This is a genomic window from Mycolicibacterium duvalii (genome assembly GCF_010726645.1).
In the GTDB taxonomy this organism is placed as follows: Bacteria; Actinomycetota; Actinomycetes; order Mycobacteriales; family Mycobacteriaceae; genus Mycobacterium; species Mycobacterium duvalii.
Genome location: NZ_AP022563.1, coordinates 3,076,135 through 3,133,805, shown reverse-complemented (window position 1 = coordinate 3,133,805; position 57,671 = coordinate 3,076,135). Strand labels below are relative to the sequence as shown.

Below are 57,671 nucleotides of genomic sequence, written 5' to 3'. Positions count from 1 at the left end.
AGCCGGATGGCGACGAACGAATCCGGTGCGGCGTCGATGATCTCGACGGTGTTGTCGCCCCAGTCGTTCCACGCGCAGGGTGCCGCGGAGATCATCGCGACCGGGACGGCGTGGGCGCCGGTCAGCTTGGCCAAGCCCGCGGTGGCGTCACCATCGCTGAACGGGTCGAACATGACGACGCCCTTGAGGTCACCCGCCGCGCCGGCATCGGTCAGGTAACCGGCGGCCACGGCGACGAGTTTGCCGCCGGCGGAATGGCCGGCGAGCACGAACTGCTGCGGCAGCGGCACGGCACGCCCGGCCGCGGCGGCGGCACTGGCCGCCAGTTCGGCGCGGTCCCCGGCGAACAGCGCCGTGACGGCTTCGGCGACCCGGGTCCCCGCGACGTTGTAGCGGGCAAGGACTTCCGACGCGAAGGTCGGGGTGACCACGATGCTGTTGGTCCGATCAGCTAGGTGCTGAGCCAGCGCCGACACGTAGATGTCGCTGCGCCAGGCGCCGTGCTGCAGATAGATCAGCCCGACCGGCCCGTCGGCGCGGTTAGGGAAGTACCACGTTGCCTCCACGGTGAATCCATCGGTGTCCGGCAGGACCAGGGCGGAGCGTCCCATTGTGACCACGCCGTCGACCGCCGGCATCGACCGCAGGGTCTGGTCCACCGCATCGATCACATAGACCTGCCCGTCCGGGCCCAACGCCAGTGTGTGCGCGCCCGATTCGGGCGCGGTGTCGATCTGGGTGAGGCTCACACGGTGGCTGGCGGTGTCGATCACCGCCACCATGTCGCTGCTCAAGGCCGCATACACCCGGCTGCCGTCGGGGCTGACGGCCACCGACGTCGGCGAGCAGCCCACGAAGATCGACTGGGTCCCCGCGGCATTGGGGTCGGTGTCGACCACGCGGTAGGTGCCGGCGGCGGCGTCGACGTCGATCACCGACACGGTGTCGCCGGCGGTGTTGGCCACGTACACCTGGCAGCCGTCGGGCGCCACCGCCAGCGCGCTGGGCGAGGAACCCACCCGGACCCTGGTGGAGAAGAAGCTGGGGTTGGCGTCGACCGTTCGGTAGGTGGTGGTGTTGACGACCGACACCGAATTGCTGCCGGTGTTGGCCACATACAGCCGGGTGCCGTCGGCGCTGAGGGCCAACGCGCTGGGGTAGGCCCCGACCCTGATCCGGGTGGCGAACAGACTCGGATTGGCGTCGACTGCCTTGTTGGTGGCGGTGTCGATGACCGACACGCTGTGGCCGTTCTTGTTGGCCACATACAGTCGGGCGCCGTCGGGGCTCACGGCCAGCCCGGTCGGATGGGAGCCCACCCGGACCGTGGTCACCACGGTATTGGTGGCGGTGTCGATGACCGCGACCTTGCCGAGAAAGCTCTTGAGGGTGACATAGGCGCGGGTGCCGTCGGGGGTGACGGCGACAGCGGTCGCCGAGCCGCCGACCGGGATCGTGGCCACCACGCTGCCGGTGGTGCGGTCGACGACCGTCACGGTCTTGTCGACCTGGTTGGCCACGTAGACCAGCGGAAGGACCGGGTGGGCCGCCACCTGCTGCGGATTGCGGCCCACCGCGATGGACTCGACCGTCAACTCGCTCGCCGCGTCGGCGGGGTAGGTGGAGCTGTGCACGACCAGCCGGCCCGCCTCGTCGGAGTCGGTGGGGCTGAGCGCGACATGGACCTCGTCGGCGGCGCCGTCCGAACCGGTGAGCACCAGGCTGGTGCCCGCGCCGGCGGCCGGGTCCGGGGCGACGCTGACCTGCACGGTGGTGGCGTCGCCGCGGGGGTCGCTGACGGTGACGGTGAAGTTGTCCGGCAGGTCGGTGGGCGCGGTGTCCGGAGCCACCGTGCTTGAGGAGTAGGTGAAGGTGGCGTCGGGGGCGATGGTGACGGTGCCGTCGGCGGGGCCGCCGGTGACCTGGAAGGTCGGGCTGTCGGCGGCCGGGCCGACCGTGCTGTCCACCGGGCCCAGGCCCAGCGTGTCCAATAGCCCGGTGACCGTGCCGGTGCCCGAGGTGGTTGCGACGGGTTCGGCCGGGCTTCGTCGGCCTCGGCCGTCGACTCGTCACTCACCTCGGATGACGTTGCCATGTCGTCGGTTTGGTCGGACGGCTCGGAGGTCCGCGCGTCGTCGGAGTCCTCGGCCGCGGTATCGCTGGACTCGCCGGTGTCGGACTCGGTGGCGCTGGACTCGGTGGCGCTGGTCGACGTCGAGGAGTCCGACTCGGTGGGCTCTGCCGAGGCGACCGCCGACTGACCGGCCAACGCCGCCCCCACGCCCAGTGCGGCGGCCAGCACCCCCACCAGGCCGAGGTACTCGACGTAGTGCAGCGCCCCGTGCTCCTCGGCAGGGTCACGGCGCGCGGCGGGCGCGCCTTGCGGCGCCCATCTACTCGCCTGCGCGCGCCGCACCGGCGCGTGGACGGGTGGCAGCCCGGGCGCCGCGTACACCAACGCGCCCGGCTCGGCATGGACCAACGTCCACGTCAGCGGTCGCCCGCCTGTGTGGTTTTCAGACGCAGCGGTCGCGGTCATCACTGTCCCCCGTTGAGAATCGACCCTTGATCAAATGAGCAAACTCAGTGAACGACACCGTTCATGCCCTCAGCTAGGGACGTAAGTCCCCCATGCAGAGCGTTTCTGTGCTGCGGAGAATCAGGACGGCAGGGCCGCGCTACATTTCGGCAATGCCGCAAGCCCAAGCTTCGGCGGACTCGGCGGCTCTCAGTCCGCGGAGACGGTGATGAAGACGATGGCGCTGTCTTTCCATCCGGGGTTGACGCTGTCGGCCACGGTGTAGCCGAGGGTGGTGAGTCCGGTGAAGCCGGCTCTCGGAGTGAAGACCCACGTGTTGCCGACGACGGTGACCGTGCCGCCGAGGGGTTGGGCCGAGAACACCGGCGCGCCCAGTGCGTTACCGGTGTAGGTCACGTCGTTGGCAGTGGCCGCCGGGCTCAGCGTGGTGGTGACGTTCGCGGAGACCCAGTAGAAGTCGTTGGTGGCGGCGATCGGGTCGCTGACGGTGAGGGTGACCTGCGCGGGGAGGGACACCACCGTCGGGTCTGCGCTGTCGGCGACCGTGTAGACGAAGCTGTCCACTCCGTTGAAATTTGTGTTGGGCGTGTAGATCAGCGTCCCGTTGGTCTCGGTGAGCGTGCCGTTGACCGGTTGGCTGAGCACGCTGATCGCCCCGACTTCGTTGCCGGCGGCGGTCCCGTCGTTTCTGGTGATCGTCGGCGTCAGGGTCAACGGTTCGTTGGTGAATACCCGGAGGTTGTCATCGTTGGCGAAGACGGGTAGGGAGTCGACGACGATCAGCGTCACGGTCGCCGGGTTGGACACGATGTTCGGGTATCCGCTGTCGGCGACGGTGTAGGTGAACGAGTCGATCCCGGTGTAGTCGTCGAACGGGCTGTAGGTCAGGACTCCGTCGCGCTCGATGATCGTGCCGTGGGTCGGGGCGGTGACGATGCTGATGGCGCCCAGTCGCTCGCTGATCGTGTTGGTGTCGTTGGCGGTGATCGCGGGCAACAGGCGGGTCGCGAAGTTGCCGGACAGCACCGTGTAGACGTCGTTGCGCGCGAGGATCGGGCTGTACGGGGAGACGGTGAGGGTCACGGTGGCCGGCACGGACACCTTTGCGGGGTCGACGCTGTCGGCCACGGTGTAGGTGAAGGTGTCGGTTCCGCTGTAGCCGGCGTTGGGCGTGTAGGTGAATGTGCCGCCGACGTTGGTGAGCGTTCCGTTCGCAGGTCCGTCGGTGATCGTGATGGCGCCCAACGGATTTCCCAGATCCGAGGTGTCGTTGACGGTGAGCCCGGGTGTGAGCGCGGTGGGGGTGTCGAAGGGGATCGTGAACGCATCGTCGGTGGCGAGGATCGGGTTGTACGCGATGACGGTGAGCGTCACGGTCGCGGTGTTGGACTCCAGGGTGGAGTCCACGCTGTCGCCCACCGTATAGGTGAAGCTGTCGGCCCCCACATAGCCGGCGGTGGGTGTGTAGGTCAGGGTGCCGCCGGTCTGGGTCAGCGTGCCGTTGCTCGGACCGTCGACGATGGTGATCGCGCCCAGCGGCCGGGACAGGTCGCTGGTGTCGTTGGCGGTCGGGGTGAGCACGGTCGCTCTGCCGAGGATGGCGTACGCGTCGTCGACGGCCGTGAGCGGGTTGTACGGGACGACGGTGATGACGACGGTCGCGACATTGGAGACGACGTCGGAGTTGAACATGTCGGGGACCGTGTAGGTGAAGCTGTCGGTTCCCAGGAAGCCGTCCCAGGACCGGTAGGTGAGCACGCCGTTGTCGTCGAACAGTTGACCGTTTTTCGGCCCGGTCAGGATGGTGATCGGGCCGAAGGGCCGGTCGAGGACCGTGGTGTCGTTGGCGGTCACGGCCGGGGTGAGCGCGACCGCCGCGCCGCTGACCGCGGTGTACGCGTCGTCGTTGGCGACGATCGGGCGCACGACGTTGATGGTGACCGTCGCGGTGTTGGACACCACCGTGGGGTCCGAGCTGTCCGCGACCACGTAGGTGAACGTGTCGGTTCCCACGAAGTCGTCCAGCGAGCTGTAGGTCCACCTGCCGAGCGTCTCGAACAGGCGGCCGTTCGCCGGCCCGGCGACGATGGTGACGCGGCCCAGCGGGCTGGTCAGTTCGGTGGTGTCGTTGGCGGTCGGGGACACGTCGATGTTGTCGCCCGGAAGGCCGGTGTAGACATCGTCGTTCGCGGTGATCGGACTCGCGACCGCGTCGACTGTCACGGTGACGGTGGCGGTGTTGCCGGCCAGGTCGCTGTCGAAGACGGTGTAGGTGAAGGTGTCGGTGCCGTGATAGTTGGTGACCGGGGTGTAGGTGAAGGAGCCGTCGGGATTCAGGACCAGGGTGCCGTGGTCGGGGTGGTCGACGACGATGGCCGTCAAGGGGGTGTCGTCCGGGTCGCTGGCGTCCGGGTCGCTGTCGTTGGCCAGGACGCCCCCGGCGACGGCCACGATCAACGGGGTGTTCTGTGCGGTCGCATACGTGTCGGCGTAGGCGACCGGCGCGTCGTTGACGGCCGTGACGGTGATGGTGACCGTGACGGTGTTGCTGTGTTCGGTGCCGTCGACGGCGCGGTAGGTGAAGGAGTCGGTGCCGTGGAAGTCGGGGGCCGGCGTGTAGATCCATGCACCGGCGTCCGGTCCGTCGTTGATCTCGGTGAGCGTGCCATGGCCGGGCGCGGTGACCAGTTCGCGCCCCAGCCCGTCCTCGTCGGGGTCGGTGTCGTTGTCCAGGACATCGAGGGTCACCGGGGTGTCTTCGGCGGTGGTGAACGCGTCGGGGACGGCGGTCGGGGTGTCGTTGACATTGCTCACGTTGACGGTCACCGTGGCGGTCGAGGTGGCGCCGGCGCTGTCGATGGTCGTGTAGGTGAAGCTGTCGGTGCCGCGGAAGTCAGGGTTCGGGGTGTAGAGCACCGAGGTGCCGTTGTTGACCACGGTGCCGTTGGCCCCGTCGGTGACGGCGTGCACGGTGTGGGTGTCATCGGTGTCGTGGTCGGTGTCGTTGGCCAGCACGTCGATGTGGTTGGCGTGGGTGTCCTCGGCGATGCTGACGGTGTCCGCAGCGGCAACGGGCGCATCGTTGACCGGCGTGACGGTGATCGCCACCTTCCCGATGTCGGTGAGGTCACCGTCGGAGAGGGTGTAGGTGAATTCGTCTGTGCCGTGGAAGTGGGCGTTCGGGGTGTAGGTGTAGGTCCCGGTGGGGCCGACCACGACGGTGCCATTGGTCGGCCCGGTGGCCAGGGCAGCAGACCGCGCGGCGGCCGGAGTGTCGACGTCGTTGTCGTTGTCCAGGAGATGGCCTGAGACGGCGGTGTCCTCGGCAGTGGTGACGGCGTCATCGACGGCCACCGGGGCGTCGTTGACGGCGGTGACGGTGACGTTCACCTGACCGGTGTGGGCGTGCCCGCCGCCCGCGAAGAAGCCGGATAGGCCGTGGATGTGCCACGGGCTGCCCGCATCGGAGACGCGATAGGTGAAGGAGTCGGTGCCGAAGAAATCACCGTCGGGCGTGTAGGTGATGGTGCCGTCGGCGTTGAGCACCACCGTCCCGTGCTCGGGCTGGGTCAGTCTCGTCACGGTCAGGACGTCGCCGTCGGCGTCGATGTCGTTGGCCAGCACCGGAATCGTGGTGGCGAGGCCTTCGGAGGTGGTGACCTCGTCGACCACCGCGTTGGGGGTGCGGTTGAAGAAGGTTCGCTGGATCTCGCGTCTGACCCAACCCAGCAGGGCGAACAGGGTCAACGGGGGCCGCGCCGGGGCGGTCGGCGCCGGTGCGATGAACGGCGCCAGCAGCATGCTGACAGCCGTGGCCGCGATGTTGAAGATCGCTCCGGGCGCCCCCAGGGTCGCCTCCACCGGTCCGACGGGCTGACGCTTCAGTGGCGCAGGCGCGGCCGGAATCGTCGCTGAAACAAGCTCGTGCTCTGTGGTGGCAGTGCTGGGGGCCGACCGCCGATCACCCGTTGTTCCGACATCGTCCGCGTTCTGCGCGGAGAACAGCGGTGTGTGCACGCGTTCGGTGGCGGACGCGTCGGGGTTGGCGTAGCGCGAATCATCTTGCCGCGCAGGCGTCGACACCGTGGCGTGTGCTCGGGCCGCGCGTCGCGGAGCCGGTTCGGGTGCCGGTGCTTGACTGTCGATTTCGTCGACGGGGTCCTCGTCGACGGTCATCGGCGCGTCGACACTGGTGTCCTCGGACGGGGAGTCCGCTTCGACGAGGTCGACGTCCGACTCGTCGGACTCGAGATCCCCGCGGTCGGTGGAGGGCATCGGCGCGTCCCGGGACGGGGCCGGCGGGTTCGACCGGGCATCGATCGAGGGACGCTTCCCGGTCTCGTCCGCGGCGGCGATGCCGAGTCCGATGCCATGGCCGGTGGCGACCGCCGCCCCGATTCCGAGCGACACCGCTAACGCGCCAACGCGACCTACGTACTGGGCATACCCCATGAGAATCCGTCCGCCCTTGCGGCGGACGTTCTGCCGCCGGTGAACGCTCATCGTCACACGAGAGCGGCAAAGTCGTACCGAAACGAGCTAACTAATTTTCGGACGTGTCAAGATCGGCTTCACCTGCATCGAGTCGGCACAGGAATTCATTCGGCCGCGCCACCAGTCGGAGACAGCAATCCGACAACGTGCGACTCGGGACCGCCGGTGGGTGGACAATCCGGTTACGCCGTCGGCCGCCAGAAGCCCTGGAACCCCTGGTTGAGGTTCGTCGTGCGGACCGGCGACAGCTGCACCGGGTCACCGGCCTCGATCATGGTGCCGTCGCCGACGATCATCGCGACGTGGCCGTCCCACACCGCCAGGTCACCCGGCCGCAGGTCGGCGGCGGCTACCGCGGTGCCGATGTCCTGCTCCTGCGCCAGCCGCGGAATATCCAGTCCCGCTTGGTCATACGCCCACTGGGTCAGGCCGCTGCAGTCCAGCCCGACACCCGGCGTCGTCCCGCCCCACTGGTACGGCACGCCGAGCTGGGTCAACGCGTGGCGCACCGCCGACGCCGCAACCGGGTTGGGCGCCATCACCACCGAGCCGTCGGGCAGCCGCACCGCCACCCCCTCCCCGAACGTCGCCGCGTCGGGCGTCTCGACACCCTCCGGTCGGGTGAAGCTCGCCAGTTCGGCCAGCCCGCCGCCTGAGCCCGGGGGCGCCCCGCCCGAGGGTGCGCCGCCCAGCGGAATGCCCCCGGACGGAGCACCGCCGCCGGCCGCCGGAGCGCCGCCCGACCACCCCGCCGGTGCGGTGGACGGTGGCGCCGGGCCATCGGCCGCGACGGCCGTGGCGTGGGCGTCGAGTTCGGCCTGTAGTTCCTCGACGATCGCGATGGCCCGGGCCAGCGCGTCGCGGGCCTCGGTCAGCAGCCGCTTGGCCATCCCGGGCGACTCCAGCTGTGGTTCCAGCGCGCCGGCCTTGGCTTCGAACTCGTCGACCAGGTCCTGCAGCCGGCGACGGGCCCGGGCGACCGCGGCAGCGGCTTGATCGGCGGTGCTGCCCAACCGGCCCGCCCGCTCGGCCGCCCCGTCGATCGCGGCCGCGGTGGACGCGGCGAACTCGGCGGCGGCGTCCGCACCCGCACCGGACCAGCCGGCGTCGGCGGCCCGCCAAGCCCGGTCGGCGTCACCGGCGATGCCGGCGAGCATGTCGCGCACCCCGCCCAGTACCGCGGCGGGGTCGGCGGACGGGTCACCGGACCAGCCGGGCCCGACCAGCGCCTGCACCTGGCGGATCGGCGCCGACAACGCGCTGACCAGCGGGCTGGGGGTCACCAGAGCCCTGCCACCCGCGCGCCCGCATCGGCGTCGGAACTCTCGTAGGCCGTCGCCGCGCCGGTCGCCGCGTCGCGGGCACCGGCCAGCGAGCCGCTCAGCGCGACGAGCGCCGTCGCCTCCCCGGCAGCGGCCCGGGTCAGCGCCGCGGTGAACCGCGCGCCCACCGGTCCGAGTGCCGCGGCCGCGCTGCTGCCGACGCCGCCGAGCCGGTGTGCCACGTCGTGCAGGTCGGCGGCGTGCCCCGACGAGTTGGCGCCGTAGGTGCGGACGGAATCGGTGTCGACGGACAAGCGCGCGAACATACCGTTAGGACGCGGCGAATCCGCGATCGGTTCCCGTTAGGGTTCACGGTCATGGACGTGCGCGTTGTCGACCACCCGCTGGCCGCGGCGCGGCTGACCACCCTGCGCGACGAGCGCACCGACAACGCCGCATTCCGTGCCGCGCTGCGCGACCTGACGCTGATGCTGGTCTACGAGGCCACCCGGCAGCTGCCCGTCGACATCGTCGCGGTGCGCACCCCGCTGGTCGAGACCGCCGGCACCCGGCTGGCCAACCCGCCGCTGCTGGTCCCGGTGCTGCGGGCCGGACTGGGCATGGTCGACCAGGCCCACGCGCTGATCCCGGAGGCCCGGGTCGGGTTCGTCGGGGTGGCCCGCAACGAGGAGACGCACCAGCCGACGCCGTACCTGGAGTCGCTGCCCGACGACCTCAGCCGCCAACCGGTGATCGTGCTGGACCCGATGCTGGCCACCGGCGGTTCGATGGTGCACACACTGGAGTTGCTCTATGCCCGCGACGCCGTCGACGTCACCGCGATCTGTGTCGTGGTCGCCCCGGACGGAATCGCCGCGGTCGACAAGGTGGCGCCCGATCTGCGGCTGTTCACCGCGGCCATCGACTCCGGGCTCAACGAATTCGCCTACATCGTGCCCGGTCTGGGCGACGCCGGGGACCGTCAGTTCGGTCCGCGCTGACCCCAGGTGCGCACGTCCGCGGCGACTGCGGCCTGCTGTGCGGCGGCCCGGGCCCGTGCCGGCTCGAGCTCGCCGCTGCAGCGGATCTCGATGTAGCACTTGAGTTTCGGCTCGGTGCCCGACGGGCGCACCACCACCCGGACCGATGCGGTGTCGTCGCCGCTGGTGAACACCAGCGCGTCGGTGCGCGGCTGAAGATCGGTCACGTGCAGCGCCACCCCGGCCACCTCGGTGGGTGGGGCCGCCCGCAGCCGGGCCATCACCGCCGCGGCCTGCTCCGGGGTGTTCACCCTGCGGGTGACCGCGGTGGTGGTGTGCACGCCGTGGCGTCGGGCGAGGTCGTCGAGCGCGTCGAGAACGGTGCGGCCCTGCCGGCGCAGCGCCACCACGAGGTCGCAGGCCAGCACCGCGGCGCTGATTCCGTCCTTGTCGCGCACCGCGTCCGGGTCCACGCAGTGCCCGATGGCCTCCTCGTAGGCGTAGACCAGCGTGCCCTCGCCGTCGGCGTCGGCGCGGGCCAGCCACTTGAAGCCGGTCAGCGTCTCGACATGGCGGGCGCCGTGGACGGCCGCGATCGAGGCCAGCATCCGCGACGACACCACCGTGCTGGCCACCACCGCCTGGTCGAGACCGGCGGACAGCACGTAATCGCCGAGTAGCCAGCCGGTTTCGTCACCGCTGAGCAGTCGCCACCCGTCGGGGGTGGGGACGGCGACGGCGCACCGGTCGGCGTCGGGGTCCAGCGCGATGCCGATGTCGGCGTCGACCTCGGCAGCCAGCGCCAGCAGCGCATCGACCGCGCCGGGTTCCTCCGGGTTCGGAAACGCCACCGTCGGGAAGTCCGGGTCCGGCGCGAACTGCTCCGGCACGACGTGCACGTCGTCGAATCCCGCCAACGCCAACGCATCACAGGCGAAGTCGCCGCCGACCCCGTGCAGCGGGGTCAGCGCCACCCGCAGCGACCCGGCAGTGCGGCGCACCGACGCCGCGCGTTCGACGTAGGCGCGCACCAGCTCCGCACCCGATGCCGCCACCCGGGTGCGGGCGATCTCGTCGGCGAACGGTGCTGCGGCAATCCGGGTTTCGATCTCCTGGTCGGTCGGCGAGACGATCTGCAGGCCGCCGGACAGATACACCTTGTAGCCGTTGTCGGTCGGCGGATTGTGCGACGCGGTGATCTGCACCCCGGCCACCGCCCCGGTCGCCCGTACCGCGTAGGCAACCGCCGGCGTCGGCACCGGGGCGAACATCAGCGTCACCGCGAAGCCCTGTGCGGCAAGCACTTCGGCGGCGGCGCGGCCGAACTCGGCCGAGCGGTGCCGCGCGTCGTAACCCACCACCACCGCCGCGCCGGCCGGCGACCGGTCGAGCAGCACCCGGCCCAGCGCCCACGTCGCCCGCAGCACCACCGCCAGGTTCATCCCGTTGGGTCCGGCGCGCAACGGTCCCCGCAGCCCGGCCGTGCCGAACGTCAGCGTCCCGGCGAACCGGTCGGCGAGCTCGGCCTCGCTGCACGCGGCGAGTTCGGCCGCGGCGCCGGGGTCGGGGTCGTGCGCCAGCCACTCCTGGACCGAGATCATCACCGCAGGGTATCCAGGACGGATGCGACACATCGCCCGATGGCTGGTGCTGGCCGCGGTGACCGCCGCCGCCTCGGTCGGTCTGGCGTTGCTGGGGGTGCCGTCGGCGGCGTTGTTCGCCGCTCTGGTGGTCGGTATCGGGTTCGCGCTGACCTCGCCGACCCCGGCCCGTGTCGCGCGCCCGCTCGGCCTGGCCGCCCAGGGCGTGCTCGGGGTCTACATCGGCACCATGGTGCAACCCGACGCGCTGTCGGCGCTGGGCGACGATTGGCCGATGGTGGCGGCGGTGGCCGTCGCGACGCTGGGCTTGAGCGTCATCGCCGGTGTGCTGCTCGGCCTGCACCGCGACGTCAACGCGCTGACCGGGGCGCTGGCCCTGGTCGCCGGCGGCGCGTCCGGGCTGGTCGCGATCGCGCGCGAGCTGGGTGGCGACGACCGCGTGGTGGCCGTCGTGCAGTACCTGCGGGTCGCACTGATCACCGCGTCGATGCCCGTCGTGGTCACCCTGATCTACCGCGCGGACACCGCGCAGCCCGCGGCCACCGGCCCCGACCGGCACGCCCCCTGGTATCTGAGCCTGGCCCTGCTGGCCGGGCTGGTGCTCATCGGCGGCTACCTGGCCCGCCGGATCCGGCTGCCCGGGGCAGGGCTGCTCGGCCCGCTCGCGCTGACCGTGGCGCTGGAGCTCAGCGGATACTCCTTCGGGCTGGCCGTGCCGACGATCCTGGTGCAGGCCGGCTACGCGCTGATCGGCTGGCAGGCCGGACTGGCGTTCACCCGGGAGTCGCTGCGCGCGGTCGGGCGGTTGCTACCGCTGGCCGTGGCGCTGATCCTGGCGCTGGGCGTGGTGACCGCGGGCCTGGGCGTGGTGCTCTCCCAGGTCACCGGGGTGACCCTGCTGGACGGCTACCTGGCCACCAGCCCGGGCGGGGTGTACGCGGTGCTCGCCACCGCCGCCGACACCGGCGCCAATGTCACGTTCATCATCGCCGCGCAGGTGGTGCGGATCCTGCTGATGCTGTTCTGCGCGCCGCTGACCGCCCGCGCGGTGGCGCACTGGGGGACGAAGCGGAACTCCATACCCGCCGATAGATGATCGGCTGCGCCGCAATACCATTGGCTCTGAAGTTGGCGAGGACGAAGGACCGGAAGCTGGGTCGGAACAGCAGGCTGGGCAGGAAGGTGCGCACGGCCGGCCAGCTGGCATGATTGACGAGCCGGTAGTCCGCCGGCTCACCGTCCAGCGGTCGCAGCAACGTCGAGTCGGGCAGATCGGTGCGGTGCTGAAACCAGCCCGCGGTGTATTCCCAGATGCGGTACACGCCCTCGGTGTCGTCGCCATGGAAATAGTTGAACAGAAACCAGCGATCGTAGGTGTGGTCGACGTCGGCGATGCGCGCGGCGTTGGCGGCGGCAAGTCGGTACAGGTGCCGCGCGTGTCTGGACATCGTGTCGGCGAGGTCGCGATAGGGACGACTGGTACGGACGGCCTCGACAGCGTCGACGTTGCGGGTCTCGACGAGCACGACGACGTCGTAGCGCGCGGGCCGCACGCCGGCGCGGTGCAACAGGGCCGTCCCCTCGCCGGGAGGCCGCAACGCCGCGCGAAACGCAGTCACCTCGGTGACGTCTTCGTTGCGCCGCAGCTGCTCGCACAGCGCGCCCAATTGCCGGGTCAACCGGCGTCGGCGGCCGGAGGGAACCGGAAGAGGTCCGGCCCATGCGCCGGTTTCGGCGGCCAGGACGAGATAGCCGCGGGCGGTGGGTGCTGTGAGGTCGGCGACGACGGCCATGTCCTGCCTGAGGAGTTTCACGACTCGCTCCTTATCTTCGAACACTGTGCCAACAACTGTTGGCCAACGCTTGTTGACAACGGTAGAAGGGCGGCGGCCGGAAGTCAACACCTGTTGGCCTACACTTGTTGACATGAGACGGTCGGCCGCTGCAACGAAGAACGTCATCCTCGCCGCCGCCCGGGAGCGGTTCGCCGCCGACGGCTACGAACGCGCCACCATCCGAGCCATCGCCGCCGATGCCGGCATCGATCCCTCGATGGTCATGCGGTATTTCGGCAACAAGGAAGGCCTCTTCGCCGCCGCCGCGGAGTTCGATCTGGAATTGCCCGATCTCAGCGAGGTGGCCCCCGATCAGCTCGGCGCGGCGCTGGCCCGACACTTCGTCGAGCGCTGGGAACGCGACGAGGCACTGTTGATCCTGCTGCGCTCGGGGGTCACCAATGACGCTGTGGCCGAACGGATGCGTACGATCTTCGCCGCGCAACTGGCGCCGGTGGTGGCCAAAGCGATCGGCGATCCGGGTCAGGCCCCGGTGCGGGCCAGTCTGGCTGCCTCCCAGGTGCTCGGCCTGGCGCTGTGTCGCTACGTACTGGCCTTCCCCCCGCTGGCGGACCTGACGAGGGCCGAACTCGTCGATTGGGTCGCCCCGACCCTGCAGCGCTATCTGGCCGGATGACGGCTCAGAGCCGGGCGATGACCGACGCCAGCAACGACCCCATCCGCGTCGCGGACTGACGTCCGGCCTCGAGCACCTCGGCGTGGCTGAGCGGCTCGCCGGTCATCCCGGCCGCCAGATTGGTCACCAGCGAGACCCCGAGCACCTCGGCGCCGGACTCGCGGGCGGCGATCGTCTCGTGCACCGTCGACATCCCGACCAGGTCCGCGCCCAGCGTGCGCAGCATCCGGATCTCGGCCGGGGTCTCGTACTGCGGCCCGGGCAGACCCGCATAGACGCCGTCGGCCAGCGTCGGGTCGATCGCGCGGGCCACCTCGCGCAGCCGCGGCGAGTACGCGTCGACCATGTCGACGAACCGGGCACCCACCAGCGGGGAGCGCCCGGTCAGGTTCAGGTGGTCGCTGATCAGCACCGGTTGCCCGACGGTGAAGTCGGTGCGCAGCCCGCCCGCGGCGTTGGTCAGCACCACGGTGTGGGCCCCGGCCGCGCACGCGGTGCGCACCGGGTGCACCACGTGGCGCAGGTCGTGGCCCTCGTAGGCATGGATCCGGCCCAGCAGCACCAGCACCCGGTGCGTACCGACCTGCAGCGAGAGCACCTGACCGGTGTGGCCCTGCGCGCTGGGCGGGGTGAACCCGGGCAGGTCGGCCATCGCGACGACCGCGGCCGGCGCCCCGAGCTGGGCGGCCGCCGGCGCCCAGCCGGAGCCGAGCACGACGGCGACGTCGTGGCGGTCGACGCCGGTGGCCTGCGCCAGCGCGGCGGCCGCCTCCGCGGCGAGTGCATCCACGAAAGGGCAGCCTAGTTCGGCGGCGCGCATGCAGTGAGATACTGGCCTCCATGCCCTCCGCCGCCGCGTCGACTCGTGTCGAAGATGCCGTCTACCGGCGCCGCGGCGACCTGATCGAGCTGTCGCACGCCATTCATGCCGAACCCGAGCTGGCGTTCGCCGAACACCGCAGCTGCGCCAAGACCCAGGCCCTGGTCGCCGAACGGGGCTTTTCCGTCCGCCCGGTGGCCGGCCTGGACACCGCGTTCCGCGCCGACTACGGCAGCGGTCCGCTGGTCATCGGGATCTGCGCCGAGTACGACGCGCTGCCCGAGATCGGGCACGCCTGCGGGCACAACGTCATCGCCGCGTCGGCGGTCGGCACCGCGCTGGCGCTGGCCGAGGTGGCCGATGACCTCGGGCTGACGGTGGTGCTGCTCGGCACCCCCGCCGAGGAGGAGGGCGGCGGCAAGGTGCTGATGCTCGAGGCCGGGGTCTTCGACGACATCGCCGCGACCGTGATGCTGCACCCCGGCCCGATCGACATCGCCGCCGCGCGGTCGCTGGCGCTGTCGGAGGTGCGGATCCGCTACACCGGCCGGGAGTCGCACGCCGCGGTCGCGCCCTATCTCGGGGTCAACGCCGCCGACGCGGTCACCGTCGCGCAGGTGGCCGTCGGGCTGGCCCGTCAGCAGCTGGCCCCGGGGCAGATGGTGCACGGCATCGTCACCGACGGCGGTCAGGCCGCCAACGTCATCCCGGCGCGCGCCGAGCTGCGCTACACGATGCGCGCGACGGACTCGGAATCGTTGCGGGCGTTGGAAACCCGGATGTCGGGGTGTTTCGCCGCGGGCGCGGTGGCCACCGGCTGCGAGCACGTCGTGGCCGAGACCGCGCCGGCCTACGCCGAGCTGGCGCCGGACGCGTGGCTGTCGGAGACGCTGCGCACGGAGATGACCCGGCTGGGTCGCAACCCGCTGCCGACCGAGCTGGAGGCCTCGCTGCCACTGGGCAGCACCGACATGGGCAACGTGACCCAGGTGATGCCGGGTATCCACCCGGTGATCGGCGTCGACTCCGCGGGCGCGTCGATCCACCAGCCCGAGTTCGCCGCGGCCGCGGCGTCGCCCAGCGCGGACATCGCGGTGGTCGAGGGCGCGGTGATGCTGGCGCGCACGGTGGTGGCGCTGGCCGAGAGCGCCGAGCAGCGCGACCGGGTGCTGGAGCGGCAGTACCGGCGGGCGTCATGAGCGTGTTGGCGCACGCCGCCGCGCGGTGGCTCTCGGCCCACTACGACGAGATGGTCGGGTGGCGCCGCCACCTGCATCAGCACCCCGAACTGGGTCGGCAGGAGTTCGCGACGACACAGTTCGTCGCGTCGCTGCTGGCCGACGCCGGCCTGAATCCGAAGGTGCTGCCCGGCGGCACCGGGCTGACGTGTGACTTCGGGCCCGACCACGGGCCGCGGGTGGCGTTGCGCGCCGACATGGACGCGCTGCCGATGGACGAGCGCACCGGGGCGCCGTACTCGTCGGTGGTGCCCGGCGCCGCGCACGCGTGCGGCCACGACGCGCACACCGCGGTGCTGCTGGGCGCGGCGATGGCGCTGGCGTCGGCCCCCGAACTGCCGGTCGGGGTGCGGCTGCTGTTCCAGGCCGCCGAGGAACTGATGCCCGGCGGGGCGCTCGACGCGATCGCAGCGGGTGCGCTGTCCGGGGTGTCGCGGATCTTCGCGCTGCACTGCGATCCCCGGCTGGCCGTCGGCAAGGTCGCGGTGCGGCCTGGGCCGATCACCTCGGCCGCCGACCAGATCGAGGTCACACTGCTTTCGCCGGGCGGGCACACCTCGCGCCCGCACCTGACCGGTGACCTGGTCTACGGGCTGGGCACCCTGATCACCGGCGTGCCCGGCGTGTTGTCGCGGCGCATCGACCCGCGCAACAGCACCGTCATGGTGTGGGGTGCGGTCAATGCCGGTGTGGCGGCGAACGCGATCCCGCAGACCGGCACCCTGGCCGGCACCATCCGCACCGCCAGCCGTGACACCTGGCTCACGCTGGAAGACATTGTGCGGGAGACGGTGTCGTCGCTGCTGGCGCCGCTGGGAATCGAGTACAGCGTGCTCTACCGGCGCGGGGTGCCGCCGGTGGTCAACGAAGAGGTGTCCACCCGGATCCTGACCCACGCGATCGAGGCGATCGGCCCCGACGTGCTGGCCGATACCCGGCAGTCCGGTGGAGGAGAAGACTTCTCGTGGTATCTCGAGGAGGTGCCCGGGGCGATGGCACGGTTGGGCGTGTGGAGCGGGCGCGGCCCGCAGCTGGACCTGCACCAGCCGACCTTCGACCTCGACGAACGCGCGCTCGGGGTCGGGGTGCGGTTGCTGGTCAACATCGTCGACCGCGCCGGGGATCTGTAAGCGCGGTCACGCGAGCCCCGGGTTGTCCGCGAAGCGGCCAATTGGCTAGTCTGTCTCAGTAATTTCGTTGTCTTTTCTGCGCAATCTTTGGGTGCGGCAGGGCTCGACCCGACATAAAGGAGTCGCCGGTGGACGGGCACAGGCCGCACTTCTACGGCATCGCCCGGTTCATCCGTCTGGCCTCCATCCCGATCATCCTGATCTGGGTCGGAATAGCCGCGTTCCTCAACGTGTCGGTGCCGCAGCTCGAAGAGGTCGGCAAGCAACGGTCGGTGTCGATGAGCCCCGACGAGGCGCCCGCGGTGATCTCGATGCAGCGCATCGGCGCGGTCTTCGAGGAGTACGAGTCCAACAGCTCGGCGATGATCGTGCTGGAGGGCCAGGAGCCCCTCGGCGACGAGGCCCGGGCCTACTACGCGGACCTGATCGCCGCGCTGGAAGCCGACACCCGACACGTCGAGCACGTGCAGGACCTGTGGAGCGACCCGCTGACCGCCGCGGGCGCCCAGAGCGCGGACGGCAAGGCCACCTACTTCCAGGTCTATCTGGCCGGCAACCAGGGGGAGGCGCTGGCCAACGAGTCGGTGCGCGCGGTCCAGGAGGTGGTGGACAACAGCCAGCCGCCCGAGGGGGTCGAGGCTTACGTCACGGGCCCCTCGGCGCTGGCCGCCGAGCAGGAGGACGCCGGGCACAACAGCATGCGGTTCGTCGAGGCGCTGACGTTCCTGGTCATCACGATCATGCTGCTGCTGTTCTTCCGCTCCATCGTCACCACGCTGCTGATCCTGGTGATGGTCGGGCTGAGCCTGATGACCGTGCGCGGCGCGGTAGCGTTCCTCGGCTATCACGAGATCATCGGGCTCTCGACGTTCGCGACCAGCCTGCTGGTCACGCTGGCGATCGCGATCGCGGTGGATTACGCGATCTTCCTGATCGGCCGCTACCAGGAGGCCAAGGGCAGCGGCGCCACCGCCGAAGAGGCCTACTACACGATGTTCGGCGGCACCGCGCACGTCATCGTCGGCTCGGGTCTGACCATCGCCGGAGCCACGTTCTGCCTGAGCTTCACCCGGCTGCCGTACTTCCAGAGCCTGGGCGTGCCGCTGGCCCTGGGCATGCTGGTGCTCATCGCGGTGGCGATGACGTTCGGGCCCGCGGTGGTCACCGTGGCCAGCAGGTTCGGGCTGCTGGCACCCAAGCGTGCGATGCGCGTGCGCGGATGGCGCAAGATCGGCGCGGCCACCGTGCGCTGGCCCGGCGCGATCCTGGTGGCCAGCGTGGCGGTGTCGCTGATCGGGCTGCTGGCGCTGCCCGGCTACCAGACCAGCTACAACGACCGGATGTATCTGCCCGACGACATCGAGTCCAACATCGGCTACGCCGCCGCCGAACGGCACTTCTCACCGGCCCGGCTCAACCCCGAAGTGCTGATGGTCGAGACCGACCGCGACCTGCGCAACTCGGCCGACTTCATCGTCATCGAGAAGGTCGCCAAGGCGCTGTTCGCCGTCGAGGGCATCGGCCAGGTGCAGACCATCACCCGCCCCGACGGCACGCCGATCGAGGGCACCACGATCCCGTACGCGATGAGCCGGCAGGGCGGCACGCAGGACCTCAACGAGAAGTACATGTCCGACCGGATGGACGACATGCTCGTCCAGGCCGACGAACTGCAGACCACCATCAACACGATGAGCGAGATGCAGGCGCTGATGACCCAGATGGCCGGGGTCACCCAGAGCATGGTCGCCAAGACCAAGACGATGGCCGCCGACGTCACCCAGCTGCGCGACAACATCGCCAACCTCGACGACTTCCTGCGGCCGCTGCGCAACTACTTCTACTGGGAACCGCACTGCTTCAACATCCCGGTGTGCTGGTCGATCCGCTCGATCTTCGACCTGATCGACGGCACCAACCTGCTCACCGACAACATCCAGGAGCTGGTGCCCGACCTCGAGCGGCTCGCCGAGCTGATGCCGCAGCTGATCGCGCTGATGCCGTCGCAGATCGAGTCGATGCGCTCGCAGCGCGAAATGATGCTGACGATGTACCAGACCCAGAACGGCCAGCAGGAACAGATGGCCGCGCTGCGGGAGGACTCCACCGCGATGGGCGACGCGTTCAACGACGCGTGGAACGCCGACTCGTTCTACCTGCCGCCCGAGGCGTTCGACAACGCCGACTTCCAGCGCGGCATCGAGCAGTTCATCTCACCCAACGGTGAAGCGGTGCGCTTCATCATCGCCCACGAGGGTGACCCGCTGTCCCCGGACGGCATCGCGAAGATCGACGCGCTCAAGACCGCGGCCAAGGAGGCGATCAAGGGCACCCCGTGGGAGGGCGCGGAGATCTACCTCGGCGGCACCGCGGCCACCTTCAAGGACATGGCCGACGGCACCAGCTACGACCTGCTGATCGCCGGGATCGCCGCGATCAGCCTGATCTTCATCATCATGCTGATCCTGACCCGGGCCATCGTCGCGGCCGCGGTGATCGTCGGCACGGTGGTGCTGTCGCTGGGCGCGTCGTTCGGGCTCTCGGTGCTGCTGTGGCAGCACATCCTCGGGATGGAGCTGCACTGGATGGTGCTGCCGATGGCGGTGATCATCCTGCTGGCCGTCGGTGCGGACTACAACCTGCTGGTGGTGGCGCGCCTGAAGGAGGAGATCGGGGCCGGGGTGAGGACCGGCCTGATCCGGACCATGGGCGGCAGCGGGTCGGTGGTGACCGCGGCGGGCATGGTGTTCGCGCTGACCATGATGACGATGGCGGTCAGCGACCTGACGATCATCGGTCAGGTCGGCACCACCATCGGTATGGGGCTGATCTTCGACACCCTGGTGATCCGGTCGTTCATGACCCCGTCGATCGCGGCGCTGCTGGGCCGCTGGTTCTGGTGGCCGCAGCGGGTGCGGACGCGTCCGGTGCCCGCGCCCTGGCCGAAGCCCGACCCGCAACCGGTGACTACGGGCAGCTGATCAGGCGGTCAGCAGTGAGGCGGCGCGCCCGACGTAGACGATGCCGGACGGGTGCGCGGTCGTGGCCGCGGTGACCACCGCCGACGCCACGTCGGTGTGCCCGGTGATCTCCGCCGAGACGACGGTGAAACTGATTCCGGCGTGCGCGAAGTCGTAGCGCATCGTGTAGAGCGCGGTCTCGCCGGCGCGCTGGCTCGCGGCGATCCCGGCGTAGCCCTTCGGCACCGCCTTGTGCGGGTAGAAGTGCGCCTGGTGGCTGGTGACGAACACGATCCGGGCGCCGCGACGCATCAGCGGCATCGCCAGCCGGGCGAGGCGACGCTGGTCGCCGGAGGCGTTGAGGATGAGGCCGTCGAGGCGGCCGAAGCGGGCCCCGAGGGTGTGGATCATCGCGGTGACGTCGAACTCGTCGTCGAGGTCGGCGGTGATCGTCGAGGCCTGGCCACCGGCGTCCCGGATGGTGCGGGCGACGGTCTCCGCGCGCCGGGCGTCGTCGCGGTGGTGGACGACGACATGGGTGTCGGGGTCTGCGACCTGGGCGGCGACGTCGGCGCCGACGCCGCTCGATGCTCCGGTGACCAGAATGATCCGCTGCGGTGAGGCGAGCATGCCGGGCTCCTTTCCGTGCACTTTGAGCCACGGTACACCCATTTTAAGAAAAATAAGAGCCTCGTAAGGTCACGGTAAGGCGTGGAAGTGGTCGCCCGCCGGCCACATCACTTCGGGGTCACGGCGAACTCGACGACCCGGGTCCCACGTTCTTGGCCGGCCGGGTGCGGAGGTCGTGCACGTAATCGGCTGGCGCCCCGGCGATTTCGGCGGCATCGGCCATCACCCCGAGGTAGCGGGCCGACGGCAGACCGCCCTCCCACGCGTCGACCACATAAAGCCAGGCCAGCGCCGGATCGGTGTCGGTGTCGGAGGACAGGCGCTCCACCCGGCAGCGGATCTTCTTGTGGAAGCCCAGCTCGGAGCCCTCCCACCGGTCGAGGTTCTCCTCGTCCTCCTTGGTCATGTCGTAGAGCACCACGAACACCTTGGACGCCGGGTCCTCGACGACGGTGGCCAGCGCACCCTCCCAGCTCAGGTCCTCGCCGCCGAACGTCAACCGCCAGCCGTGCAGCCAGCCGGTTCCGGCCATCGGGGAATGCGGAGCCCGCTGCAGCATCTGTTCGGGATGCATATTCGATCCGTAGGCGGCGTAGAGCGGCACGCGAGAAGCTTAGCGATAGGTTGTAACAGTGGTAACGCGCATCGTGATCATCGGCGGGGGACCGGCGGGCTACGAGGCGGCGCTGGTGGCCGCTGCGCATGGCCGCGACGTAACGCAGGTGACGGTCATCGACTCCGACGGTCTGGGCGGCAACTGCGTGCTCTACGACTGCGTGCCGTCCAAGACGCTGATCGCGTCGACCGGTGTGCGCACCGAGCTGCGCCGCGCCGGCGGACTGGGCTTCAACCTCAGTCTCGAGGACGCGCCGATCTCGTTGCCGCAGATCAACAACCGCGTCAAGACACTGGCCGCGTCGCAGTCGGCCGACATCGGCAGCCAGCTGCTCAACCAGGGTGTGACGATCCTCGGCGGGCGCGGCGAGCTGGTCGACGACGTGCCCGGCATGGCCCACCACCGGGTGAAGGTGACCACCCATGACGGCAAGGTGGGGGTGCTCAAGGCCGACGTGGTGCTGATCGCCACCGGGGCCAGCCCGCGGGTGCTGCCCAACGCCGAGCCCGACGGCGAGCGGATCCTGACCTGGCGCCACGTCTACGACCTCAAGGAGCTGCCCGAGCATCTGGTGATCGTCGGATCCGGGGTCACCGGCGCGGAGTTCTGCAACGCCTACACCGAGCTCGGCGTCGACGTCACCGTGGTCGCCAGCCGCGACCAGATCCTGCCGCACGAGGACTCCGACGCCGCCGCGGCGCTCGAGCAGGTCTTCGCCGAACGCGGCGTCACGCTGGTCAAGAACGCCCGCGCCGAATCGGTGACCCGCACCGACCGCGGCGTGACGGTCACCATGACCGACGGCCGCGCGGTCGACGGCAGCCACGCCCTGATCACCGTCGGCTCGGTACCCAACACCGCCAATCTGGGCCTCGAGCGCGTCGGCGTCGAACTGAAGCCGGGCGGTTACATCCCCGTCGACCGGGTGTCGCGCACCCCGGCGGCGGGCATCTACGCCGCCGGCGACTGCACCGGTCTGCTGCCGCTGGCCTCGGTGGCGGCCATGCAGGGCCGTATCGCGATGTACCACGCGCTCGGGGAGGGGGTGTCGCCGATCCGGCTGCGCACGGTCGCGTCGGCCACCTTCACCCGGCCCGAGATCGCCGCCGTCGGCATCCCGCAGTCCGCGATCGACGACGGCAGCGTGCCGGCCCGCACCCTGATGCTGCCGCTGAACACCAACGCACGGGCCAAGATGAGCCTGCTCCGGCACGGTTTCGTCAAGATCTTCTGCCGACCGGCCACCGGTGTGGTGATCGGCGGGGTGGTGGTCGCGCCGATCGCGTCGGAGCTGATCCTGCCGCTCGCGCTGGCCGTGCAGAACCGCATCTCGGTGACCGACCTGGCGCAGACGCTCTCGGTCTACCCGTCGCTGTCGGGGTCGATCGTCGAGGCCGCCCGCCGGCTGATGGCCCACGACGACCTGGACTGAGACTGCGGTCACGGCGGTCAGCGCCGTTGAGACTGCGCTGGTGGCGGGCCCCTCTCGCACTTTTCCGCCGTGGGCACAGTCTGGACGCGCCTTGCCGACCCCCGGGAGCCGGGCGCTCAACGTAGGCTGGGTGAGTACTGACCGGTAACAAGGGAGTACTGCGTGGGGCAGCCAGAGCGAGAATCGACACTTCGACCCGAACAGCGCCGACGCGCCTGGGAACGGTTGGGCAGCGAACAGTTCGACGTCGTCGTCATCGGCGGCGGCGTGGTCGGTGCCGGCGCGGCGCTCGACGCGGCCACCCGGGGGCTCAAGGTTGCCCTGGTCGAGGCCCGCGACTTCGCCTCGGGGACCTCCAGCCGCAGCAGCAAGATGTTCCACGGGGGCCTGCGCTATCTCGAGCAGCTCGAGTTCGGCCTGGTGCGCGAAGCGCTGCACGAGCGCGAACTGTCCTTGACGACGTTGGCGCCCCACCTGGTCAAGCCCCTGCCGTTTCTGTTCCCGCTGACCAACCGGCTGTGGGAGCGGCCCTACATCGCCGCGGGCATTCTGCTCTACGACCAGCTCGGCGGCGCGAAATCCGTTCCACCGCAGAAGCATCTGACCCGGGCCGGCGCGCTGCGGCTGTCGCCGGGACTCAAGCGCAGCTCCCTGGTCGGTGGCATCCGCTACTACGACACCGTCGTCGACGACGCCCGGCACACCATGATGGTGGCGCGCACCGCGGCGCAGTACGGCGCGGTGGTGCGGACCTCGACGCAGGTGGTGGCGTTGCTGCGGGAGGGCGACCGGGTCACCGGGGTGCGGGTGCGCGACTCCGAAGACGGTGCGGTCACTGAGGTGCACGGCCACGTCGTGGTCAACGCAACCGGCGTGTGGACCGACGAGATCCAGGCGTTGTCCAAGCAGCGCGGCCGCTTTCGGGTGCGCGCCTCCAAGGGCGTGCACATCGTCGTGCCGCGCGACCGCGTCGTCAGTGAGGTCGCGATCATCCTGCGCACCGAGAAGTCGGTGCTGTTCGTGATCCCCTGGGGCACCCACTGGATCATCGGAACCACCGACACCGACTGGAATCTCGACCTGGCCCATCCCGCGGCCACCAAGGCCGACATCGACTACCTCCTGGGCCAGGTCAACAAGGTGCTGGCCACGCCGTTGACCCACGACGACATCGACGGGGTGTACGCCGGGCTGCGGCCACTGCTGGCGGGCGAGAGCGAGGAGACCTCCAAACTGTCGCGGGAGCACGCCGTCGCGGTGCCGGCGCCGGGCCTGGTCGCCATCGCCGGCGGCAAGTACACCACCTACCGGGTGATGGCCGAGGATGCCATCGACGCCGCCGCGGAGTACATCCCGACGCGGGTGGCGCCGTCGATCACCGAGAAGGTCCCGCTGATGGGCGCCGACGGCTACTTCGCGCTGGTCAACCAAACTCAAAGCGTCGGAAAGGAATACAACCTCCACCCGTACCGGGTGCGCCACCTGCTGGACCGCTACGGCTCGTTGATCGGAGAGGTGCTGGCGATGGCCGAGAAGCGCCCGGAACTGCTGGACCCGATCACCGAGGCGCCGGTGTACCTCAAGGTCGAGGCGGCCTACGCCGCGGCGGCCGAAGGCGCGTTGCACCTGGAGGACATCCTGGCCCGTCGGATGCGGATCTCCATCGAATATCCGCACCGCGGGGTGGCCTGCGCCCGTGAGGTCGCCGAAGTCGTTGCGCCGTTCCTGAATTGGGGCGACGAGGACATCGATCGTGAGGTCGAGACGTACTGTGCTCGCGTCGACGCCGAGGTGCGCAGCCAGCAGCAGCCCGACGACGAGTCCGCCGACGCCCTGCGGGTCGCCGCGCCGGAGGCACGCGCGGAGATCCTCGAGCCGGTGCCGCTGAATTGAGACCACCACCGCCGCTGCCGGTACGCGACGGACTGGGCCCGGCGCGGGTGCGGCTGCGCGGCGGCTCGGTGCTGGTCGAGATGGCCGACCGGTTCGGCGAGGCCGCTGCGGCCAAAGTGCTCGCCGGCGAGGTGTTCACCCCCGACGGGGCGGCGGTGTCGGCCGCGACGGTGCTGCCGCCCGGCGCGCACGTGTACCTCTACCGGGACGTCCGCGACGAGGTGGCGGTGCCGTTCGACATCCCGGTGCTCTACCGCGACGACAACCTCGTCGTCGTGGACAAACCCCACTTTCTGGCGACGATGCCGCGCGGACGCCACGTCACCCAGACCGCGACCGTGCGGTTGCGCCGTGACCTGGATCTGCCCGAGCTGAGCCCGGCCCACCGGCTCGACCGGCTGACGGCCGGCGTGCTGGTGTTCACCACCCGGGCGCGGGTGCGCGGCGCGTACCAGACGATGTTCGCCCAGGGCCGCGTGCACAAGACCTATCTGGCCCGCGCGGCGGTGGCGGAGGACCTGACCTTCCCGCGGACGGTGCGGAGCCGAATCATCAAGCGGCGCGGCCAGTTACAGGCCGTCGAGGAGCCGGGAGAGGCGAACGCGTCGACGGTGGTGGAGCACCACGGCGGGGGTCGGTACCGGCTGACGCCGCTGACCGGGCGCACGCATCAGCTGCGGGTGCACATGAACTCGCTGGGACTGCCGATTGCCGGCGATCCGCTGTATCCGGAGGTACTCGACGTCGCCGCCGACGATTTCTCCACGCCGCTGCATCTACTGGCGCAGCGCCTGGAGTTCGACGATCCGTTGACCGGTGAGCCGCGACGGTTCGTCAGTGCGCGCGAACTGCCTGCGGAATAGGTGTGCGCTCAGATCGCAATTCCCCTCGCTACCTATCGCGATCTGAGCGCACACCGTTCGCGCACAGACTCGACGCGTACAAACGCAGAATGTACGACATCAGAGTCGGCTTCGCGCGTAATTGTTGAGTTTGTAAATAAGGACTGCCGGACGCGTATTTGCCGCTCTGACGTGCCGTTATCGCGAGACAGCGGGCTCCGTGGCGCACTGTGCAGCGCCTTGTGTTGCGGTCGTGCATTCCTGGCAAACGCGTCCGCGCTGCCGGCGAATCAGATTTTCTCGGCTCGTCGATGACGGCGAGCCTCGGGTCGGGCGCGTTCGACGACGGGGCGGCAGGTCTCCTGTCACAATTGGCTCTCGCGTCATAGGCCATTCGAAGGAGGATGCGTGCGGAAGATCGTGCTCTGCGCGGCCGCGGCCCTGATGGCCGGCGGTCTGGTGAATCTCAACCCGCCGACGGCCGCCGCGACGCTGTGCGGGTCGATCGGCGGCAGGTTCGTCGACGTCACCGGCTGCTCGGATCCGCTGTCGTATCTCAACGACGTCTTACCGCCGCCTCCGCCGCCGCCGCCTCCGCCTCCACCCCCGCCGCCCGGTGACGCGCCGCCACCACCACCCCCGCCGCCTCCGCCGCCACCCCCGCCGCCGGTGTACATCCCGCCGGCGCCGAACGTCGACGTCTGCGCCAACATCGGCCGGCGCATCAGCGTCAGCGGCTGCATCTGAGGTCCCGGGATCGCGCTGCGACGCGATCTGTTTGACTGACGGTCGTGGACCGCGCTGCATTCGACCGACTCTTCGACATGACCGACCGGACCGTGATCGTCACCGGTGGCACCCGCGGGATCGGCCTCGCGCTGGCGGAGGGTTTCGCGCTCGCGGGCGCCCGGGTGGTGGTCGCCAGCCGCAAACCCGACGCCTGCGAGCAGGCCGCTGCGCATCTGCGTGACCTCGGTGGGCAGGCGCTCGGAGTGCCCACCCACCTCGGCGAGGTGGATGCCCTCGAGGCGCTGGTGAGCAGGACCGTCGACGAGTTCGGCGGCATCGACGTCGTGGTCAACAACGCGGCCAACGCGCTGGCCCAACCGCTCGGCCAGATGACTCCCGAAGCGTTGGCGAAGTCGCACGAGGTGAACGTGCGCGGCCCGGTCTTTCTGGTGCAGGCGGCGCTGCCCTATCTCAAGGCCAGCCCGCACGCGGCGGTGATCAACATGGTCTCGGTCGGGGCGTTCAACTTCTCGGCGATGACGTCGATCTACTCGTCGAACAAGGCGGCGCTGATGTCGTTGACCCGATCGATGGCCGCCGATTTCGCGTCGTCGGGCATCCGCGTCAACGCGATCGCGCCGGGGCCCGTCGACACCGACATGATGCGCAACAACCCGCAGGAGGCCATCGACGCGATGGCCAACAGCACGCTGATGAAGCGACTGGCCTCGCCGGACGAGATGGTCGGTACCGCACTGCTGTTGGCCTCTGACGCCGGCAGCTACATCACCGGAACGGTCATGATCGTCGACGGCGGCGGAACGCCCCGCTAGCGCACTCTCGCCGTCAGCGCACGCTCGGCGCAGCGCACGCTCGCCGAGTGTGCGTCTGGGGCGGTGTTTCGGCACTTGATCTCAAGTGGTCGCTGCAACACCTGAGCTTATGGAGGGTGTTGCTCGATGGGGTTTCGGATGCATGGCTGCAAACAAGTGCCGGAGTCTGTCCGCGAGGTGTTCTTCGAGACGTTGAGGTCGGGGGTGTCGCCGACGGCGGCGGCGACAGTGGCTGGGGTGGCTGGTGCCACGGGTCGCAAATGGGCCAGAGACGCCGGTTATCAGACCACTAAGAAGCATTACGGCACTCGGTATTCGCAAGAGGCTCGGGACGCGTTTTGGACCGCGTTGCGGTCGGGGTCCTCGCCGACGCAGGCCGCGGTGTTCGCCGGCGTGTCGGAGCACACGGCCCTGCGGTGGGTCCAACAGGCTGGTTACGTGCCCAGAACACCTCTTGCCGTGGTTAGCGATCTCGACACCGCGTCATCACCGGCAGGGCCGATGTCTTTTCTTGAACGCTGCCGGTTAGAAGAACTGCTGGAGACGGGGCATTCACCGGCTCGGGCCGCAGCATTGCTGGGGCGACATCGGTCCACGATCAGTCGTGAGACCCGTCGCGGACAGACCGCCTCGGGATACCGGGCGCGCGTCGGGCAGGGCAGCGTTGAGGCCAACGCCAAACGTCCCAAGCCACGCAAACTCGACACCAACCCCGTCCTGCTCGACCAGGTTGTGCAACGCTTGAAGCATCGGCACAGCCCCGAGCAGATCGCGGGCCGGCTGCGCGAAGAGTTCCCCGACGACCCGGAGATGTGGGTGTCGCACGAAACGATTTATCAGTCCATGTATGTCCAGCCTCGCGGGGAGCTTGCCCGGCTGGTCAAGACCGCGCTACGCACCGGCCGCACGCAACGAAAACCACAGGGCCGCACCCCTACTGGCGCCGGAAAGCTCAAGGGCATGGTCAACATCAGCCAGCGACCTGCTGAAGCTGACGACCGCGCGATCCCGGGTCATTGGGAAGGCGATCTGATCCTGGGCAGTACCACCTCGGGCTCAGCGATCGGCACCATGGTCGAACGCACCACCGGGTTCGTGGTGCTGCTGCATCTGCCCGCCGATCGCACCGCAGCCACCCTGGCCGAGGCCATGTCGGCCAAGATCCCCGAAATCCCCGATATCCTGCGCCGCTCACTGACCTGGGACCAAGGCAGCGAGATGGCATTGCACACCAAGATCACCGAAGCCACCGGGCTGCCGATCTACTTCTGCGACCCGCACAGCCCCTGGCAGCGCGGCACCAACGAAAACACCAACGGACTCTTGCGGCAGTACTTTCCCAAAGGCACCGACCTGTCCTTCTACGGCCCCGGCTGGCTAGACGAGGTCGCCGCCGAACTCAACGCCCGACCCCGCAAACGCCACCACTGGCGCACCCCCGCCGAGGAACTTAACCGGCTACTCTCAGACCCGTCCACATTTGTTGCAACGACCGCTTGAATCTGCCGGCGATTTTTCCGCCCTTCACGCACAGTCGGCGTCGGCGGCCGCCGTCAGCGCACGCTCGGCGCAGCGAGAGCCCGCGTCAGCTCTTGCGCAGGATGGCCGCGGCACGCTCACGCATCTCGCCGCCGGTCGAGGCCAGGATCTGGCTGCGGTTCTCCAGGTGCAGCGCGGCCTCCAGGCTCGCCGCTTCCAGATTGGCCCACAGCACCTGCTTGGTCGACTCGACCCCGAATGCGCCGTAGCCGCAGAGCGTTTCGGCGATCTGCAACGCCTCGGCGACCGGATCGTCGGCCAGGCGGGAGACCAGACCCAACCGCAGGGCCTCGTCGGCGTCCACCGCGCGTGCGGTCAGGATCAGGTCGAACGCCGGCCCGGCACCGATGATGCGCGGCAGCGTGTAGCTGACCCCGATGTCGCAGCCACCGAGGCCGAGCTTGATGAACTGCGTGCAGAACCGCGCTGCCGGCCCGGCGACCCGTAGGTCGCAGGCCGCCGCGATGCCCAGCCCGCCGCCGTAGGCGACGCCGTTGACGGCCGCGATCACCGGCTGCCGCAACCGGTGGATCTTGGCGGTCAGGTCGGCGATGCGCTCCTGCCAGCGCATGCCCGATCGGGGGAACTCGGTGCCGCCGCCGGTCTGCTCCGGGTTGGGCGCGCTCAGGTCCAGACCGGAGCAGAAGCCGCGTCCCGCGCCGGTCAGCACCACCACGCGGCAGGTGTTGTCGGCGGCGAGGGCGTCGAGCACCCGGTGCAGTTCCTCGACCAGTTCATAGGACAGCGCGTTGAGTTTCTCGGGCCGGTTGAGCGTCAGCACCGTGATCTCGGGCCGGGGGTGGGCGACTTCGACGACGGACGGCATGTCCGTACGTTAGCTGCTGCGCCAGCCCGCCACGCCGACGGTGATCATCCGGAGTTGTTTGACCGCCACATGCCGGATCTCGTCGAGCGCGGCCTGGTCGTGCGCGTCTTCGATGGCCTCGGCGATCACAATCATCGCGTTCACGAACAGCGTGGCCAGGATGTTGAGATCCTCGCCGCTCCACGAGTTCAATTCGGGGAAGCGGGCCAGGTCGATGGCCAGTTCCGAGGTGAGCAGCCGGATCTCGGTGCGGATCGCGTAGCGCACCACCGACACCCCGCTGTTGCGTTCGCGGCCGATGAAGCGCCAGTGCTCACGTCGTTCGTTGACCCCGTCGATGAGGATGTCCACGCTGGACTCGATCACCCGCTTGGGGTCGAGCTTGCCGGCCCGCGCGCCGCGCAGCATATCCCGCAGGCTGCGGAAGGACTCGTCGATGAGGACCAGGCCGAGGGCCTCCATGCTCTCGAAATGGCGGTAGAACGCGGCCGGGACGATGCCGGCCTCGCGGGTCACCTCGCGCAGGCTGAGGGCGGAGAAACTGCGCTCTTCGAGCAGTCGCAGCGCCGCGTCGATGATCGCCTGCCGGGTGGCCTGCTTGCGCTGCTCGCGGGTCAGTGCGTCGGGGGCGCTCCGGGAGCGGGATCGGCCGGACCGCGGTCGTTCGACCCGCGGATGACGCGCACTGGACACTACACGAGCGTACAGCCGTTTACCGACGTATCTGTGCAGGGGGCGGCGTCGAAGCCCGGTGTCGGGAGCCGCTGTGGAGCCGCCGACCGGCCGGTTCCCGGTGCTACGACCTGGGATGTGCCACTCGGCGCACAGTCGTTCACCGAGTGTGAACGCTGCCACAACTGCCCCGTCACCCCTTGACGTCCAGCGGCGGGGCGCGCACCGTGTACATATGTTCACTGAAACGTTGACCAAGGTGCGGCGGTCCTCCTTGTTGGACCTGCTGACCGGTCCGCACGGCGTCGACCGCTACACCGAGCTGGTCGACCCCACCTGGACGCGCGGCGACGCTCGCGCGCGGGTGGTGGCGGTGCGGCGCAGTACGCCCCGCAGCGTCACGCTGACGCTGGTGCCCAACCGGGCGTTCCCCGGGTTTCGTGCCGGGCAGCACATCAACCTGTCGGTCGAGATCGACGGGCGCCGACGGACCCGGCCCTATTCGCCGGCCAACGCCGAGACCGACCGGCACATCGAGCTGACGGTCGGACGCCACGACGGCGGCCTGGTGTCGAACTATCTGTTCGACCATGCCCGGCCCGGCATGGTCGTCGGGCTGGACTCCGTCGGCGGCGACTTCACGCTGCCGGCGACCCCGCCCGCGCGACTGCTGCTGGTATCCGGCGGCAGCGGCATCACCCCGGTGATGTCGATGCTGCGCACGCTGCGAGCGCGCCGGCACCGCGGCGAGGTGGTGTTCGTGCACTACGCGCGTTCGGCCCCGCAGGCCTGCTACCGCGGGGAGCTGGCCGAGATCGCCGCCACCATGCCGAACGTGACCGTGCGGCACGGGTATTCGCAGGAATCCGCGGGTTCCGACGTCGTCGGTCGGTTCTGCGCCGAGCACGGGGTGGCCGACCCGGACGCGGTGTACGTCTGCGGGCCGCCCAGCCTGACCGACGCGGTGCGCGCGGTGTACCCCGACGCCCGCTCGGAGAGCTTCGTCCCGCCGGTCTTCGACGGCGAATCCTCCGGTGGGCGCGTCACTTTCGCCGATAGCGGAGTCGACGTTGTCGACGACGGCCGTCCGCTGCTCAACCAGGCCGAGGACGCGGGCCTGACCCCGGAGAGCGGATGCCGGATGGGTATCTGCTTCTCCTGCACGCGCCGCAAGTCCAGCGGCATCGTCCGCAACGTCGTCACCGGCGCGGTGTCGTCACCGGATGCCGAGGACGTGCAGATCTGCGTGTCCGCCCCGGTCGGCGACGTCGAGCTCGACATCTGAAACGACCCTCGAAGGAGCCACCATGACTGCATCACTGACCACCGAACCCACGACCACCACCGAACCGACCGCGCGCCCGCTCAGCAAGACGGTGGCCGGCAAGACCATCACGCTGACCCCCGAGCAGGCCGACGCGTTCGGCCGCGAGCTCGACGCGCTCAAGGAGAGCGTCATCGCCGACCTCGGCGAGCGGGACGCCACCTACATCCGGCGCATGATCAAGGCGCAGCGTGGACTCGAAATCGGCGGCCGGGCCCTGCTGTTCGGCGGGGTCATCCCGCCGTTCTGGCTGGCCGGCACCGCGATGCTGGGCCTGAGCAAGATCATCGACAACATGGAGATCGGCCACAACGTCATGCATGGCCAGTACGACTGGATGGGCGACCCGGCGATCTCCAGCCGCAACTTCGAGTGGGACACCGCGTGCCCGGCCGACCAGTGGCGGCACTCGCACAACTACATGCACCACACCTACACCAACATCGTCGGCCTGGACCGCGACATCGGCTACGGCATCCTGCGGATGAGCTCCGATCAGCGGTGGCGACCCTACTACCTGGGCAACCCGGTCTACGCGTTCCTGCTGATGGTGCTGTTCCAGTACGGGGTGGCGCTGCACGAGCTGGAGAGCGAGAAGATCGCCGCCGGCGAGATCACGCTGACCGACAAGCGCGACATCCTGCGCGGGATCTGGGCCAAGACCAAGCGGCAGACGCTGAAGGACTACGTGGCGTTCCCGCTGCTGGCCGGGCCGTTCGCGCCGTGGGTGTTCGCCGGAAATCTGACCGCGAACCTGATGCGCAACGTGTGGGCCTACACGATCATCTTCTGCGGGCACTTCCCCGAGGACGTGCAGGAGTTCTCCATCGAGGAGACCAAGGCCGAGACGCGGGGCCAGTGGTACTTCCGCCAGGTGCTCGGCTCGGCGAACCTGACGGGCGGGAAGCTCTTCCACATCCTGAGCGGAAACCTGAGCTTCCAGATCGAGCACCACCTGTTCCCGGACATCCCGGCGTTCCGCCACGCCGAGATCGCCCCGAAGGTGCGCGAGATCTGCGAACGCTACGGCGTGCCGTACAACACCGGCCCGCTGCCGCGGCAGTTCGCGACCGTGGTGCGCAAGATCGTCAAGTTCGCGTTCCCGTTCTGACAGCTTCGGGCGGGACCGGCCGGGATAGGTAGGCCTTGTCCGACCTGCCTCGGCGTGCTGAGGTGTGCGAGGTCGGGTCTACGTCTCGGGAGGAATGTTCATGCGTGCTGCAATCGCGGCGATGACGGTGATGGCTGCGGGCGCCCTCGGCGGTGTGGGGGTGGCCTGGGCGCAGCCGGCGCCCCCGAGCGCGGGTGAGCTCACCGCGCAGCTGCGGCAGGTGCTCGACACCGGCGCCCCCACCGGCGAGCGGGCGGCCAAGCTGTCCGGCGGGCAGGCCGCGGTGTCGACGGCCGACAACATCGCCAACCGGCTGAACTCCTACGGCGGCATGGTGTCGTGGCAGGTACAGAACCCGGTGCTCAACGGTGATCAGCTCGACGCCCAGCTCGCGGTCAGCATTCCGGTCTTCGGTACGAAGACCCACAACATCTACTGGGTGCAGCAGGACGGCGCTTGGAAGCTGTCGAATCCGTCGGCGTGCGTGATCGCCAACGACGTCGCCGGGGTGGACTGCACGGTCTGACCCCGCGCGTCCGCGTCACACTGGTAACGGTGCGCGGGCGACGGCACGGCTGAGCGGGTATCCGCATTCTGCTGCCGGCGCCGTCCCACACAGGACGGGCCAGCGTGGCCGGATGGGAGGTCCAGCGTGGCGGAGCACGGCGACCGATTGGTGGTGCCGGGTGAGACGGTCTGGCAGACGGCGCGCGCGCAGCGGTTCACGCCGATCATCGACGGCGCCGACTACCTGGCGCACGTCAAGGCGGCGATGTTGCGCGCCCACCGGCGCATCCTGATCATCGGATGGGACCTGGACTATCGGACGACGTTCGAGCCCGACGGCGCCACGATGGCCGGTCCGAACTGGCTCGGGCTGTTCCTGAACTGGCTGGTGTGGCGCGAACGCCACCTGCAGGTCTATCTGCTGAAGTCCAACCTGCGGCTGCTGCCGATCTTCGACGCGTTCTGGTTCGGCGCCGCCCCGGTGTCGTGGCTGAACCGGGTCACCTCCAACCGTATGCACTTCGCCGTCGACGGGGCGCGGCCCACCGGGGCGGTGCACCACCAGAAGATCGTGGTGATCGACGACGAGATCGCGTTCTGCGGGGGTATCGATCTGACGCTGGGGCGCTGGGACACCCGCGAGCACGCGCCTGAGGACCCGCGCCGGCAGTCCGTGGGCGACAGTTACGGCCCCCGGCACGAGGTCGCGGTCGCGGTCGACGGCGACGCCGCCAAGCTGTTGGCCCGGCAGGCGCGCGACCGCTGGGAGGCGGCCACCGGGCAGGCCCTGCCCGCGGTGCGCAGCCGCCGCGACCTGTGGCCGACCCGGCTTCCGGTGACGCTGCGCGACGTCGAGATCGGGGTGGCGCGCACCCTGCCCGCGCTGCCGCAGCGCGACGAGGTCCGCGAAGTCGAAGCCCTCAACCTCGCGGCCATCGCCGCAGCCCGTGACGTCATCTATCTGGAGAACCAGTACCTCGCCGCGCGCAGCCTGGCCGAGGCGCTGGCCGACCGGCTCCGCGAACCCGACGGCCCCGAGGTGGTGATCGTGCTGCCGCGCAGCTCGGAGAGTCGCCTCGAGCAGGAGTCGATGGACAGCGCCCGCCAACGGATGTTGCGGCTGCTGTGGGATGCCGACCAGCACGACCGGCTCGGCGTGTACTGGCCGGCGGTCAAGGGCGGCGAGTCGGTCTATGTGCATGCGAAGGTGCTCGTCGTCGACGACCGGATGGCCCGGATCGGTTCGTCGAACCTGAACAACCGCTCGCTGGGTTTCGACAGCGAGTGCGACGTGGCACTGGAGGCGCCCGATGGGCGAGAAGATGTCCGCCGCGAAATCCTCTGGCTACGCGACGATCTGGTCGCCGAACACCTCGGTGTGGCGACCGACGATTTCCGCAGGAAGGTGGCCGACCTCGGTTCCTTCCTGGCGGCGGTCGAGGCACTGCGGGGAACGGGTCGCTCGCTGCGCAGGTTCACCGAGTTCATGGTGTCGGCCGACGCGTCCCCGTTCGCCGAGAACGACCTGATGGATCCCGCCCACGTGCCGCCGTCGCTGGCCGACAGCGTGCGCAGCCTCGCCGTCAACGTGATCACCTGGCCGCTGACCGACGCGGCGCCATGGGCGTGGTCTCTGGTGCGCGGCGCGGTCCGGCTCATCGAACCCGACGGGGCGGCCAGTGGCGACGCGGAGCTCAGCGACACCGAGACGCGCTAGGGGCCCGGTTGAGTCGCGGGTCGGCTCACCGCTGACAGGTCGGGCACCAGAAGGTGTTGCGGTCCCCGGTGCGGTCACCCTGGATCAGGGTGCCGCAGCGGCGGCACGGTTTCCCGTCGCGGCCGTACACCCAGATGTCCTGCCCGGCACGGGTGTTGCCGGTCGTGGTGCGATTCACGCGTAACCGGTTGAGCCACAGCATCTGCTGCGCACGATGCGCCAGCCGTGACGGATCGCCGACCTCGCCGACCGGTGTCGAGGGCCGCAGCCCGAACACGAAGCACAGTTCGTTGGCGTAGACGTTGCCGACGCCGGCCATCACCCGCTGATCCAGCAACGTCTCCGCCAAGGGCCTCGCCGGATCGGCCATCAGGTTGGCCGCCGCCACGTCGACCGACCAGTCGGGGCCCAGCAGGTCCGGCCCCAGATGCGCGACGACGTCCATGTCGCTGCTGCGGTCGAGGATCTCGAGCACCCCCAGCTCCACCCCGGACGCGCGGGAATTAGCGGTTTCGAGCACGATGCGTACCTTGTGCTCGGGCGCCCGGACCCGGCCGATCACCCACGCCCCCTCCATCTTCAGGTGCGAGTGGATACTCGCCGGACCCACTCGGATGAACAGGTGCTTGCCGCGGCTGAGCACCTCGTCGACGTGCTGGCCGGTCAGATCCACGGTCGCGTAGCGCGGCACCCGCACATCGCAGCGGGTCAAGACCTTGCCCTCCAACGCCTCGCGCAGCTTGGCCGCGGCCCGAAAGACGGTGTCGCCTTCGGGCATCAGCGCAGCCGCAGCCCGCGCGGCGTGCGGGAGAACCCAGCACCCACCAGCGCCTCGGCCACCAGCGAATCGCGCGCCTCGAGCACCGCGACCCCGTCCACCCGCTCCACCAGCAGCGCCGGCACCCGTTGCCGCGTCACCAGTTCCGCCAATGCGGCCGCCGCGACGTTGTGCGTCTCGGCGTCGGCGGTGAAACTCAACAGCGACTTGCCGCCGCGTTCGACGAACCACGCCAGCTCCCCGTCGACCAGCACCACCAGCGCTCCGGCCTTGCGGCCGGGCCGGTGGGCGGTGTCGCCCTCGCTGTCGCGGGGCGGCCACGGCAGCGCGGCGCCGTAGGGGTTGGCCGGATCGGTGGCGGCCAGCGCGGCGGCGCCCCGCGTGCGTTGTTCGTCGTCGATGCTGTCGGCGTAGCTGCGCAACCGGTCGACGGTGCTGGCGGTGGCGAACTGCGCACCGCCCAACGATTCGACGAAGTAACCGCGCTGGCAGCGCCCGGCCTCCTCCATCGTGGTCAGCACCTTGTACATCGACGCGAAGCCGCCCGGGATGTTCTCGGTGGCCACCGCGCCCTTGGTCAGCACGCCGTGGCGGGCCAGCAGCTGGTCGGCCTGGTAGGTCGCCCGCACCGTGGTGTCCACTTCGGCGGTGGGCAGCAACGACCAGCGCCCCGCCACGGTGGGGTCGGTGTCGCGGTGCGCGCCCAGGCCGCTGGAGCTGAGGCTGTAGCGGCTCAGCCGAGGCGCCCGCCGGTGCCGGTGCGACGGCGCCGCTGCCCGTCGGGGGCCCGACGCCCGGGTGCCGGCCAGCAGCGCGCGCACCGGCGCGAACGTGTCGCCGCCGACATAGCCCGCCCAAATCAATTGCCACAGAGCCGCTTTGAGTGATTCGGCGGTGACGCCGTCGACCGAGAGCTGCCGGAAGAAATACGCGCCACCGCCGCTCAACGCATCGAGCAGGCCCTGGTGCACGTCGGTGAGATCCAACTCACCGAGGCCTGACAGCGACAGCGGCGCGGTGTCGGCGGGATGGAAGGCCACCCAGCCGTCGGCCGACGACAACGCCCCGACACCCGACCACAGCACCTCACCGGAGGCCAGCAGCTCGTCGAGCATCCCTGGCTGGTAGTCGCGTACCCGTTGGCCGAAGATCAGCGGCTCCACCGCCGAGGCCGGCAGCGGCACCCCGGCCAGCTGGTCGATCACCGCGGCCAGCCCGTCGACGCCGGACACCGTGTCGGTGCCCAGCAGCTGCCACGCCGGCAGGAACCGGCCCAGCGCCGCGGTGCTCACCGGTTCGATCTGCGCACGCAGCGCGGCCAGCGACCGCCTGCGCAGGATCCGCAGCACCTCGGCGTCGCACCACTGGTCACCCGAATCGGCTGGGGCGTCGCTGAATTCGCCGCGCATCAGTTTGCCGTCGGCGGCCAACCGGCCCAGCACGTCGGCGGCCACCCGCACCCCGAGCCCGAACCGGGTCGCCGCGTTGGCGGTGGTGAACGGTCCGCGGGTGCGGGCATAGCGGGCGAGCAGTTCACCCAGCGGGTCGACCACCGGTTCGAGGAACGCGATCGGCACCCCCACGGGCACCGCGACGCCGACGCCGTCGCGCAGCCGGCCGATGTCCTCGACCGCCGCCCACCACGACTGCCCCGCATAGGAGACCGGCAGCACCCGCTTGGCGGCGAGCAGGCCTTCCAGCCAGCCGCCGACATCGTCGACGGTGCAGCGTTGCGCGATCTCGGCCACGGTCAGCGGGCCCAGCAGCCGCAGCAGGTCGGCCACTCCTTCGGCGTCGCGCGCGGCCCGCTCCGGTGTCAGGTGCTGCAGCTGCCGGGTGGTGGTGGCCAGCACATCGGGGTCGAGCAGTTCCCGCAGCTCCACCCGGCCCAGCAGCTCGGCCAGCAGGGTGGGGTCCAGCGCCAGCGCCGCCGCGCGCCGCTCGGCCAGCGGGCTGTCGCCCTCGTACATGAACGCGCCGACGTAGCCGAAGAGCAGCGATGCCGCGAACGGCGACGGCGTCGGTGTCTCGACCTCCAGCAGCCGGACCCGGCGCTGCGCGATCCGCGCCATCAGCTCGGTCAGCATCGGCACGTCGTAGACGTCTTGCAGACATTCCCGCACCGCCTCCAGCACGATCGGGAAGTCGGGATAGTTGCGGGCCACGTCGAGCAGCTGCGCGGCCCGCTGCCGCTGATGCCACAACGGTGAGCGCTTGCCGGGGTTGCGCCGCGGCAACAGCAGGGCGCGCGCGGCGCATTCGCGGAACCGCGACGCGAACAACGCCGAACTGCTGACCTCAGTGGTGACCAGCGGCTCGATCTCGTCGGGCTCGAACACGAAGATGTCGGCGCCCGGCGCGGTGTCATCGGTGTCGGGCAGCCGCACGATGATGCCGTCGTCGGACGCGGTGGGTTTCTCGTCGATGCCGTAGCGCTCGTAGAGTCGCTTGCCGACCGCCAGCGCCAGCGGCCCGTGCACCCGCAGCCCGTAGGGGGAGTGCAGGATCACCCGCCAATCGCCGAGTTCGTCGCGGAACCGTTCGACCACCAGCGTGGTGTCCGACGGCACCGCGGTGGTGGCGTCGCGCTGCTCGGAGATCAGCTGCCAGAGGTTGTCGATCGCGAACGCATCGAAACCGACCTGCCCGCAACGCTCTTCGAATGCCGTGCGGTCCAGGCGGGACAGCTCCCCGGTGAACGCGCCGATCGCCGCGCCCAGCTCGGCCGGACGCCCCACCCCGTCACCGCGCCAGAACGGCAGCCGCGCCGGCTCACCGGGGGCGGGCAGCACCAGCACCCGGTCGTGGGTGATCTCGGTGATCCGCCAACTCGTCGCGCCGAGCGAGATCACATCGCCGGGCCGGGACTCGTAGACCATCTCCTCGTCGAGTTCACCGACCCGGGAAGGGGTTTCGGTGGCCAGGAACACGGTGAACATGCCCCGGTCGGGGATCGCGCCGCCGGAGGTGACCGCCAGCCGCTGCGCGCCGGGACGCGCGGTGAGCGTGCCGGTGTCACGGTCGTAGACGATGCGCGGGCGCAGCTCGGCGAAGTCGGTCGACGGGTACTTGCCCGACAGCAGATCCAGCGTCGCCTCGAACGCGCTGCGCGGCAGCGTCGCGAACGGGGCGCTGCGCCGGACGGTGTCGAACCAGGCGTCGGCGCTGACCGGCTCCAACGCGCACGCGGCCACCGTGTGCTGGGCCAGCACGTCGAGCGGGTTGGCCGGCACCTTCATGGTCTCGATCTGACCGCCCAGCATCCGCTGCACGCTGACCGCGCAGCCGATCAGGTCGGTGCGGTGTTTGGGCAGCAGCACGCCCTGGCTGATCTCGCCGACCTGGTGCCCGGCCCGGCCGACCCGCTGCAGCCCGCTGGCCACCGACGGCGGGGTCTCCACCTGGATCACCAGGTCCACCGAGCCCATGTCGATGCCCAGCTCCAGGCTCGACGTGGCGACCACGGCTTTGAGCCGGCCGCTCTTCAACGCGTCCTCGACTTCGGCGCGGGCCTCTTTGCTGACCGACCCGTGGTGTGCGCGCGCCAGCAGCGGCTCGGCGCCGAAGGTCTGGCCGCTGGCCATCAGATGTGCCGGGGCCCCGCCCGCGACGGTGGGGTTGTGGGAACCCAGCTCGACGCCGAGGCGTTCGGCGTGGATCTCGTTGAGCCGCGCGGTCAGCCGCTCGGCCAGGCGCCGCGAGTTGGCGAACACGATCGAGCTGCTGTGCGCCTCGATCAGGTCGACGATGCGTTCCTCGACGTCGGGCCAGATGGAGTTGTTCTCGAGGTTGGCCATGTCGGGCACCGGCACCTGCACGGCCAGGTCGAACGTCTTGGCCGCCGGCGGAGCCACAATGGTCGTCGGCGCCGATCCGGACAGGAATCGCGCCACCTCCTCGGGCGGTCGCACCGTCGCCGACAAGCCGATGCGCTGCGCGGGCCGCTCCAGCAGCGCGTCCAGTCGTTCCAGCGACAGCGCCAGATGTGCGCCGCGCTTGGTCGCGGCCACCGCGTGCACCTCGTCGACGATCACCGTCTGCACGCCGGTCAACGTCTCCCGCGCCGCCGAGGTCAGCATCAAGAACAGCGACTCCGGGGTGGTGATCAGGATGTCGGGCGGTTTACTGATCAGCTCCCGGCGCTTGGCGGGCGTGGTGTCGCCGGAACGCACCCCGACGCTGATCGCGGGCGGGGCAACGCCGTTGCGCTCGGCAATGCGCGAGATCCCGGTCAGCGGGGTGCGCAGGTTGCGTTCGACGTCGACGGCCAGCGCTTTGAGCGGCGACACATAGAGCACCCGTGTGGTCGGTTCCGGGGCGGGTTCGCGGGCGAGTCCGTCGATGGCCCACAGGAACGCCGCCAGCGTCTTCCCCGATCCGGTCGGGGCGATGACCAGCGTGTTGTCGCCGTCGGCGATGGCCGACCAGGCCTGGGTCTGCGCCGCGTTTGGCTCGACGAAGGTGCCCGCGAACCACTCGCGAGTCAGTGCGCTGAACCGCGACAGCGGGGCAGTCTTCGAAGCCACGTCATCCATAGTGCCCGCGGGCACCGACACACCCTGCCCGTCCCTTCCACACAGGCCTTTGGCACCTGCGTCAATAAAACGCCGCGGCCTCCCCGACGGTGCGTTTATCGTGAGCTCAAGTGCTAGAGGAGGCCGGTCATGAGAACAAGGTCGGTTGTCTCGACAGGTGCGGCGACCGTGGTTGGTGCGGCGGCGGTGCTCGTCCCGATTCAGCAAGCCCCGCCGGCGCTCCCACCCGTCGCGCCGGACACCGCGATCGTCTTCGGACTCTCGTCGGTCACACTTCCGCTGCCGTTGGCCGCCCGCGCCGCTCGGGTCCCCGAACCGCAGCCCGTCTCGGACGCCGCATCGGTGCGTCCGCCGTCGAACTTTGCCGAAGCGCTGTCACCGGAGGTCGCCGCTCTCCCCGGAGTCGAGAGCGCGATCATCAACGTGTACAACGCCGTCGAGCCGTGGGTCGAGTGGGGTTTCGACGTCGCCCAGTACGCCGTCGGCTGGGTCCCGATCGCCGGCTATTTCGCCCCGCAGATCGGAATCTTCTACGACTTCTTCGAGAGCATCGTGCAGAGCGTGGTGTTCAACTTCGCCTACTGGATCGGCGGCGATGTGACCTTCTTCGAAGGCCTCGGCAACATCGCCCAGGACAGCTGGAATGCGCTCGTGCAGTTGGGTGTCGACGAGCTGAACTGGATTCTGCCGCCGCTGCCGCCGTGGCCGCCGATTTTCAACGCCGCCGTCGAGGCCGCGCCGGAAGCCTCCACACCCGGTGACGATGCCGTGCGGACGGGCACGGTTGCCGTCGAGCAGGTCGACAGGCCGACGGTGGCGGACGTGCCCGTCGAGGACGGCCCGGAGGAGCCTTCCGACCCCGCCGAGGCGTCGGAGCAGTCCGAAGAGCCGGCAGAGACAGTCCGTGAGGAGCCGGTCCTCGACGACGAACAGGCGGCCGAGGTCACCGCAGTCGAGGCCGAACCCCAGATCGAGATCGAGGCCGAACCCGAGATCGAAATCGACGCTGAGCCGGAAGTCGAAACCGAGACCGAACCCGAGATCGACACCGCGACAGAGACCGCGGCCCCGGACGACGCCGACGCCGATGCATCGGCCGAAGGGGCCGGCGACGCCGGATCGGAGTAGCGCGCCGAGTCTCGGCTCCGCCATCGACGCAGGTCAAGATCAGCAGCATGGCCGAAGTCAAGCATCAGTGCAGGTGAGCGCCTACAATTCGGGAGTGGTATCGGGGGACAGGCGACCTCGCATTCCGGCAGCCACGATGAGCCGACCGCATACCGCCGATCGGCTCATCGGCCGCCCGGATCTCCTCGCGCGCCTGCGCGCCACCGCCGGTGGAGGCCTCGTCACTCTCACCGCACCCGCGGGCTACGGCAAGACCACCGCGGCCGCGCAGTGGGACGACGACGACCCCCGGGCATTCGCCTGGGTTCGGATCGACGATGCAGACAACGACCCCGGCCACTTGCTGGCCCACCTCGCGGCGGCCCTCGGTGCGGACGGCGACGAGCTGCAGGGCCCCGCGCCGACGCATCCGATCCCCGCCGCCAGCGGTTTGCTCGAGGACCGCCCGACGTCGGTGGTGGTGTTCGACGATGTGCAGAACCTGTCGGCTCCGGAGGCGGTGGCCGTGCTGCGCGCGGTGATCGACGCCGCCCCGCCGACGGTGACGACGGCGCTGCTGGGACGTTCGCTGCCGGAAGTGCGGCTGGCACGGCGACGTCTGGACCGCGACGTCGTCGAGATCGACGCCGAGGCGCTGCGGCTCACCGACGAGCAGGCCGCCGCGATCCTCGCGTCGGTACACCCGGCCTGTGACGCCGCGACGACGGCCGCCGTGGTCGCCCGGTGCGAAGGCTGGGCGGCCGGCGTGGTGCTGATGGCGACGGCCGCACGCGACGGCATCCTTGTCGACGCGTTGACCCGCCGGAATCCCGTGGCCGACTACCTGGCGCAGGAGGTCCTCGAGCAGCTGGACGCCGACACGGCCGCGTTCCTGATCGAATCCGCTGTGTTGCAACGCTTCACCGCGCAGAGGCTCGACGCGGTGCTGGGGCGCAACGATTCCGAGGGCATGCTGGAACGGCTCACCGACGCCGGCAATATGGTCGTCGTCCCGCTCGACCCGGAACGGCGCTGGTACCGGCACCATCACCTCTTCAGCGACGTGCTGCGCACCCGGCTGCGCACCACCACCCCGGACCGCTATCGGCAGGTGGCGTCGCGGGCAGTGGATCTGCTGGAGGGCGTCGGTGACATCGACGCCGCCCTGATGCTTGCCCTCGATGCCGGTGACCATGCGCGCTGCGCCGCGCTGGTGGGTCGCGACGCCGTACGGCTGTGTTTCGACGGCCGCGCCGGCGTGCTGGCACGGAGGGTGGCCCTGCTCGACGAGCGCACCGTCGCCGAGTACCCGGACGCGGCGGTGGCGCGGGCCTGGCTCGGGGTCATCACCGCTGACGCCGAGGCGATTCAGCGTTCCTTGCTGCTGGCGCACCGCGGTGATCGCGGGCGGCCGCTGGCCGACGGCACCCCGTCGGTGAAAATCGCTGCGGCGCTGATCGGTTCGATCGTCGGCGTGGGCGGCGTCCGGGATGTGATCAGATTCGCCGATCTCGTGCGCGCAGCCGGGGACAATCTGGTCAATCCGTGGTGGGGTGCGGCGACGGTCATGAAAGGCGCGGCGGAGTCGATGCTCGGCCATGCCGACCGGGCGCGTGTCCTGCTGGAGTCGGCGCTGCCGGTGATCGAGGACCTGCCCGGGTTCCATGCCGTGGCACTGGCGCACCTTGGGCTGCTCGATCTGGCGGCCGGTGACGAAGACCTCGCGATCGAACGCAGCTATCTGGCCCGCAAGCTCACCGACAAGTACGAACTGTCCGACGTGGTGCCGATGGTGGCGGTATACGCCACCGCGGCGGCGGTTTCGGCCCATGTCGGCGACGTCACCAGCGCCCGCGACTCGACCGCTATCACCGAAGGATTGCTCAACCGGCTCGGGCCGCTGGCGGCGCGCACCGCGCTGTTGGGCCACGGGCTGCTGGCGTGGACGGCTGCGGTCATCGCCGACAGGGACTTGGTACGGCGTCACCTCGACGCCGCGGAGCGGGCTCGGGTGCGGGAGCCGGACGCGCCGGCGCTGGCGCAGCGCGTCGAGCGGGTCAAGGCGATGGTGGCCGGCCGGTCGAGCCCACTGACCGCCGCGGAATTGCGTTTGCTGCCGCACCTGTCGACGCATCTGTCGTTGCAGCGGATCGCCGAGACGCTGCTGATCGGACGCGAAACCGCCAAGAGCCAGACCGCGTCGATCTACCGCAAACTGGGGGTCTCCTCGCGCTGCGACGCGGTCGCCGAGGCGAAAAGAATTGGTTTGCTGCCGGATTGAGGCCTGGGGTCAGACGAGGCGCTGACAGCTAGGGGAAGTCAGCGTGCCGCTGGCCCCAGGCTCCTCCACGGTACTCCGTTCCGGCGCACTGACTGCGGAGAACGCTGTTTTCACCCGTTGTGGGGGATGCGACTCGCACCGGGGGTTCGTAGGCTCGAAGAGCCTGGCCGCCCGGTGTCGTGCGCGGATCCAGGCAGGAGGACGCCATGATGCGTTGGACATACGTGATCGCCGCACCGGTCTTGGCGATCTCCGGGCTGGGAATCATCCCGAACATCGCCCCGCCGCCGGCCGCGGCGGACTGCACGAGCGCAGGCGGAACGACGATCTGCGCCCAGGGCGAATCGCGGGGCGCGAACACCGGTGAGGGCCCGAGCGGATCGGCCGGTCCGTGGGTGCCGTATCCGTGCGAATACGACTGGTACTACTGCGACGACGTCTACGGGTGGGGCATCGACATCGACCTCGACCCGGGCCGGCCCGATTTCAACCCGCCCGGCGGCGGTGGCGGCATCGGCGGCGGTGACCGGCCCGGCGGCGGTGGTGGCCGGCCCGGTGGTGGCGGCGGTGGTCGGCGCTGAGAGTTTCACCCGTTGTGGGGGATGCCCGGAGTCGGTCCGAGTTCCTAGAGTCTGACTTGTAGCCCGCCGGCAGCCCCGGCGGGGAGTTCAGATGCACCGAGGAGCACATGATGCGGTTGCGGTACCTAGTGGTCGCCGGGTTGATCGCGCTGGCTCAGATCATCGCGGCACCAACGGCTTCAGCCGAGTGCACCACTGACGGAAACTTCTCGGTATGCTCGCTGGGCGGGTTGGACGACAGTACGTCGACCGGGCCCTACTTGCCCTGTGGCAGTGACTATTACTGCAATGATCACTGGGATTGGTTCATACCCTGAAAGTTTCCAACCGACCGCACAAGCTGACTCAGGAGCTAGATATGTTGTCTCACAGGACCTTCGCGCGACGCATGCTGGTGGCTGCCGTCAGCACCGGTGCGGTGCTGGTCGGCGCAGCCGCACCCGTCTCCGCCCAGCCGGCTCCGCCACCGCCGAACTGCACGGCCGCCGACCTGGCCGGCATCATGTCGGGGGTCATGGCCGCCACCTCGGCCTATCTGTTCACCCACCCGCCGGTCAACGACTTCTTCACCTCGATGAAGGACGTGCCCAAGGAGGAGCGGCGGGAGGCGCTGGTGTCATTCCTTGACGCCAACCCGCAGGTGAAGGCTGAGATGCAGGGCATCCGCCAGCCCGCGGTGGATTTCCGGCAGCGCTGCGGGTAACGACGGGCCTCTGACGCTGTCGAGCCCGGCTCACACTCCGATCTTGAGCGCTGCGCCGGCGTCGACGAACAGCTGCTGGCCGGTGACGAAGCGCGCCTCGTCGGATGCCAGGTACACAACGGCGTGCGAGATGTCCTCGGGTTCGACCCACGGGGTGGGCATCGCCTGTAGAACGGGAAACACCAGCTCCGCGTCTTCTCGCGACGGTTCGGGCAGGTCGGGCCGGAACACCTTGTACATGGGCTGGTTGTGCAGCATGTCGGTGTTGACGTTGGTCGGGTGCACAGCGTTGACCCGGATGCTGTGCGGAGCCAACGTCAGAGCCAGCGCCTTCGTGTAGTCACGGATCATCTTCTTCGCCATGCCGTATCCGGCGCCGCCGGGTCCCTGTGGTCCGCCGCCGGTGGCGAGGTCCTTCTGGTCGATCAGTCCGGCAATCGATCCGGTCGCGATGATGGAGCCACCGGAGCCGAGATGATCGAGACTGACGTGGATGGTGTTGACGACGCCGACGAAGTCCACGTCGAACGCGTCGATGAAGCCGCGGAACGGAATGTGGTTGCCTTGCGGGCAGATGCCGGCATTGGCGACCACCACGTGCAGACCGCCGAGCTGGGCGACGGCATCCTCCAGCGCGGACATGAGGGCGGCCCGGTCGCGTACGTCGACGGCTGCGGTGACGACTCGCTGCCCGGCCTTCTCGACCAGATCAGCGGTCTCGTCCAGATCTGCCGGGGTAGCGAGTGGGTACTCATTCGACTCGATGTCGGCGCAGATGTCGAGCGCGATGATGTCGGCACCCTCGTCGGCGAGATGGACAGCGTGGCTGCGGCCCTGACCGCGGGCCGCGCCGGTCACCAAGGCAACCTTGCCCTTCAGCCGATTCATGCGATACCTCCCAGGTGAGACGTCACCATCCGGCAACGTGGTGAATGGTAGAACAAATTGTGTTTATCTGTCAGGCGTGGTGACGTCGCCTCCCGCGCTCACATCGCGGTGCGACTGTCCAGTCCCAGAGCGGCGGGGTCCCGGCTGAAACCACGCACCATGGCCTGAACGACGTAGGACGCAGCGAGGGAGCCGTCGCGGGTGAACACTCGGCCCTCTCCTTGGACAAGTCCGTTGCCGGACCAGAACGCCCGGTTGGAATAGAGCAGCCAGTCCGTGACGTCGGCTTCATCATGGAAAGCGATGTCGACTTTCATGATTCCCGTGGAGAGATCGCGGTGGGCGCGGGCTTCCCCGAAGCCGCGGTGTGGGAGCATCCCCGCTGCGATCGTCCAGTGGGTGGTCGACTGCGCCAACAGGGCCGACTGTAGGTACCGCTGCGCAGGCGCCGAGCGGAAACGTATCCACGCGTCGATTCTCGGCGGTGCCACACGATCGGGATCCGGGTCGTAAGCGCCGTCGACGATACGGATCTGCCTGCCGGGCATCCCGAAGCCTGCGAACGGAACCGCGTGATCGGGACCGGGGACATCCGGCATCTGCTCGACGTCGCGAATCACATCAGGTGCACCAGAGTCGGTCAGTACCAATCCTATGCTCCTGAGAGTGTCGTGCTGACTGATCCGGACGTGCGCGGTCGAGAACGTCTTGCCGCGTCGAAGCAACTCGACGTCGACATCCACCGGGGCGGTGAACGACGCAGCCTTGGTGAAGATCATCGATGCGGACGTAACACGTTGCTCGGGAACCGTTTTCGATACGGCCACGATAGCCTCGGCGAGCAGCTGACCGCCCTCGACGACGTCCCGTTGCGTCGGGCCGTGCGCGGGCCCGATGTACGAGTGCTCGCTGGCCGGCGCCACGTCGATCAGACGGATCAGCTCATCGGCATCTCCCCAGAGCGGAAACGTCGCTGGAACGACACTGCCGTCGGGCCACTTCTCCACGACCATCACCCGTATGGCGGGGGCGGCGAACGACACGTAACCGGCGATGGGCGCGACTTCGTCCAGCGGCGTGCGGTACGACCAGGCGACATCGTCGACGGGCGCACTCGCGCCGGTGAGGTGCCAGTATGTCGCGACTCCCTTGAACGGGCAGGTGGTCTGATGCGGCGACGGCGTGAAGAGCTCCCAGTTCACCGAGCTTTCAGGGAAGTACAGACGGTCGACGTGATCGGTCTCGGTCAGCAACAGGCACGAATCGCTCTCGGCGACCAGCACATCGCCGGCCCACACTTGGCCCGTGTACGGGCAGGGCGTGATGTCGATCCGATAATCGGGGTAATCCGGCCACGCGGACCTGACCTGTTCAGTCACTGGCCGGGAGTGGTTTGGCCTCTTTGAGTTCCAGTGCTGTCGTGCCGACGGACAGCGCACCCTTTCCGGCTTTTGTTACCAGCACCTCGGCGCCGCCGGAGGTGACGTAGCGCTTCCCCATGAGGCTGCCGCCCGAATGATTCTCGTCCACGGACAGGCTGGGGTCGCCGTCCTCGCCGACCGGGATCATCGGTGCCCCGCCGGCACGCAGGTCGTCGAGCTCGTCTGCGCTGCGCACCACGATCACCTGGGTATCGCAGACCTGACTTCGCAGTCGGGTGCCGTTCTTGAGCATGGGTATTCCTCCGGTCTGTTACGGGGTCATCGGGGCAGCGGGCGATTTCAGGGTGACATGTTCGAGGCCCACATTGGGATTTTCGAGCGCACTGGCGAAGATGCCGGCCAGGGTGTCTGCGACGGTTTCCGGCGTCATGTGTGTCGAGGGCACCAGTCCGCGGGAGATCCACTCGCCCGCAACGACCCCGAGCAGATCAGGATCGAAATCCGAGATGAAGTCCGTGGGGACCGTTGCTCCGACTTCGATACAGCTGAACCGATAACCGGGGTGTTCCAGCCGCCAGGCCACCAGGCTGCGTTCCATCGCTGCCTTGCTGGCCGAGTAGGCCCCCAGCGCGCGGTGCGGGTGACGCACGGAGTCCGACGACAACACCGCGATTACGGCAGAGGGACCCAGTATCGGCAGGTGTGCCTGGATGATCTGGTGGACGCCGATCACATTGGTGGACAGCACCTTGATCCAGTCCTCGGCATCGACCTCGGCGAACGCCTTCAGCGGTGCATACCCGGCGCTGATCAGGAGAAGGTCGATCTCGCCGAGGGTGTCGGCCGCGACCTGACCAACCCGGGCGCAGGCGTCGGGCTCGCGGATGTCGGCAGATACCGATGTCGCCGATGCGGCGGCGGCGAGGACTTCGGCGGGCAGCTCACGGCGCGCCACCACGACCAGACGGGCGCCGTCGGCGATCGCCCGGACGGCGAAAGCCCGGCCGATACCGGCGGACCCCCCGACGACGACCACCCGCTTGCCGGCCAGTGACCTCGCGGTCACGAGGCTCCCTCGGCAATCGACTTGATCTCCAGGTACTCCTCAAAACCGGCGACACCCATCTCGCGTCCGACCCCGCTCTGTTTGTAGCCGCCGAACGGCACGTCCGCGCCATAGAAGACGCCGCCGTTGACGTTGACTGTGCCGGTCCGCATCCTGTTGGCCACCGCGCGGGCGCGCTCGTCGGATGCGCTGACCACCGTGCCGGACAGCCCGTAACGAGAGTTGTTGGCGATCTCGACGGCATGGTCATCGCCGTCATGGGGTATCGCCACCAACACCGGTCCGAAGATCTCCTCCTGCGCCACCGTGGAATCCGGATCAACGTCGGCAAGCAGCGTCGGTTCGACGTAGAAACCGGTCGGCAGGTGCGCAGGCACGCCACCACCGCTGGCGATGGTCGCGCCCTCGTCTACGCCGGTGCGGATGTAGCGCAGGACGCGTTGGCGCTGTTCCTCGCGGATCAGCGGACCCATCAACACCGACGAGTCGGTCGGATCGCCATACGGCCACCCCTTCAGGGTTTCGGCGAGCGCCTCAACGCCTTCGCGGTAGTGCGCGCGGGGAAGTAGGAGCCGGGTGGTGTTGGCGCAGCCCTGGCCCGCATGAGTGGTCGCGGCGAAGGCCGCCGATGTCACCACCGAGCCGAGGTCGGCGTCGTCGAGTGCGACGAGCGCGGACTTCCCGCCGAGTTCGAGGAAGAGCTTCTTGATCGTGGGAGCCGCGGCGATCATGATGCGGGTTCCGGTGGCGGTCGATCCGGTGAACGAGATCATGTCGACCCGCGGATCCTCACAGAGCTGCTGACCTAGGGCGTGATCGAGCGAGGTGACGATGTTGACCACCCCGGCGGGGATGTCGGTGTGCTCGGCGATCAGTTGGCCGAGCAGCGTGGCACAGTACGGGGTGTCGGGAGCGGGCTTGAGCACGACGGTGTTGCCGGCCGCCAGCGCGGGAATGACCTTCGCCAGGTTGATCTGGACGGGATAGTTCCACGGTGTGATGGCCCCGACGACCCCGACGGGTTCGCGGCGCATGGTACGCCGGGTGGCGATGCCGAACGGTTCGGCGATACCGAGGTCGGTCTCCCACGGGTAGTTCTCGGCGAGGTCGGCCACCCAGGGCAGTCCGGCCAATGGCGCATCGATCTGCGGTCCGTAGGTCAGCGCGATGGGACAGCCGACTTCTGCGACGGCCGTCGCGCGCAGGTCGTCGGCGTGCTTGGTCAGCGCCTCGTGCAACTGACGGACGCAGCGCACCCGGAACTCGAGGTCGTCGGCCCAGTCGGTGTGGTCGAACGCCCGCCGGGCCGCGCCGATGGCGGCGTCCATGTCGGCCTGTGTTCCGTGGGCGGCGACGCCGATGGTCGCCTCGGTCGCGGGGTTGACGTTGTCGTAGGTCCCCGCGTCCGACGCGGCGACCAAGCGCCCGTCGATCAACATCCGATCTTCGTGCCAGACGCCTGCCATAGAACAGAACAGTAATACAAAAGATGTTCTGTTGAATAGATGCGCTGGGTCAGCGCAGACCGTTGACGGCGAACTTCTCCACGTACTTGCGCACCGTTTCGGGCTTGGACATGTCGAAGGTCTGCGCCTCGTTCACGGTGGAGAACGAGTAGATGATGCGCGCCAGCCATTCACTGGCGGCGGTGACGTCGACCGATGCGCCGACTTCGCCACGCTTCTGTGCTTCGCGGACGTAGGGCACGAGGAATTCCGTGGACCGCCGGACCGCGGAGTCGCCATCGGAGATCATGTGGCGCATCAACTCGGCATCGTCGGCCATCAGGCGATTCCTGGTGCGGTGATCCAGCAGAATCCTCGCGTGGGTCTCGGCCATGGCGCCCAACTTCTCGGCCAGCGTGGACTTCTTCGCCATCGCTGCGGCGACCAGCTGGTAGAACTTCTGAGCTCCGAACTCGATCGCCGCCTCGATGAGCACATGCCGGTCCTCGAAGTAGCGGTACACGGTGCCGCGCGACACGCTCGCCATGCGTGCTACATCCTGGACGCTCGTGCGCTGGATGCCGAGCTGCGTGAAGCACTGATTGGCCGCCTCGAGGATCTGGTTCCGTCGATCGACTTCGTCTTGGTCTTCGATCTCGGCGGTCGCCCGTGAGGTTGCCATGTCGCTCCTTGCCTTTGCGAGGGCCGTACAGCCGCTTCGCCAGGCAACAATGCTACGCGACACTTTCTGTCTCGGTGTGCCGGCACGCACCGGACGTGGTGTAGGAGTCTAGAGTCCGACGAGGTCGGCCAGGAGCCGACGCTGATGGTCACTGTCACCGAGGAGCATGGCCGAGGACTTGGCGCGTTTGAAGTACAGGTGCGCGGGATGTTCCCAGGTGAATCCGATGCCGCCATGCAACTGGATGTTCGCGGCGGCCGCCCGCTGGTAGGCATCCGAGGCATGTGCTTTGGCCAGCGCCGCCGCCGCGGGCAGCGTATCGGGGTAGGCATCGGCGGCGTGCGCGGCGTACTGGGCTGCGCCCCGGGCGCATTCGATCTCGAGCATCAGGTCGGCACATGTGTGGCGAATGGCTTGGAACGATCCGATTGGGCGACCGAACTGGTGGCGCACTTTCGCGTAGTCGACCGCGATGTCGAGGCATCGTTGAGCGCCGCCGACCTGCTCGCTGGCGAGCGCGGCGGACGCGTGCGCCAGTGCACGCTGCAATTGGCCCGCATCGACCCTCAGCCGGGTGGCGGGTGTGGCGGCCAGGTCGATGACGGCTTGGCGGCGGGTGCCGTCCAGGGTCGATTGCGGCCGTCTGGCCAGCGTCGCGACGTCGTCCACGCAGAACACGCCGAGGCCGTCCTCGGCACGCGCGACCACCAGCACAAGGTCTGCGATGTCGCCGTCGGGAACGTAGTGCTTGGTGCCGTTGAGGATCCATCCGTGCTGGGACTGGTGTGCTCGGGTGTCGACCTGCTCGGGGTTCCAGTGACCCGCGCGTTCGGTGAGGGCGAGCGTCGCGATCGAGGATCCGTCGGCGATCGCCGGCAGGTACCGGCTCTTGGCGGTGTCGTCGGCACCGTGCACGAGCACGCCGGCGGCCAGCACCGCAGAGGAGAAGTACGGCCCAGGGACCAGTGCGGCGCCCAGTTCCTCCATGACGATCGCCAGCTCCGCGTAGCCGAAGCCCTCGCCTCCGAACTCCTCCGGTATGACGAGGCCATGCAGATTCAGTTGGTCGGCCATCGCACGCCACATCTCGGGGTCGTACCCGCAGGGTGACTCCATCACCCGGCGAACCTCCGACTCGGGTGAATGGTGTTCGAGGAATGCCCGCACCGCCGAGCGAAATTCGCGTCGCTCGGTGGTCAGGGTGAACGCTGTCGGCGTCGAATCAGCTGTCATGTGGCCTGTTTCGTGGGTCGTCGTCGGCGCGACCGGTCGAGCTGACCCGTGGCACCGCGCTGTGCCGACGCAGGGTGCTGATCCAGGTACCCGGCGCGGCGGGCGCCGGGACGGGCGCGTCGAGTCGGCCCTGGCGAGCCTCGTGAGCGTCGCAGAACTCCCGCCAGCTCGGGAATGCGTCGTGGAAACTGCCTTCATGCGCGGAGGTGTTGGGCCACCGCATCTTTCGCAGACCCAGCGGAGGGCGTGTCAGGTCACTCTCGTACCAGAACAGCGGGGTTCGCCGGACGAAGAACCACTGTCGGTCCCGACGTTCGTAGTCGTCCAGATAGGCCATCAGCTCGATCACCCAGACCGATTCGGTCTCGAGCTCGTTGCGCGAGTACACCAGGCCTGACGCGTGGTCGGCATCGTGGATGTCGATGACGTGGCCGAGCACACCGTGCGCAGTGCCCAGGAGGTCGTGGCGGAGCTCGGTGTCATACCACTGCCGCAGTGCCTCGCGACCGCGTCGCCGGCCCGGCACGCCAACGTCGTCGATGAACAGGTTGACCAGCGCGTCGAGGTCGCGCATGTCCAGCGCGACCGCGTACTTGGCGGCCAGCTGCCGGATCTCGTCGAGGGCCTCGAGTCGCTCGACGCGGGCCGTGAGTTCGGCGAGATCGGGGTGGTCCTGCACCGTCACGACAGTGTTCCCTCGCTCATCAGCGTCGTCAGCGTCCGCTTGTCGATCTTGTCGGTGGTGGTGTAGGGCAACCGTTCGGTATCGGTCAGGATGACCCAGCGCTTCGGCACTTTGTAGGCGGCGAGCCGGGAACGACATGCGGCCGCGAGCTCTTCGCCGCTGGCCTGGTGCCCGTCGTTGAGGACCACTGCGGCACTGACGAGGGCGCCCCGCTCCGGGTCCGGGAGGCCGACGACGTAGGCGACCCGGACTTCGGGCAGCCGTCGCAGCTCGGCCTCGACCTCCATCGGCGCCACGTTGGTGCCCGACGTCTTGATCATCTCGTCGATCCGGCCGGCGAAATACAGGTGGCCGTCGTCGTCGCGGTAGCCGGCGTCCTTGGTATGCAACCACCCGTCACGGTCGACCACCTCGTGCCAGTGCTTGCCGATCATCGCACGCAGGAGAGCGGTTCCGCGGACGCAGATCTCACCGGTGACGCCGTTGGGAACCTCGATGCCGTCCTCGTCGATCACCTTGTGCTCGTACCCGGGCGCGGAGACCCCGAGCGATCCGCGTTTGGACTCCGGTACCTGCTCGTGCGGTGGCCACCAGGTGTGGCTGCTGCACGTCTCGGTCATGCCCAGCTGGGCCACCCGCAGGGACGGATCATCAGTACGGCGCCCGGGGGGCAACAGGACCTGTTGGTAGCCCTCGCGCAGATGCGACAGATCGGTGGTGGCGAAGTCGGGATGATTGACCAGGGCCGGGCCGATATGTGGGAAACCCGTTGTGTAGGTCGCGTGTTCGCGCTCCAAGAGACGCAGCACGTGCCCGGCTTCGAATTTGTGATCGGTGAGCACGGTGGCGCCGAACTGGAACGGACCGAGGAAGCCGAACACCAACCCGGCGACCCAGAAGAACACCATGGGCACGTAGATCCGGTCGCTCTCGCACCAGCCGTGTTCGGCGGCGATGAACCGGGAATGGGTGATCGCCGTGCCGTGGGTGTGCACGATGCCCTTCGGGTGCGACGTGCTGCCCGAGGTGTAGATCACCAGGAGGTCGTCGGTGGGGCGGACGGTCTGCTCGCAGGCCGCCAGGAAGTCGGCGTCCACTGGTTGCGGCCAGGCGGCGGGCCACCGGGCGGAGGTCGGGCCCAGCGGAAGGACATGGCGCAACTGGGGTAGAACCGGCGATCGCAGCGGTGAATTCAGCCCGTCGGCGGCAGCGCGGATCCGGCCGAGCATGTCCTTGCCGAGGATGGTCTCCGTCGACAACACCGTCTGAATGTCGGCATCGCGCAACACCCAGGCCAGTTCGGCGGGTTGCAGGAAGGTGTTCAGCGGTACGGCGACGGCACCGATCCTGGTGACGGCGAGGAACGCGGTCACGAAGTCCGGTCCGTTCGGTGCCAGAATGCCCACCCGGACGCCTTTGGTCACCCCCAGGCTCACCAGTCGTGCTGCCATGGTGGCGGATTCGGAGTTCGCTCGAGCGTAGCTGATTCGTTCGACCGAGCCGTCCTCGCGACAGGTGACGACCAGGTCGCGGTCACCGTGGTCGGCGGCGACCGACGCCAGCACGACCGGGATGGTGGGCTGGTAGGGCAGCGGGGGATACTCGAACGTTCTCATTCGACGACCCAGTGCGGTTCGCGCTTCTCCGCGAAGGCAGCCATACCTTCCCGGTAGTCGGGGTGGGTCATCTGGTGCTGTAGGACGTACCGGTAGGCCACGTCGTTGGCGGCGTGCAGACCGACGTCGAGGCTGGCCCACATGGCCTTGATCGATGCCTGTGTGGTCGCGGGCGACAGCGCCGCGATGGACAGGGCGATCTCCCGGGCACGCTGCTGCAGGCGATCCGCCGGGACGACTTCGTTGACCAGGCCGATCTGGTGGGCCCGTGCTGCGCTGATCCGGCCCTCTTTGGACATCAGGGCCAGCTGCATGACCATCGAGATCGGCATGCGGCGCAACAGCACCGCGGGTTCGAGCGCAAAGACGTTCCCCACCTGCAGGTGGGTGTCGATGAGTTCGGCGTGTTCGGCCGCGATGATCAGGTCGGCGTCGGCGACCTGGTGCAGACCACCACCGACCGCCATCCCGTTGAGCGCGCAGATGACGGGCTTCCACACGTTGTGGTGCAGCCGGGAGCCCGGAACCTTGTTCTTGATCCCGCCCTGCGCCGTGGCCTTGATGTCCTGGCCCGCGCTGAATGCGCGGTCGCCGGCGCCGGTGATGATGGCGACCCGGATGTCCGGGTCGTCGCGCACCTGCCCCCACGCCCAGCCGAGTTCGGTGCGGGTCAGGTCGTCGGTAGCGTTGAGCCGTTCGGGCCGGTTGATGGTGATGGTGGCGACGTGGCTGCTGACATCGAACAGAATTCGCTCCAGATGCACTTCGAACCCTTCCGATCAGCGGGTGTATGGAACAAAGTATCAAATAGTGTTCTACCGTATGATGCTATCGATCAGGGCATCCACTGGCCGCCGGACACCGAGATGAGCTGCCCGGTGACGTGTTTGGATGCATCCGAGCACAGGAACGCGACGGTCGCGCCGATGTCCTCTGGCTCGCCGAGCGCGCCGGTGAGCGTCGAGCTTCGCATGGTCTCGAGCTCGTCGTCGGTCTTGCGGGACAACAGCCAGGGCGTCGCGGTGGTGCCGACCACGACGGTGTTGACCCGGATGCCGAACGGCCCCAACTGGACGGCCATCAGCCTGCTCAGCCCTTCGACGCCGGCCTTGGCCGCGGCGTAGGCCGGCGGGCCGGTGCGCACGCCGTGGGCCGACACCGAGCTGATGTTGACGATGGCACCGGCGTTCTCGGTGACCATCTGGCGCGCGCACACCTGGGCCATGATGAAGGAACCGGTCAGGTTGACGGCGACGATCCGGTCCCAGTCCTCGTCGGTCTGGTCGAGGAAGGAGCCCGGCAGCGTCATACCGGCATTGTTGACCAGCGCGGCGATCGGGCCGTGTTCATCGGTCAGCCGGCCGATTTCACGTTCGACCGCTTGGCGGTCGGTGATGGACAACTCGACCGGAAGTGCCCGACCGGAGCGGACGATGTCGGTGTCACGTGACTTCGCCAGCGCTTTCGCGTTCACGTCGACGATCGCGACCCGGTAGCCCGCGTCGACCAGGGCCGCCACGATCGCTTCGCCGATCCCGCGCGCGCCGCCGGTGACGACGGCCAACCGCCGATCACCCGACACGGCGTTGCCTGTCGGCCTTGACCAGACGCTCGATGCGGGTGATCGATGGTCGTAGCAGGACGACGGCCTCGGCCATCGACGCCGTGAGATCGCCGCGTCCGCCGTCGGCGACCCACGTGTCGATCGCAGCACGATTCGCGCCGTTGACCACGGCGACCGCGAGCCTCGGCCGCAGGTCGGTGTGGGGGTCGGTGCCGAGTCGAATGGCCACCTCGCTGGTCATCTGCTCGATCCAATCGTCGTTGAGGCGCAACCGGGTGGCGCGCAGCGCCGGATGGCCGGCATACATCCGCGCTCTGGTCAGGAACATCTCGGGCTGGGCACTGATGGCTTCGGCGACGGCGGCCGACGCCTCTGCCAGCGCCCCCCACAGCGAAGGTGATCGAGAAGCGCGGAATCGACGGGTGGCTTCGTGGAGTCGCTCCGGATAGCCGTCGAAGAGGATGTCCTCTTTGGCGGCGAAGTGGTGGAAAAACGTTCGCGGAGCGACGCCGGCGCGCGCCGAGATGTGTTCGACGGTGGTGGATTCGTACCCGTCGGCGGCGAAGAGTTCGAGGGCGGCGTCGATCAGGGCTTGTCGGTTACGCTGTCCGCGCACGCGTCGCTGGTCCATTTCGTTCATGCTCGCATCTGTGCGGTGCCCGACGACAGCGCAACGACCGATCCCTGGCGGGTGCGGAATCGAACCTCCTGATCGCTGCGCCAGATGTCGGTACACAGCGGAGCTCCCAGCTTCACGGGTTTGGCGAACCGGCAACTGATCGACTGCAGCGTGTCCGGATCGCCGCGTCCGATGGTGTTGACCAGCGCGCGCGCCGCGAAACCGATGGTGCACAGGCCGTGCAGGAAGACATCGTCGAAGCCGAACTTGCGCGCTGCGGCGGGATCGATGTGCAGCGGGTTGCGGTCGCCGCTGAGCCGGTAGAGGGCGGCCTGTTCGGGCCGGACCTCGTCGTCGACGGTGACGTCGGGGGGCCGGGAAGGGTCTTGCGGTGCGTCGGGTCCGCGCGCGCCACCGAATCCGCCGGCTCCCAGCACCATGATCTGGCCGGCCGCGACGAATACTTCACCGTCGTGATCGGCGCCCCGGGTGGTGACCTCGACGCAGCCGTGTCGTCCTTTGTCCCACACCGCGGTGATCTCGCCGGTCACCGCAAGCTCGCCGCGTGCGCGCACCGGACGGGTCACCGCCAGGGACTGCGCGCCGTGGACGATGGGAAACGTTCCCAGCCCCAACAGGGTCCGCACATCCTTGACTGCCCACCAGTTGGCGAGCAGCGCGAGGGTCGGCAGCACGGCGAACTCGCCGTGCTCGTTGAGTAGTCGTAACTCATCGGGCGGTCGGGCGCCGACACCGAGCGCGTAGAGGATCGCATCCGTCTCGGTCCAGGTATAGGTAGTGGGAGCGAGAGCGGTGCCGACGACATCGGTGGCCAGGGCCACGAAGAACCTCCAAGTAGTGAACACATTGACGCCTTGTGTTCTATCGTGCAATATAGTCGCAGTAACTGCAAATAGTTGTTGGAGTGTCTCAATGAGATTCGGTGTCTTCATCCTCGGCGACAAGCCCAACCACCTGTCCGACCAGGAAGTCTTCGCCAACGTGCTGGAAGAGGCCCGCTGGGCCGAGGAACTCGGCTACGACGAGGTCTGGCTGGCCGAGCATCATTTCTCGCCCTACGGCATGCTCGCCGATCTGCCCATGGTCGCCGCGGCGATCGCCGCGCAGACCGAGCGCATCCGCATCGGCACTGCGTGCATGGTCGCTCCGTTCCACAACCCGATTCAACTGGCCGAGCGCATCGCGATGGTCGACGTGCTCTCGGGGGGTCGATTCGATGCCGGCTTCGGACGCGGATACCAGGCTCACGAGTTCAAGGGCTTCGGGGTACCGATGGACGAAGCCACCGGTCGTTACCAGGAATGCCTGGAGATCGTCCATCTGCTGCTGACGCAGGAGAACGTGAGCTACCAGGGCAAGTACTTCACCCTCGAAGACGTCACCATCTACCCGCGTCCCGTCCAGCAGCCCATACCGGTGTGGGGCACCGTGATGAAGACACCGTCGAGCTTCGAATGGCTCGCCGACAAGGGTTTCGGCGCCATCATCGGCAATCCGTACACCGTCGACCCCGATCTGCAGGGCGCGCTGGACATCTATCTGGAGACCCAGGCCAAGAAAGGTCTGGCCGCCGCGACCGGAAATGTGTGGGCGCTGCTCAATGCGTTCTGCCATCACGACGACGCCTTCGCCCGGACCTATCCCAGGGAGAGCGTGGAGCTCTCGATCGAGCGGCACCGCGCCTACTCGAATCCGTTCGAGCGCGGCGGCGAGATCCCGGCCGACTACAAGGCCTACGCCGACTGGTTCGACAAGCACGACAAGCAGAGCTACGAGCAGGTGCTGAATTCGCATCTGACCCTGATGGGGAACCCCGATCGGATCATCGAGAAGATGCGGACGGTGATCGACATGGGTTGGCGCAACGTCATGTTGAGGATGTCCCGAGGCGGTGCCATGGACCGCGCGAAGGTCTACGACTCGATGAAGCTGTTCGCCGACGAGGTGATCCCGGCGACCTCCGAGCTGGCGGCGGCGCCCGCTTGAGTGAGCAGCTTTCGGTCCGGCTCCGCACCATCCTGACGCTGGATCCGCCGGCCTCGGCCATCGAGTACCACGGAGCGTGGACGGACTGGGCGACCCTGCATGGCGTCGCCACCGGCGTCGAGCACCGCCTGGCTGCGGCGGGCCTGGGCGCCGGGTCGCCGGTCGGTCTGGTGCTGCGCAACCACCCGGCGATGGTGGGCGCGCTGATCGGGGTTCTGCTGTCGGGCGCCACGGTGGTGACGCTCAATGCCGCACACGGTGATGCCGGACTTGCTGCCGACATCGCCGAGTTGAATCTGGCCGCGGTCATCGCCACCGACGCAGACTGGCGG

Annotated in this window: 49 protein-coding genes (2 of these 49 only partly in view); 23 read left to right on the top strand and 26 right to left on the bottom strand. The window is 69.0% G+C overall.

Annotated elements, in window-relative coordinates; all coding sequences use genetic code 11:
* On the bottom strand, positions 1-1,967 hold the 5' portion of the coding sequence (locus G6N31_RS14730; protein ID WP_133117719.1) for a beta-propeller fold lactonase family protein. 223 nt of this gene lie to the left of the window's left edge; 1,967 of the gene's 2,190 nt are visible here — the first part of the coding sequence; its start codon is at positions 1,965-1,967; its stop codon lies beyond the left edge, outside the window.
* Positions 1,968-2,093: 126 nt separating this feature from the next.
* Here G6N31_RS14730 and G6N31_RS14725 point away from each other — a divergent pair, with 126 nt between their 5' ends.
* Complete coding sequence (locus G6N31_RS14725) at positions 2,094-2,261, top strand: hypothetical protein (protein ID WP_163722188.1); 168 nt, start codon at positions 2,094-2,096, stop codon at positions 2,259-2,261.
* Between the two features lie 467 nt (positions 2,262-2,728).
* On the opposite strand, the gene G6N31_RS14720 is transcribed toward G6N31_RS14725, so the two are convergent.
* The 3 genes from G6N31_RS14720 to G6N31_RS14710 all read right to left on the bottom strand — a co-directional run bounded on the left by G6N31_RS14720 (position 2,729) and on the right by G6N31_RS14710 (position 8,609).
* Positions 2,729-7,042, bottom strand: coding sequence for an Ig-like domain-containing protein (locus tag G6N31_RS14720; protein ID WP_133117718.1), 4,314 nt, complete (start codon positions 7,040-7,042; stop codon positions 2,729-2,731).
* 173 nt (positions 7,043-7,215) lie between these two features.
* Positions 7,216-8,316, bottom strand: coding sequence for a C40 family peptidase (locus G6N31_RS14715; protein ID WP_098005280.1), 1,101 nt, complete (start codon positions 8,314-8,316; stop codon positions 7,216-7,218).
* On the bottom strand, positions 8,313-8,609 hold the full coding sequence (locus G6N31_RS14710; protein WP_234815451.1) for a type VII secretion target: 297 nt from the start codon (positions 8,607-8,609) through the stop codon (positions 8,313-8,315). Before G6N31_RS14710 ends, G6N31_RS14715 begins: the two co-directional genes overlap by 4 nt.
* Positions 8,610-8,672: 63 nt before the next feature.
* Here G6N31_RS14710 and upp point away from each other — a divergent pair, with 63 nt between their 5' ends.
* Positions 8,673-9,296, top strand: coding sequence for a uracil phosphoribosyltransferase (gene upp, locus G6N31_RS14705; RefSeq protein WP_098005278.1), 624 nt, complete (start codon positions 8,673-8,675; stop codon positions 9,294-9,296).
* Here upp and G6N31_RS14700 read toward each other — a convergent pair.
* Positions 9,278-10,876, bottom strand: a complete 1,599-nt coding sequence (locus tag G6N31_RS14700; protein WP_098005277.1) for a phospho-sugar mutase — start codon at positions 10,874-10,876, stop codon at positions 9,278-9,280. The genes upp and G6N31_RS14700 overlap by 19 nt on opposite strands.
* A 22-nt stretch (positions 10,877-10,898) precedes the next feature.
* On the opposite strand from G6N31_RS14700, the gene G6N31_RS14695 reads away from it, so the two are divergent.
* Positions 10,899-11,972, top strand: coding sequence for an AbrB family protein (locus G6N31_RS14695; protein ID WP_098005276.1), 1,074 nt, complete (start codon positions 10,899-10,901; stop codon positions 11,970-11,972).
* On the opposite strand, the gene G6N31_RS14690 is transcribed toward G6N31_RS14695, so the two are convergent.
* The gene (locus G6N31_RS14690; RefSeq protein ID WP_244962234.1) at positions 11,860-12,690 is read right to left on the bottom strand and encodes a hypothetical protein; all 831 of its coding nucleotides are present in this window, start codon (positions 12,688-12,690) and stop codon (positions 11,860-11,862) included. The genes G6N31_RS14695 and G6N31_RS14690 overlap by 113 nt on opposite strands.
* A gap of 112 nt (positions 12,691-12,802) precedes the next feature.
* Here G6N31_RS14690 and G6N31_RS14685 point away from each other — a divergent pair, with 112 nt between their 5' ends.
* Positions 12,803-13,348: a TetR/AcrR family transcriptional regulator gene (locus G6N31_RS14685; protein ID WP_098005275.1), complete on the top strand. Its 546-nt coding sequence runs from the start codon at positions 12,803-12,805 to the stop codon at positions 13,346-13,348.
* 4 nt (positions 13,349-13,352) lie between these two features.
* Here G6N31_RS14685 and G6N31_RS14680 read toward each other — a convergent pair whose 3' ends face one another.
* Entirely contained in the window at positions 13,353-14,138 is a 786-nt protein-coding gene (locus tag G6N31_RS14680; RefSeq protein ID WP_420091184.1) for a purine-nucleoside phosphorylase, read from the bottom strand.
* Between the two features lie 50 nt (positions 14,139-14,188).
* Between G6N31_RS14680 and G6N31_RS14675 the strand changes: the two genes are divergently transcribed.
* The 3 genes from G6N31_RS14675 to G6N31_RS14665 all read left to right on the top strand — a co-directional run bounded on the left by G6N31_RS14675 (position 14,189) and on the right by G6N31_RS14665 (position 19,517).
* Positions 14,189-15,367, top strand: a complete 1,179-nt coding sequence (locus G6N31_RS14675; protein WP_098005273.1) for a M20 family metallopeptidase — start codon at positions 14,189-14,191, stop codon at positions 15,365-15,367.
* Positions 15,364-16,536, top strand: a complete 1,173-nt coding sequence (locus G6N31_RS14670) for a M20 family metallopeptidase (protein ID WP_098005272.1) — start codon at positions 15,364-15,366, stop codon at positions 16,534-16,536. The genes G6N31_RS14675 and G6N31_RS14670 overlap by 4 nt, the downstream gene beginning before the upstream one ends.
* A gap of 128 nt (positions 16,537-16,664) precedes the next feature.
* Positions 16,665-19,517: an MMPL/RND family transporter gene (locus G6N31_RS14665; protein ID WP_272938769.1), complete on the top strand. Its 2,853-nt coding sequence runs from the start codon at positions 16,665-16,667 to the stop codon at positions 19,515-19,517.
* Here G6N31_RS14665 and G6N31_RS14660 read toward each other — a convergent pair whose 3' ends face one another.
* Together G6N31_RS14660 and G6N31_RS14655 are read right to left on the bottom strand one after the other, a co-directional pair.
* Positions 19,518-20,126 carry an SDR family oxidoreductase gene (locus G6N31_RS14660; protein ID WP_098005311.1) on the bottom strand — a complete coding sequence of 203 codons (609 nt, stop codon included), beginning with the start codon at positions 20,124-20,126 and terminating at the stop codon, positions 19,518-19,520. It abuts the gene before it with no gap.
* Between the two features lie 118 nt (positions 20,127-20,244).
* Positions 20,245-20,730 (bottom strand): gamma-glutamylcyclotransferase family protein, encoded by a 486-nt coding sequence (locus tag G6N31_RS14655; protein WP_098005270.1) that lies wholly within the window; start codon positions 20,728-20,730, stop codon positions 20,245-20,247.
* Between the two features lie 28 nt (positions 20,731-20,758).
* Between G6N31_RS14655 and G6N31_RS14650 the strand changes: the two genes are divergently transcribed.
* From G6N31_RS14650 to G6N31_RS14625, 6 genes are all read left to right on the top strand, one after another.
* Entirely contained in the window at positions 20,759-22,174 is a 1,416-nt protein-coding gene (locus G6N31_RS14650) for an NAD(P)H-quinone dehydrogenase (protein WP_098005269.1), read from the top strand.
* 162 nt (positions 22,175-22,336) lie between these two features.
* Positions 22,337-24,067, top strand: coding sequence for a glycerol-3-phosphate dehydrogenase (gene glpD / locus G6N31_RS14645; RefSeq protein ID WP_098005268.1), 1,731 nt, complete (start codon positions 22,337-22,339; stop codon positions 24,065-24,067).
* Positions 24,064-24,930, top strand: a complete 867-nt coding sequence (locus tag G6N31_RS14640; RefSeq protein WP_234815449.1) for a pseudouridine synthase — start codon at positions 24,064-24,066, stop codon at positions 24,928-24,930. Before glpD ends, G6N31_RS14640 begins: the two co-directional genes overlap by 4 nt.
* A gap of 387 nt (positions 24,931-25,317) precedes the next feature.
* Positions 25,318-25,656 carry an RNA-binding protein gene (locus G6N31_RS14635; RefSeq protein WP_163722186.1) on the top strand — a complete coding sequence of 113 codons (339 nt, stop codon included), beginning with the start codon at positions 25,318-25,320 and terminating at the stop codon, positions 25,654-25,656.
* 44 nt (positions 25,657-25,700) lie between these two features.
* Positions 25,701-26,471, top strand: a complete 771-nt coding sequence (locus tag G6N31_RS14630) for an SDR family NAD(P)-dependent oxidoreductase (RefSeq protein ID WP_098006779.1) — start codon at positions 25,701-25,703, stop codon at positions 26,469-26,471.
* A gap of 126 nt (positions 26,472-26,597) precedes the next feature.
* Entirely contained in the window at positions 26,598-27,971 is a 1,374-nt protein-coding gene (locus G6N31_RS14625; RefSeq protein ID WP_163722184.1) for an IS30 family transposase, read from the top strand.
* Between the two features lie 85 nt (positions 27,972-28,056).
* Here G6N31_RS14625 and G6N31_RS14620 read toward each other — a convergent pair whose 3' ends face one another.
* Positions 28,057-28,836: an enoyl-CoA hydratase/isomerase family protein gene (locus G6N31_RS14620; RefSeq protein ID WP_098003761.1), complete on the bottom strand. Its 780-nt coding sequence runs from the start codon at positions 28,834-28,836 to the stop codon at positions 28,057-28,059.
* 9 nt (positions 28,837-28,845) lie between these two features.
* Positions 28,846-29,529: a TetR family transcriptional regulator gene (locus G6N31_RS14615; RefSeq protein ID WP_098003762.1), complete on the bottom strand. Its 684-nt coding sequence runs from the start codon at positions 29,527-29,529 to the stop codon at positions 28,846-28,848.
* 214 nt (positions 29,530-29,743) lie between these two features.
* Here G6N31_RS14615 and G6N31_RS14610 point away from each other — a divergent pair, with 214 nt between their 5' ends.
* The 4 genes from G6N31_RS14610 to G6N31_RS14595 all read left to right on the top strand — a co-directional run bounded on the left by G6N31_RS14610 (position 29,744) and on the right by G6N31_RS14595 (position 34,167).
* Complete coding sequence (locus G6N31_RS14610) at positions 29,744-30,793, top strand: ferredoxin reductase (RefSeq protein WP_098003763.1); 1,050 nt, start codon at positions 29,744-29,746, stop codon at positions 30,791-30,793.
* Between the two features lie 22 nt (positions 30,794-30,815).
* Positions 30,816-31,943: a fatty acid desaturase family protein gene (locus G6N31_RS14605; protein ID WP_098003764.1), complete on the top strand. Its 1,128-nt coding sequence runs from the start codon at positions 30,816-30,818 to the stop codon at positions 31,941-31,943.
* 100 nt (positions 31,944-32,043) lie between these two features.
* The gene (locus tag G6N31_RS14600; RefSeq protein WP_098003852.1) at positions 32,044-32,469 is read left to right on the top strand and encodes an MTB12 C-terminal domain-containing protein; all 426 of its coding nucleotides are present in this window, start codon (positions 32,044-32,046) and stop codon (positions 32,467-32,469) included.
* A gap of 126 nt (positions 32,470-32,595) precedes the next feature.
* Positions 32,596-34,167, top strand: coding sequence for a phospholipase D-like domain-containing protein (locus G6N31_RS14595; protein ID WP_098003765.1), 1,572 nt, complete (start codon positions 32,596-32,598; stop codon positions 34,165-34,167).
* A 25-nt stretch (positions 34,168-34,192) separates the two neighbouring features.
* Here the strand turns inward: G6N31_RS14595 and nei2 are convergent, their stop codons facing one another.
* Together nei2 and G6N31_RS14585 are read right to left on the bottom strand one after the other, a co-directional pair.
* Positions 34,193-34,945 (bottom strand): endonuclease VIII Nei2, encoded by a 753-nt coding sequence (gene nei2 / locus G6N31_RS14590; protein WP_098003766.1) that lies wholly within the window; start codon positions 34,943-34,945, stop codon positions 34,193-34,195.
* The gene (locus tag G6N31_RS14585; RefSeq protein ID WP_098003767.1) at positions 34,945-39,480 is read right to left on the bottom strand and encodes an ATP-dependent helicase; all 4,536 of its coding nucleotides are present in this window, start codon (positions 39,478-39,480) and stop codon (positions 34,945-34,947) included. The genes nei2 and G6N31_RS14585 overlap by 1 nt, the downstream gene beginning before the upstream one ends.
* Positions 39,481-39,609: 129 nt before the next feature.
* Between G6N31_RS14585 and G6N31_RS14580 the strand changes: the two genes are divergently transcribed.
* The 4 genes from G6N31_RS14580 (at position 39,610) to G6N31_RS14565 (ending at position 44,152) form a co-directional block, all read left to right on the top strand.
* Positions 39,610-40,608, top strand: a complete 999-nt coding sequence (locus G6N31_RS14580) for a hypothetical protein (protein WP_133117690.1) — start codon at positions 39,610-39,612, stop codon at positions 40,606-40,608.
* Between the two features lie 136 nt (positions 40,609-40,744).
* Positions 40,745-42,868: a winged helix-turn-helix domain-containing protein gene (locus G6N31_RS14575; RefSeq protein ID WP_234815314.1), complete on the top strand. Its 2,124-nt coding sequence runs from the start codon at positions 40,745-40,747 to the stop codon at positions 42,866-42,868.
* A 206-nt stretch (positions 42,869-43,074) separates the two neighbouring features.
* Positions 43,075-43,449 carry a hypothetical protein gene (locus tag G6N31_RS14570; protein WP_133117691.1) on the top strand — a complete coding sequence of 125 codons (375 nt, stop codon included), beginning with the start codon at positions 43,075-43,077 and terminating at the stop codon, positions 43,447-43,449.
* A 358-nt stretch (positions 43,450-43,807) separates the two neighbouring features.
* On the top strand, positions 43,808-44,152 hold the full coding sequence (locus tag G6N31_RS14565; protein ID WP_098003770.1) for a heme-binding protein: 345 nt from the start codon (positions 43,808-43,810) through the stop codon (positions 44,150-44,152).
* A gap of 30 nt (positions 44,153-44,182) precedes the next feature.
* On the opposite strand, the gene G6N31_RS14560 is transcribed toward G6N31_RS14565, so the two are convergent.
* From G6N31_RS14560 to G6N31_RS14500, 13 genes are all read right to left on the bottom strand, one after another.
* Complete coding sequence (locus G6N31_RS14560) at positions 44,183-45,040, bottom strand: mycofactocin-coupled SDR family oxidoreductase (RefSeq protein ID WP_098003771.1); 858 nt, start codon at positions 45,038-45,040, stop codon at positions 44,183-44,185.
* Between the two features lie 98 nt (positions 45,041-45,138).
* Positions 45,139-46,419 (bottom strand): DUF427 domain-containing protein, encoded by a 1,281-nt coding sequence (locus G6N31_RS14555; protein ID WP_098003772.1) that lies wholly within the window; start codon positions 46,417-46,419, stop codon positions 45,139-45,141.
* Positions 46,412-46,714 carry a hypothetical protein gene (locus G6N31_RS14550; protein ID WP_098003773.1) on the bottom strand — a complete coding sequence of 101 codons (303 nt, stop codon included), beginning with the start codon at positions 46,712-46,714 and terminating at the stop codon, positions 46,412-46,414. Before G6N31_RS14550 ends, G6N31_RS14555 begins: the two co-directional genes overlap by 8 nt.
* A gap of 18 nt (positions 46,715-46,732) precedes the next feature.
* Positions 46,733-47,488, bottom strand: a complete 756-nt coding sequence (locus tag G6N31_RS14545; RefSeq protein ID WP_098003774.1) for an SDR family NAD(P)-dependent oxidoreductase — start codon at positions 47,486-47,488, stop codon at positions 46,733-46,735.
* Positions 47,485-48,954 (bottom strand): aldehyde dehydrogenase, encoded by a 1,470-nt coding sequence (locus tag G6N31_RS14540; protein ID WP_098003775.1) that lies wholly within the window; start codon positions 48,952-48,954, stop codon positions 47,485-47,487. The genes G6N31_RS14545 and G6N31_RS14540 overlap by 4 nt, the downstream gene beginning before the upstream one ends.
* A 49-nt stretch (positions 48,955-49,003) precedes the next feature.
* Complete coding sequence (locus tag G6N31_RS14535; RefSeq protein WP_098003776.1) at positions 49,004-49,615, bottom strand: TetR/AcrR family transcriptional regulator; 612 nt, start codon at positions 49,613-49,615, stop codon at positions 49,004-49,006.
* A 108-nt stretch (positions 49,616-49,723) separates the two neighbouring features.
* Positions 49,724-50,848: an acyl-CoA dehydrogenase family protein gene (locus tag G6N31_RS14530; RefSeq protein ID WP_098003777.1), complete on the bottom strand. Its 1,125-nt coding sequence runs from the start codon at positions 50,846-50,848 to the stop codon at positions 49,724-49,726.
* Positions 50,838-51,533, bottom strand: a complete 696-nt coding sequence (locus tag G6N31_RS14525; RefSeq protein ID WP_197747135.1) for a nuclear transport factor 2 family protein — start codon at positions 51,531-51,533, stop codon at positions 50,838-50,840. The genes G6N31_RS14530 and G6N31_RS14525 overlap by 11 nt, the downstream gene beginning before the upstream one ends.
* Positions 51,530-53,149: a class I adenylate-forming enzyme family protein gene (locus G6N31_RS14520; RefSeq protein WP_098003778.1), complete on the bottom strand. Its 1,620-nt coding sequence runs from the start codon at positions 53,147-53,149 to the stop codon at positions 51,530-51,532. The genes G6N31_RS14525 and G6N31_RS14520 overlap by 4 nt, the downstream gene beginning before the upstream one ends.
* Positions 53,146-53,913 (bottom strand): enoyl-CoA hydratase/isomerase family protein, encoded by a 768-nt coding sequence (locus G6N31_RS14515; RefSeq protein ID WP_098003779.1) that lies wholly within the window; start codon positions 53,911-53,913, stop codon positions 53,146-53,148. The genes G6N31_RS14520 and G6N31_RS14515 overlap by 4 nt, the downstream gene beginning before the upstream one ends.
* 71 nt (positions 53,914-53,984) lie before the next feature.
* Positions 53,985-54,731 carry an SDR family NAD(P)-dependent oxidoreductase gene (locus G6N31_RS14510; RefSeq protein ID WP_098003780.1) on the bottom strand — a complete coding sequence of 249 codons (747 nt, stop codon included), beginning with the start codon at positions 54,729-54,731 and terminating at the stop codon, positions 53,985-53,987.
* The gene (locus tag G6N31_RS14505) at positions 54,721-55,344 is read right to left on the bottom strand and encodes a TetR/AcrR family transcriptional regulator (protein ID WP_098003855.1); all 624 of its coding nucleotides are present in this window, start codon (positions 55,342-55,344) and stop codon (positions 54,721-54,723) included. Before G6N31_RS14505 ends, G6N31_RS14510 begins: the two co-directional genes overlap by 11 nt.
* Positions 55,345-55,349: 5 nt before the next feature.
* Positions 55,350-56,198: a MaoC/PaaZ C-terminal domain-containing protein gene (locus tag G6N31_RS14500; RefSeq protein ID WP_163722182.1), complete on the bottom strand. Its 849-nt coding sequence runs from the start codon at positions 56,196-56,198 to the stop codon at positions 55,350-55,352.
* 67 nt (positions 56,199-56,265) lie between these two features.
* Here G6N31_RS14500 and G6N31_RS14495 point away from each other — a divergent pair, with 67 nt between their 5' ends.
* Positions 56,266-57,339: an LLM class flavin-dependent oxidoreductase gene (locus G6N31_RS14495; RefSeq protein WP_098003782.1), complete on the top strand. Its 1,074-nt coding sequence runs from the start codon at positions 56,266-56,268 to the stop codon at positions 57,337-57,339.
* A protein-coding gene (locus G6N31_RS14490) for a class I adenylate-forming enzyme family protein (protein ID WP_234815316.1) crosses the window boundary here: on the top strand, positions 57,336-57,671 show its 5' portion. It continues 1,167 nt past the right edge of the window; only the first 336 of its 1,503 coding nucleotides appear in the window; it begins with the start codon at positions 57,336-57,338; its stop codon lies off the right edge, out of view. The genes G6N31_RS14495 and G6N31_RS14490 overlap by 4 nt, the downstream gene beginning before the upstream one ends.

What these genes read in the sequence shown, in the direction of transcription:
- G6N31_RS14725 (WP_163722188.1), top strand. Translation starts at nt 2,094, where the DNA reads ATGTCGTCGGTTTGGTCGGACGGCTCGGAGGTCCGCGCGTCGTCGGAG.
- G6N31_RS14720 (WP_133117718.1), bottom strand. Translation starts at nt 7,042, where the DNA reads ATGAGCGTTCACCGGCGGCAGAACGTCCGCCGCAAGGGCGGACGGATT.
- upp (WP_098005278.1), top strand. Translation starts at nt 8,673, where the DNA reads ATGGACGTGCGCGTTGTCGACCACCCGCTGGCCGCGGCGCGGCTGACC.
- G6N31_RS14700 (WP_098005277.1), bottom strand. Translation starts at nt 10,876, where the DNA reads ATGATCTCGGTCCAGGAGTGGCTGGCGCACGACCCCGACCCCGGCGCC.
- G6N31_RS14695 (WP_098005276.1), top strand. Translation starts at nt 10,899, where the DNA reads ATGCGACACATCGCCCGATGGCTGGTGCTGGCCGCGGTGACCGCCGCC.
- G6N31_RS14685 (WP_098005275.1), top strand. Translation starts at nt 12,803, where the DNA reads ATGAGACGGTCGGCCGCTGCAACGAAGAACGTCATCCTCGCCGCCGCC.
- G6N31_RS14675 (WP_098005273.1), top strand. Translation starts at nt 14,189, where the DNA reads ATGCCCTCCGCCGCCGCGTCGACTCGTGTCGAAGATGCCGTCTACCGG.
- G6N31_RS14670 (WP_098005272.1), top strand. Translation starts at nt 15,364, where the DNA reads ATGAGCGTGTTGGCGCACGCCGCCGCGCGGTGGCTCTCGGCCCACTAC.
- G6N31_RS14660 (WP_098005311.1), bottom strand. Translation starts at nt 20,126, where the DNA reads ATGCTCGCCTCACCGCAGCGGATCATTCTGGTCACCGGAGCATCGAGC.
- G6N31_RS14625 (WP_163722184.1), top strand. Translation starts at nt 26,598, where the DNA reads ATGGGGTTTCGGATGCATGGCTGCAAACAAGTGCCGGAGTCTGTCCGC.
- G6N31_RS14620 (WP_098003761.1), bottom strand. Translation starts at nt 28,836, where the DNA reads ATGCCGTCCGTCGTCGAAGTCGCCCACCCCCGGCCCGAGATCACGGTG.
- G6N31_RS14610 (WP_098003763.1), top strand. Translation starts at nt 29,744, where the DNA reads ATGTTCACTGAAACGTTGACCAAGGTGCGGCGGTCCTCCTTGTTGGAC.
- G6N31_RS14605 (WP_098003764.1), top strand. Translation starts at nt 30,816, where the DNA reads ATGACTGCATCACTGACCACCGAACCCACGACCACCACCGAACCGACC.
- G6N31_RS14600 (WP_098003852.1), top strand. Translation starts at nt 32,044, where the DNA reads ATGCGTGCTGCAATCGCGGCGATGACGGTGATGGCTGCGGGCGCCCTC.
- nei2 (WP_098003766.1), bottom strand. Translation starts at nt 34,945, where the DNA reads ATGCCCGAAGGCGACACCGTCTTTCGGGCCGCGGCCAAGCTGCGCGAG.
- G6N31_RS14585 (WP_098003767.1), bottom strand. Translation starts at nt 39,480, where the DNA reads ATGGATGACGTGGCTTCGAAGACTGCCCCGCTGTCGCGGTTCAGCGCA.
- G6N31_RS14580 (WP_133117690.1), top strand. Translation starts at nt 39,610, where the DNA reads ATGAGAACAAGGTCGGTTGTCTCGACAGGTGCGGCGACCGTGGTTGGT.
- G6N31_RS14575 (WP_234815314.1), top strand. Translation starts at nt 40,745, where the DNA reads ATGAGCCGACCGCATACCGCCGATCGGCTCATCGGCCGCCCGGATCTC.
- G6N31_RS14570 (WP_133117691.1), top strand. Translation starts at nt 43,075, where the DNA reads ATGATGCGTTGGACATACGTGATCGCCGCACCGGTCTTGGCGATCTCC.
- G6N31_RS14565 (WP_098003770.1), top strand. Translation starts at nt 43,808, where the DNA reads ATGTTGTCTCACAGGACCTTCGCGCGACGCATGCTGGTGGCTGCCGTC.
- G6N31_RS14560 (WP_098003771.1), bottom strand. Translation starts at nt 45,040, where the DNA reads ATGAATCGGCTGAAGGGCAAGGTTGCCTTGGTGACCGGCGCGGCCCGC.
- G6N31_RS14550 (WP_098003773.1), bottom strand. Translation starts at nt 46,714, where the DNA reads ATGCTCAAGAACGGCACCCGACTGCGAAGTCAGGTCTGCGATACCCAG.
- G6N31_RS14540 (WP_098003775.1), bottom strand. Translation starts at nt 48,954, where the DNA reads ATGGCAGGCGTCTGGCACGAAGATCGGATGTTGATCGACGGGCGCTTG.
- G6N31_RS14535 (WP_098003776.1), bottom strand. Translation starts at nt 49,615, where the DNA reads ATGGCAACCTCACGGGCGACCGCCGAGATCGAAGACCAAGACGAAGTC.
- G6N31_RS14530 (WP_098003777.1), bottom strand. Translation starts at nt 50,848, where the DNA reads ATGACAGCTGATTCGACGCCGACAGCGTTCACCCTGACCACCGAGCGA.
- G6N31_RS14520 (WP_098003778.1), bottom strand. Translation starts at nt 53,149, where the DNA reads ATGAGAACGTTCGAGTATCCCCCGCTGCCCTACCAGCCCACCATCCCG.
- G6N31_RS14505 (WP_098003855.1), bottom strand. Translation starts at nt 55,344, where the DNA reads ATGGACCAGCGACGCGTGCGCGGACAGCGTAACCGACAAGCCCTGATC.
- G6N31_RS14495 (WP_098003782.1), top strand. Translation starts at nt 56,266, where the DNA reads ATGAGATTCGGTGTCTTCATCCTCGGCGACAAGCCCAACCACCTGTCC.